This is a genomic window from Nonomuraea africana (assembly GCF_014873535.1).
GTDB lineage: Bacteria > Actinomycetota > Actinomycetes > Streptosporangiales > Streptosporangiaceae > Nonomuraea > Nonomuraea africana.
On sequence record NZ_JADBEF010000001.1, the window covers coordinates 5704102 to 5761772 of the forward strand.

Genomic DNA, 57671 nt, shown 5'->3' on the forward strand with positions numbered 1-57671 from the left:
ACCGCCGAGGCCGCCGTGCGGAAGTCGAACTCCTCCAGCGCCCGGTGGACCCGCTCCTCGACGTCGGGAACGAGCGGCTCGGTCGGCACGTCGGGCACCTGGCCGTCGCGGAACCTGTGGACCATGGTGACGACCCGCTTCACCAGGTTGCCGACGCCGTTGGCCAGGTCCTCGTCGTACCTGGCCGCCAGCCGTACCTCGGTGAAGTCGGCGTCGCCGACGCGCGGCACCTCGCGCAGCAGCCACCACCGCACCGCGTCGCCACCGTAGCGTCCGGCCAGCTCCACCGGATCGACGGCGGAGCCCGAGGACTTGGAGATCTTGCGACCCTCGACGGTCAGGTAGTCGTGGACGTAGATCTCGGTGGGCAGCGGCTCACCCGCCGACAGCAGCATCGCCGGCCAGTAGACGGCGTGGAAGCGGATCACGCCCTTGCCGACCAGGTGGATCTTCCGGCCCCGCGCCCACCAGCGCTCGTAGTCGTCCAGGGCGGTGACGTAGTTGGCCAGCGCGTCCCACCAGACGTAGACGACCTGCGAGGGGTCGTCCGGCACGGGGATGCCCCAGCCCCTGGCCCGCTCCTGCGAGCGGGAGACGCTGATGTCCTCGAGCCCCGCCTCGATGAAGGCCAGCACCTCGTTCCTGCGGGCGGCGGGCTCGATGCGCAGGCGACCGCCGGCGATGAGCTCCCTGAGCTGGTCCTGGTAGCGGGAGAGGCGGAAGAACCAGTTCTTCTCCTCGACCACCTGGAGCGGGCCGCCGTGCTCGGGACAGCCGTCGCCGGTGGCGAACTGCTCGCAGCCCACGCAGTACAGGCCCGCGTAGTGCCGCTGGTAGACGTCGTGGGCGGTGGCCCGCCACAGCCGCTCGACGCCCCGCCGGTGCGCCGGGTCGCGGCTGGTGCGGACGAAGGAGTCGAAGGAGAGCGCCAGCGGCCCGCGCAGGTCTTCGAAGGCCCTGGCATTGCGGTCGACGAACTCCTGGACCGGCACGCCGGCCGCCTGCGCGGCCAGCACGTTCTTCAGCGAGTTGTCGTCGGTGCCGGTCTGGAAGCGTACGGGCTCGCGCCTGCGGTAGTGCCTGGCCAGCACGTCGGCCTGGACGATCTCCAACGCGAACCCCAGGTGGGGACGGGCGTTGACGTAGGGGATGGTGGTCGTGATGTACATCGGGAACCTCCGGAAAAGGGCCCCGGACATGCGAAGAGGCCCCGGATGAGCAGGGCCTCGGCGAGAAGACGTCAGCGAGCCCCTAGGGGGCCATCATTCGCCGCGTCGTCATGCCGCTCATCATAGCCACGATGTCAGCTTCTCGGCCGTAAACGACTGAGCTTGCAGCTCCTCGCCGTCGATGGCATCGACGGTCTGGTCCGCGTCAGGCAGCGTGACTCACTGCCCAGCCCGCTACACCGCGCGCGGCGATGTTACGGGCTGCGTTGACGTCGGCATGCTCAGCGAAACCGCACGACGTACAGGAGAAGACGGCCTGGTCTGGCCGGTTGGCCCGATCGGTATGCCCGCAGGCCCAGCATTGCTGGCTGGTGTAGGCCGGATCGACATGGATAAGAGCGATCCCGGCCCGTCGGGCCTTGTAGGCGATGAAGCCGCCCAGTTGGGCGAAGCTCCAAGAGTGCAGCGTGACCCGCTGGGGCTTGCGGAGCCGTACCCGCTCGCGGATGCCCTGGAGGTCTTCCAGAGCGATCCCGCGTCCGGTGCGTTCTGCCTCGGTCACGATGCGTTTGGCGATCACATGGTTGGTGTTGGCGGCGAACCGGGCCTCGGCCCGGCGGCGTTTCTTCAGCAGGCGTTTGGCGGATTTGGTGCGCTTGGCCTGCAACCGGCGGCGCAGCTCCCGCTGTCGGCGGCGGACCGCATTCAGCCCCTTTCCCGAGTAGCGGTTCCCGTCGCTGGTGGTAGCGATATTGGCGATGCCCAGATCCACACCCAGGAACCCGTTCGGGATCACTACCGGCCTGTCCGGGATCTCACAGGTGGCGATCAGGAACCACATGCCGTCCCGCAACACCAAGTCCGACTCGCCTTTGCGGTGCGTGGCCAGCATCGCCAGCTGCCGCTCTGAGCAGGTGAACGCGATACCGCGCAGCCGCCCGGCGATCGTCCAGATCGACACCGTGCGGGCGTGGGGTTGCCAGGACAGGCAGCGATCGTCGTACGGCTGGGCCGCGTGCGGGCGGAAGGTGATCGGTTTGCTCTCGGCGCGGGTCCGCCGTCGCGATCCTGGCGGCCCGAGATTGCCGGCCCGCAGGTTGGCCTTGAGCGTGGTGCAGGCGTCGGCGACCTTCTTGATCACGTGCTGGGCGGCCTGAGCGCCCAGACCACGCGCCTTCAACACCGTATAGGTGTGCTTGCGCAGGTCATACTCGCGGGTGACCCCGGTGGTGAACGCGGTCCGCGCGACGAGATCGGCGGCCTGGTTGCAGCCGCGCAGGGTCGCCTCCAGCGCCGCCGCCTGCTCAGGCGTTGGCAGGAGCTTCACCTGCACCACCAGTTTCACAATCGAACACACTATCGTTCGGTTCGTGATCACCGCGATGGGAACCGAACCTTCAACTGGCGTGATTGACGGTTGACAGGTATCCGGGGGTGCCGGTTTCGGGGAGGTTTCGTTGGATTCCTCTGCGCACGAGCACGCCCTGTGACCCCACTCCCCCGCGCCCCGGAGCACCCGCCTCCGGGGCGCGCCGTCACCTCGCCCGCGCCCTCCGGGAGCGCCCCCTCAGCACCCACACCAGCGCCCCGACCGTGAACACCACCAGGCCCGCCACCACGGAGGGCGCGGGCAGCGTGACCGCGAGCACGACGCAGAGCAGCACGCCCAGCACGGGTACCGCCTTCGGCGGCGCGCCCTCGTCGGCGGTCAGCGTGAGCGCGGAGGCGTTGGCGACCGCGTAGTAGGCCAGCACGCCGAACGACGAGAACCCGATCGCCTCCCGCAGATCGGCCACCAGCACCAGCGCGACGACCGCCACGCCGACGGCCAGCTCCGCCCGGTGCGGCACCTTCCTCGACGGATGCACCGCGTCGAGGAAGCCGGGCAGATCGCGCTCCCTCGCCATCGCGAACGTCGTCCTCGACACCCCGAGGATGAGCGCGAGCAGCGCGCCGAGCGCCGCCACGGCCGCACCCGCCTGCACGACAGGGGCGAGCCATGCCGCCCCCGCCCAGGTCACGGTGTCGACCAGCGGCGCCTGCGACACGCCGAGGCGCGCGGGGCCCAGCACCCGCAGCGTGGCCAGGGCGACCAGGAAGTAGACGACGAGCGTGACACCGAGCGCGATGGGGATGGCCAGCGGGATCGTCCGCCGCGGATCGCGCACCTCCTCGCCGAGTGTGGCGATGCGCGCATAGCCCGCGAAGGCGAAGAACAGCAGGCCCGCCCCCTGCAGGACGTCCCATGGGGTGACCGGGTGGAGAGCGGGCGGCGTGGCGAACCCTGGCGCGCGATCGCCGAGCAGCCCGGCGGCCACCACCGCCGCCAGCACCGCGAGGACCAGCCCCACGATCACCCTGGCCGCCGTCGTCGACCGCTGCACGCCGAAGAGGTTGAGGACGGTCAGCGCCACCACCGCGCCCACCGCGAGCGGCCTGGCGAGGCCGGGGTCGACGTAGGCGCCGAACGTGAGGGCCATCGCCGCGCAGGAGGCCGTCTTGCCGACCACGAAGCCCCACCCCGCCAGGTATCCCCAGAACGGGCCGAGCCGCCGCCTGCCGTACACGTAGGTGCCGCCCGACTCGGGGTAGCGGGCGGCCAGCCGGGCGGAGGAGGTGGCGTTGCAGTAGGCGACGACCGCGGCCAGCGCGAGGGCGGCCGGCAACCACCGCCCCGCCGCGGAGGCGGCGGGCGCGAAGGCGGCGAACACGCCGGCGCCGATCATCGCACTCAGCCCCACGACGACCGCGTCTCCCGTGCCCAGCCGCCGCGCCAACCCGGACGCCATCGCACCCCTCCCTTAGGCGGGCGCCGAACCCGCAGATGACCACTGTGCCGTACGGAGGTGACGGAACTCAGGCCGGGTACGCGTGCGTCTCCGTCGCCTTGACCGAGGCCCAGACGCGCTGCCCATGGGCGAGGCCGAGCTCGGCCAGCGCCGCGGCCGTGATGTCCGCCGAGACCGCCAGCGGACCTTCGAGGTGCACCCTGACGCTGTCGCCGTGCTGCTCGATCCCGTCGATCCCGCCCTCCCACAGGTTGCGCGGAGTGCCGTCGGGGCGGGTCCGGTAGAGCGCGACCGCCGAGGGCGGGAAGGCGACGAACACCTCGCCCGTGAGCGACTCGGCGACGTGCAGCGACAGCGACCCGTTGAGAGAGACGACGTGTCCGTCGGCCCGGCCCCGGTAGAGGTTGAGCCCGACCAGCCGCGCGACGTAGGAGGTGCGCGGGCGCCTGGCGACCTCGGCGGGAGCGCCCTCCTGCACCATCCGGCCGTTCTCGATCACCACGAGCCGGTCGGCCAGCACCATCGCGTCCAGCGCGTCGTGCGTGACCAGCACGCACGCCCCGTCGAAGGCGGCCAGCACCTTGCGCAGCCCCGCCCGCACCTCCAGCCTGGTGTGCGCGTCGAGCGCCGCGAGCGGCTCGTCCATCAACAGCAGGCCAGGCCGTACGGCCAGCGCCCTGGCCAGCGCCACCCGCTGCGCCTGCCCGCCGGACAGCTCCTTCGGCCTGCGCCTGGCGAACTCCGCCAGCCCCATGCGCGCCAGCCACGCGGCGGCCGTACGGCGGGCCTCCGCCTTGGGCACTCCTTGGCAGCGCGGCCCGAACGCGACGTTCTCCAGCGCCGACAGGTGCGGGAACAGCAGGTAGTCCTGGAACACCACGCCGACGGGGCCCGTGCCGGGAGGCTCGAAGCCGGGTTCGAGGCCCGCGAGGGCGCGCAGGGCGGTGGTCTTGCCCGCGCCGTTCGGCCCGAGCAGCGCCACGACCTCGCCGTCGGCCACCTCCAGCGGCAGGTCGAGCGTGAAGCCAGGACGCTCGACGACCAGGTGCGTCCTCATGAGATCCACCGTTCGCGCAGGCTGGCCAGCACGGCCACCGACACCGCGAGCAGCACCAGGCTGAGCACGATCGCCGCCTCAGGGTCGGTCTCCAGCGCCAGGTAGACCGCCAGCGGCATCGTCTGCGTGCGGCCGGGGAAGTTGCCGGCGAACGTGATGGTCGCCCCGAACTCGCCGAGGGCCCTGGCCCAGCACAGCACCGCCCCCGCGACCACGCCGGGCGCGATCAGCGGCAGCGTCACCCTGCGGAAGACGGTCAGGCGCGAGGCCCCCAGCGTGCGCGCCGCCTCCTCGTAGCGCAGGTCGGCCGCCCGCAGCGCCCCCTCCACGCTGATCACCAGGAACGGCATGGCGACGAACGCCTCCGCCAGCACCACGCCCGCCGAGGTGAACGGCAGCGACACCCCGAACCACTGGTCGAGCCACTGCCCGACCAGGCCCCTGCGCCCGAACACCAGCAGCAGCGCCACCCCGCCCACGACCGGGGGCAGCACCAGCGGCACCGTGACCAGCGCCCGCACGACGGCCCTGCCCCTGAACTCGGCCCTGGCCAGCAGCCAGGCCAGCGGCACGCCCAGCACCAGGCACAGGGCGGTGGCGAGGGTCGCGGTGACCAGGGACAGCCGCAGCGCCTCGAGCACCTGGGGCCGCGCCAGCCTGGCGGGCAGCGTGGACCACGGCGCCTCGGCCAGCAGCCCCGCCAGCGGGAGCACCAGGAACGCCAGCCCCAGCAGCGCCGGCACCACCAGCACCCATGGCGGCCGCGCGGACCTCACCCCGCGGCCCCCTCGAACCCGGCCGCGGTGAGCACCCCGCGCCCCTGCTCCGACAGCACCAGCGACACGAAGTCGTCGGCGAGCCCGCCGGTGAGCGCCACGATCGGGTAGTCGTTGACGGCCCTCGCCGACTCCGCGAACTCCACCCCCTCGACCTTCCCCGCCGCCGCCCGCACGTCGGTGCGGTAGACGAGCGCGGCGTCGACCTCGCCCAGCGTGACCTTGGTGAGCGTGGCCTTGACGTCCTGTTCGAGGGTGACGGGGGTGACCTTGAGCCCTTGGAGGACCTTCGCCGCCGCCGCCCCGCACGGCACCTGCGGCGCGCACAGCGCCACCGTCACCTCGGGCCTGGCCAGGTCGGCGAGGCCGGCCACACGGGCGGGATTGCCCTTGGGCACCGCGATCTCCAGCCGGTTCCTGGCGAAGACCCGCGCCTTGTCGCTGACCTGCTTCATCGTCGCGGGGCTCGCCGCCGCGAAGACGTCGGCGGGCGCCCCCTTGCCGATCTGCTGGGCGAGCGTGGCGCTGGAGCCGAAGTTGAAGGTCACCTTCACCCCCGGACGCGCCGCCTCGAAGCGCGCACCCAGCGCGGTGAACGTCTCCGTCAGCGAGGCCGCGGCGAAGACCGTCAGCTCCTTCTTCTCCGCGCCGCCCGACCCGCACCCCGTGAGTACGGTGAGCAGCACCGCGATCGCGACCAACCCGCGCATGGCGACTCCTAGGGGGCGAGCTCGACGACGACGTTCGTGGACTTGATGACGGCCACGGCGACCACGCCGGGCGCCAGGCCGAGCTCGTCGGCCGCCTGCCTGCTCATCAGCGAGACCACTCGGAACGGCCCCGCCGCGATCTCGACCTGGGCCATCACGGAGTCCTTGACCACGTCGGTGACGATGCCCCTGAACCTGTTGCGCGCGGAGGAGTGCCCCCAGCCGCTCTCCTCGCCGACCTGCGCGCGGGCGAAGGCCGCCAGGTCCGCTCCGGACACGACCCGGTGGCCGTGCTCGTCGCGGGTGGCGGCCAGCCTGCCGCCGTCGATCCACCGCCGAACGGTGTCAGGACTCACGCCGAGCAAGGAGGCGGCGTCGCCGATGCGAAACACATCCGCACCTTACCCTCGCAGATGCGAGGGAAGAAACCCCTATTGTCCGGCTTCTGCGTCATCCCTGGACGGCACGATCAGCACCGGACGGCCCGCATGGTGCAGCACCCTGTCCGAGGTGCTGCCCAGCAGCAGCGATCTGACCCCGCCCTGCCCTCTGGTGCCCGTCACGATCAGCGAGGCGTCGATCTCCTTCGCCACATCCACGATCGTCGACCAGACGGCCATGGAGTCGGGCTCCGACCGGGCCGTGGCGTCCAGCCCGTGCTGCCGCGCCAGGCGCGCCCCCTGCTCGGCCAGCTCCTTCGTCGCCGCCTGTATCGCCTCGTCCTCAGCGGTGGTGTCGACCGGCGCGATCATCCCCGCCGAGCCCCTGATCGAGGCCAGCGCCAGCCGCTCCCACACGCTCAGCACCACCGCCCGCTGTCCCTTGAGCAGGTGACCGGCGTACGCGATCGCCGCCTTCGCATCGTCCGAACCGTCGTACGCCACCAGAATCGTCATTTCGGTCTCCCTCAAGTCGGCCTTGCCGGTACCTCTATCCGGGCCGGCGCGTTTCACGCCCTTGGCCGTTTCGTGGTGGGCCGGCGGGTAGGGCACCAGGCATGACCGTGACACAGTTCCAGGACCTGCCTCTCGCCGACCGCGACAGGGAGTGGGACGCGGCCGAGGCAGACCGGCGCGTCCGCGCGTGGGCGAAGGCGGAGGACCGGCCCAACGCCGAGTACCGCAAGGCCCACCTCTGGTACGACGGCGACGAGGCCGACGAGTTCGGCGCCTACAAGCTGCCCATCGCCGACGTGATCGGCGGCACGCTCAAGGCCGTGCCCAGGGCGATCATGGCCGCGGGCGCCGTGCTGCAGGGCGCCAGAGGCGGGGTGAAGATACCGAAGGGCGAGGCGGACCGGGTCAAGGCCCACCTCGCCAAGTACTACGCCAAGCTGGGCGAGACACCTCCGTGGGAGCGGTGAGACCACCTACGCGGCCAGTGAGCGCGACGTCCCCGCGGCCACCGGCGCCGCGGGAGCGGCGTGCTGGACGGTCACCAGCCGGGGCGTGCGGTGGCCGCTCGCCTGCGGGAGCCGTACGAGGTGAAGGCCGAGCAGCAGGAGCAGGCCGACCTCCGACAGCACCACCAGACGCTGGGTGAGGCCCGCGGGGATGTCGGCGTTGTCGACGGGGATACCGGCCATCCGCACCAGGTAGGGGAGCACGACCAGCACGAGCGCGGCGATCGCGACGCCGCTGAGCGCCTTCATCGCCCGCGCGTAGTGCGCCTTCGCCCGGACCAGCAGCAGTCCTGCCACGGGCATCACGAGAAAGGCGACGAATCCGGCGTAGCGGTGGATGGCACCCGACATCGACAGCTCGAACCCGGGAGGGTCGGTCGGGAAGAGGCCGAGCAGCAGCATGCACACCCCCCAGACCACCACCAGCGACGCCGCGCCGCGCCCCGCGCCGGATCGGCGCAGCCCTTCGGCGATGAACGCCGCGCCCACCGCGAAGAGGGTGAGCGAAGCGGGAAGCAGCCACCCGATCGGATGGAAGGCGTACTCACTGATCAACGTGTGCAGCGGGTCGAGGCCCGCCTGCGTCTGCAGCGTGAGCATGGCGCCCGTGCCGGTGCCGAGCGTCGTGAATCCTCCGATGAGCAAACCCTTCATGGTTCCAAGCTCGCGGAACGCGGCTTTTCGGAGTATCGGAGATCGGCCCCACGAAGCCCCTGAACCTACCCCTACGACCTTGGTAGGAATCTCCCTGGCCTGTCCCCGATGACCTGGGGAAAGACCGACCCTGGTAGGGCAGGCCCCCTCAGGGTTCGGGCAGCCAGGGGTAAGGATTTGACTTCGAGCGCACTCCAGGGGCGAGGCTGGGGGCATGACGGTGGCCGCCAGGAGCGCCAAGCTCCCCCAGGACCTCGAGGTCCTGGACTACAAGATCAACCTTTACGAGGAGATGTCATGACCTCCAGGATCGGGCTCGGCTGCATGGGCATGTCCGAGTTCTACGGCACGGCCGACGAGAACGAGTCGATCGCCGTCATCCATCGCGCACTCGACCTTGACGTGAATTTTCTTGATACCGCCGACATGTACGGCATGGGGCACAACGAGCAGCTGGTCGGCCGCGCCATCAAGGGCCGCCGTGACGAGGTGTTCCTCGGCACCAAGTTCGGCATCAGGCGCGACGGAGGCGGGCGCAGCGTCGACAACAGCCCCGCCTACATCCGCCAGGCCTGCGACGCCTCGCTCCAGCGCCTCGGCGTCGACCACATCGACCTCTACTACATGCACCGCCGCAACCCCGACGTGCCGGTCGAGGAGGCGGTCGGCGCCATGGCCGAACTGGTCGAGCAGGGCAAGGTGCGCCATCTCGGCCTGTCGGAGGTGACGGCCGACACCCTGCGCAGGGCGCACGCCACGCACCCGATCCACGCGCTGCAGAGTGAGTACTCCCTGTTCACCAGGGGCATCGAGGAGGAGATCCTGCCCGCCGCCCGCGAGCTCGGCGTCAAGCTGGTCGCCTACTCCCCGATCAGCCGCGGCCTGCTCAGCGGCGCGCTGCCGCCGGCCGACCAGCTGCCGGACGACGACTACCGCAAGCACCTGCCGAGGACCTCGGGCGAGGCCGGCGAGCACAACGCGAAGCTGGTCGAGCGGGTCTCCGGCATCGCCGCCGAGGTCGGCTGCACGCCCGCCCAGCTCTCGCTTGCCTGGCTGCTGGCCCAGGGCGAGGACATCATCCCGATCCCCGGCACCAAGCGGCTGAAGTACCTGGAGGAGAACACCGCCGCCGCTGCCATCAGGCTCTCCGCCGACCAACTGGCCGCGCTCGCGACCGTGGCCGACTCGGTACAGGGCGCCCGCTATACCGACATGTCGTCGGTGGAGCGGTGATGTCCATCTAGCGGGTGATTCGCCGCCGGCCGACGACGTTCTACAGTCGGGGTCCATGAGGCTCGACTGGGCGATCGCCGCGATCGTGGCCCTGCTCTCACTGGCCGAGGAGATCGGCGGCCGCACCGGCGAGCCGGACCGGGCCAACCCCGCGCTGTGGATCGGGTTCGCGCTGGCCTGCGCGGTGCTGGTGGCGTTCAGGCGGCGCGTCCCTTTCACCGCGCTGGCCGTCTACACGCTCGTCGGCGGCCCGGCGATCCCGCTGTCCGGCGAGACGCTCGGCGCCTGGCAGTTCTACGTGGAGCTGCTGCTGCTGTTCACGCTGATGGCCGAGGTGCCGCCGCGCGACCGCCGGACCCCTGCGGGCCTGGCGCTCGCGCTCGGCTTCATCGGCCTGCTCCTCTTCACCGACACCGGCCCCGTCGGTCCCGGCGACATCGCGATCGCCCTGGTGATGGCCACCGTCGCGGGCGGCGCCGGCTTCGCCGTCCAGCGGTACCGGGTGGTCGCCGCCCAGGCGCAGGAGCGCGGCGCGCTGCTGGCCAGGGAGGCGGTCAACGACGAGCGCAACAGGATCGCCCGCGAACTGCACGACATCGTGGCGCACAGCGTCAGCGTCATGGTCATGCAGTCGGGAGCGGTCCGCCGCCGGCTGACCGAGGAGCAGGCGCGCGAGCGTGAAGCGCTCATGGTCGTGGAGGCGACGGGGCGCGCGGCCGTCCACGAGTTGAGCAGGATACTGGGCCTGCTGAGGTCGGGCTCCGAGGGCGCGGACACGACGCCGCAACCCAGCCTCGGCCGCCTGGAGGAGCTGGTCGAGCAGGTGCGCGTGGCCGGTCTCGACGTGAAGCTCGACGTGCGGGGCGAGCCCGCACAACTGTCGGCCGGCCTCGAGCTGTCGGCCTACCGGATCATCCAGGAGGCCCTGACCAACGCGCTCAAGCACGCGGGCCCGACCAGGGTGGTGGTCACGGTCGCGCACCGGCACAAGGAGCTGTTCCTGGAGATCGCCGACGAGGGGCCCACGCCGGGCCACGCGACGCCCGAGCCCCGCGGCCTCGGGCACGGGCTGATCGGCATGCGCGAGCGGGTGGCGCTGTTCGACGGGCGCCTCGACGCCCACCCCCGCTTCGGCGGCGGGTTCATCGTGCGGGCGACGCTTCCCGCCTGATCAGCGTCGTGGCCACCACCAGCGCGGCCACGATCACCGCGATCAGCGGGATCGCCGAGGGCGCCAGCGCGCTCAGCAGCACCAGGACCGCGGCGATCAGGAAGGCGGCGGTGTCGGCCGGGCCGTAGCGGTGGGGGCGGATGTGCAGCGCCCAGACGACCAGCAGGAAGAGCGCGACCGGGATCGCGATGGCCAGCCCCGCCTGTGACCTGGTCAGCACGCTGTCGCCGGTCACGAAGGCGAGCACGACCTCGAAGCCCGCGCTGAGGCCGCCCACCGCCGCGAAGATCAGGTAGTGGCCGTAGCCCCAGGGGATGGCATGCCTGTTGGAGCGCAGGATCGCGGGGGTGTCGGGGGCAAAGTAGATCCACCACAACGCGAAGGCGATCACCAGCGCGCCGATGGACAACGCGACCAGGGTGGGCGTCGGCCCCTCAGCGGCGACCGCGTCGCGCAGCGAGAGGGTGGCCGCCAGGACGTTCTCGCCCATCATGATGATCGTGAACAGGCCGTAGCGCTCGGCGATGTGGTGCGGGTGCCAGTGGGTACGGGTGCCCCACTCCGCCCACACCGGCACGGCCAGCTCGATCGCCGCGCCCACGGCGTACGCGACGATCACCGTGGTGCCCGACGTCACGAACAGCACCAGCCAGTAGACCTGCGCCGCGCAGATCCCGATCGCGTAGCGCAGCGCCACGCGCCTGCCCTCGGGGTCGCTCGCGGCGGCGCGCAGCCACTGGGAGGCCATGGCCAACCGCATGATCAGATACCCGAGCCAGAAGATCCGGTAGTCGTGGTGCTCGAACGCCCTGGGGATCCCCGACGCCAGCACGAGGACGCCCGACATCTGCACCAGCGTGATGGTGCGGTAGACCCAGTCGTCGGTGTCGTAGGCGGAGGCGAACCAGGTGAAGTTCATCCACGCCCACCAGATGGCGAAGAACGCGGTCAGGTAGCCGGTCAGCGCCTCGCCCAGGTGCCCCGCCGACAGCGCGTGAGCGAGTTGGGTGCCCGCGAAGGAGACGGCGACGACGAAGAACAGGTCGAAGAACAGCTCCAGCGGCGTCGCGACGCGATGCGGCTCATCGGTCGCTCGGGCCCGCATCGTGCGCAACTGCGTCATGCGGAGGTGATACCAGGTCACCGGGGCGGGTCGAAGTAGGCGCGCACCACGGTCGAGCCTTCGCTGGTATGGATCCGCACCAGGTCGCTGAGCAGGTTGACGATCAGCAGCCCGCGCGAGCCCGCCGTACGGGGATCGACGGGGGAGCGGCCCACCAGCGGGTCGGTGATGTGCCCCGTGTCGCTGACCTCGCAGACCAGGCGCCCTTCCTCGTGCCAGAGCCGCAGCGTGCCGGCACCCCCGCCGTGGTCGAGGCTGTTGGCGCCCAGTTCGGAGACGGTCAGCTGGACGTCGTCGAGGCGGGTGCCGGTCAGGCCCGCGGCCAGCGCCCACTCGTTGGCCAGGTGGCGCACCTCGGCGAGGTTGCGGTGGTCGAACAGGAGCGAGACCGCGGTCCTCGGCTCCGCCAGCGGCTGGTTGTAGCCGTCGATGATCAGCGAGGGGGCGTAGACAGGGCTGCGGCGCTCCCCCGAGGAGTCCTGGATGATCGGGTGGGTGAGCGCCGCGTCGTCGAGCACGAAGGGTTCGAGACGTTTGACGTCGTAGGGACACAGGATCGTGACCCGCCGTCCGGTGAAGGCCAGGTTGATCAGCGCCTCGTGCTGGGCGCAGGCCGGGTACTCGGTCTCGCTGCGCCCCTCCCAGATGGGCTCGCCGATGATGCGCACGTGCTGGTCGGGGAAGCGGTCGGCGAAGTCGCGCAGCACGCCGGGGATGATCCGGCCGGGGTTGCGGCCGACGACGGTCATGTCGAGCAATCGCACCCGCGCCGCATGGTCGCCCAGCTCACGCCTGATCAGGTCGAGATTGGGCGCGGGGACGGACACGGCCACCGGCTCCCCTGCCTCGAGTCCGCCACGGATGAAGGGAACGGTGCCCGACAGATACTCCGCGTCGTTCTCGTAGAAGAGCGCCGGATGCACGAACGCCATAAAACTCAGGTTACCTCCACCTGGTGAGTTAGACCTGATCATCGGGTATTACATAGGTACGCCCCACTGGAAGGATTCCGCTAGGTGAAGAAGCTCCAGCTGGTCCCCCGCCCGCGGCTCCCCCGCCGCCCCCTCCCCCTCGACCTGCGCACTCCCTCAGGCAGGCCCCTCCCTTTCTGACTCCCCGATGACCGACCCCCACATGCGCGTGTCCGACGCCGACCGTGAACGGGCCGCGCGACAACTGCAGAAGGCCTTCGCCGAGGGCCGGCTCGACGCCGAGGAACTGGACGAGCGCCTCGGGCTCGCCTTCGGCGCAAAGACCTACGGCGATCTCACCGCGCCGCTGTCCGACCTACCGGCCGCCGGCGCGTTCGTCCCGGCCGTCTTCTCCGCGCCGCACGCCGAGGCGGTGGTGCTGGAGTCGAAGACGGGCGACGTGACCCGCTCGGGCGACTGGCCGGTGCCCCAGCGACTCAAGGTCGTCTCCAAGTACGGCAACGCCACCCTCGACCTGTCGGCGGCCGGCGTGCTCCATCCCGTCGTGCACATCGACTTCGACCTGAAGTACGGCTCCGCCGGCGTCGTCCTGCCCGACGGCGCGACCGCCGACGTGGACGGCTACCAGGCGGGGTGGGGCGGCGCCCCCGAGGTGAGCGTCCCCGCGCGCCCTCGTCCTGGCCTGCTGCACGTGCGGATCACCGGCCAGATCAAGTACGGCGGGCTGGAGGTCCGCTACCCCCAGGCCATGAGGTAGCCGCTCGACCGCCTGGGCACGAAGGGTTCACTCCGGTGGGTTGATCTTGGTGACGTCGATCTCGTCGATCTTCCCGACGATGATCCGGTTGATGAACCACAGCACGACACCGATGCCCACCAGCACCGCCGCCCTCAGGTAGACGTCTCCCGTCCTGCCGGTGATCGGCAGCGCCAGGAACAGGCAGACCACCGCGCCCAGCGCCGGCATCCAGGTCGGCGCGACGAAGTGCTCGTGCCGGACGGGGTCTTTGCGCAGCAGCAGAACGCAGACGTTGACCAGCGCGAAGACCAGCAGCAGCAGGAGCACGGTCGTGTCGGCCAGCGGTCCCACGTCACCCGTCGACACCAGCACCGCGGCGATGGCCACCGTGAAAACGATCGCCACCCACGGCGTGGCCCTGGTGGGATGGACCGCGCCGAACACCGAGGGGATGATGCGCTGGCGCGCCATGCCGTACACCAGCCTGGAGGCCATCAGCATGTTGATCAGGGCGGTGTTGCCGACGGCGAGCAGCGCGATCAGGGCGAACAGCTTGGGCGGGAAGGCGAACCCGGCCACCTTGACCACTTCGAGGAGCGGGCCCGTCGAGGCGACCAGCGTTCTGGTGTCGACCAGCATGGTGGCGGTGAAGGCGACCGCCATGTAGATCAGCGCCGCCGCCACCAGCCCGCCGAACAGGGCGGGCGGGAAGTCCTTCTGCGGCTCCCTCGCCTCCTCGGCCAGGTTGACCGAGTCCTCGAAGCCGAGCAGCGCGTAGAAGGCCAGCGCGGTGCCGCCGAGCACGCCGAGGAAGGCGCCGTGGGCCTGATGGAACTCCAGCGCCCGCCCCGGCTCGCCCTCGCCGGTGAACAGCGCGTAGACGCCGATCGCGACGATCACCAGGAGACCGAAGGCCTCGATGATCGTCAGGGTCACGTTGACCTTCACCGACTCGGAGATGCCGGCGAAGTTCACCAGCGTGACCAGGCCGAGGAAGGCGAACGCGCCCACGATCACCGGCACCGTGACGAACTCGGCCAGGTATCTGCCGCCGAACGCCCTGGCGGCGGCACTGGCGGAGGTGATGCCGCTCATCATGACCGCGAAGGCCACGATGAAGGTCACGAACGGGATGTGGAAGGCCTTGTTGGCGTACAGGGCCGCGCCCGCCGCCTGCGGGTACTTGCCGACCAGCTCCGCGTAGGCGGTGGCGGTGAGGGCGGCGAGCACGAACGCGACGAGGAACGGCACCCAGAGGGCCCCGCCCACGTTGCCGGCCACCTTCCCGACCAGCGCGTAGATGCCGGCGCCGAGGATGTCCCCAAGGACGAAGAGCAGGAGCACCTTGCGGCCGATGACCCGCTTCAACGCGGGCTGATGCCCGTGACCCACAGTCATGGCCTGGCTCCTACCCGTGATTGTGGCCAGTGATGTAAGTGGGATGTAAGTGAACATCAAGGAGGCATCCATAATGTCCCTTCTGCTAGGCATCCAACGAAGGGCACCAGAATGCGTTTCCTCAAGCGGGCCATCACGATCTCCGCGGCCGCGCTGACCCTCGCCGGCCTCACCGCGTGCGGCGCGGTCGGCAACGCCGCCAACTGCGTCGAGGCCAACACCGAGGCCACCAAGATCATGAGCGACTACTCCAAGAGCATGACGAACCTCGGCACCAACCCCGACGAGATGCAGAAGGCCATGGAGAAGTCCGCCCAGGAGACCTCCGACAAGCTCAAGACGCTCGCCGGCAAGTACGACGGTGAGCTCGCCGAGGCGCTCAACGAGGCGGCGGGGCTGTTCGACACGCTCAAGTCCGACCCCACGAGCACGGACGCCATGGCGAAGGTGCAGAGCTTCTCGACCAAGATCCAGAGCGCCTGCTCCTAGCAGACTTCCCGGCCGCCGCACCGCCTGCGGGGGGCAGCGCGGCGCGGCGGCCGGGTATCCCCGATGTCTACTCTTGTCGCTCGTGCGCCCGACGACCCGTCTCTCGATCTACCTGCTGTCCCTGGCCGCCGCGTTCGCCTACGCCCTGCTCGGCCTGGTCAAGCTGGTCACCTTCCGCGCCACCACGTTCGACCTGGTCATCGTGGATCAGGCGGTTCGCGGCTATGCCCGGTTCGGCCCGCCGTACATTCCCTCCGTCGGCGTCTTCCACGGCCGCGGCATGGACTACCCGCAGCTGGCCGACCACTTCTCGCCGATCTACGCGCTGCTCGCGCCGCTCTACTGGATCCATGACGGCCCCGCGACGCTGATCGTCGCCCAGGCCGTCCTCTTCGCGGCCGCCATCCCGTTCCTGTGGCTGTTCACCCACCGCGTCCTCGGCACCGCGTCCGCCTATCTCGTGGCCGTCGCGTACGCGCTCTCGTGGCCGATCGCCCAGGCGGCCGCGTTCGACGTGCACGAGGTGATGTTCGTCCCGCTGCTCACCGCCGTCATGATCGAGCGGTATCAGGCGGGCCGCCCGCTGCCCGCGATCCTCGCCCTGTTCGCCCTCCTGCTCGTCAAGGAGGACATGGGCCTGATGGCGGTCGGGGCGGGGCTCTGTCTGGCCTTCCTCGGCGACAGGCTGCGCGGCCTGCTGTGCGTCGCCATCGGCGTGACCTGGACGATCCTGGTCCGCGGAGTCCTCATCCAGCTGGCGGGCGGCGACACGGGAGACTTCTGGGCCTACGGGCACCTCGGCCCCGACGTGCCCGCCGCGCTGCTCCACATGCTCGGCGACCCCCTCGGCACGCTGGCCCTGCCGTTCAGCGAGGAGGCCAAGGTCGACACGCTCTTCCTGCTGGTCTGGCCCACGCTGATGCTGTGCCTGCTCTCCCCCGTCTCGCTCGTCGCGCTGCCGCACGTGCTGGAGCGCATGCTGTCCGACCGCTCCTCGTGGTGGCAGGCCGACTTCCAGTACAGCGCCTTCACCGTCGTGATCCTCTTCTGCGCCGGCGTGGACGGCCTGGCCCGCCTCCTGCGCTGGGTCAAACGGCCGGAGTCCGCCACGCTGAAGACGGCGTGGGCGGTCGCCGTGTGCGCCGTCGCCCTCACCCTGCTCCCCCGCTTCGCCCTCGACCAGCTCACGCACCCCGGCTTCTACCGCGCTGACCCCGCGCGCACCTCCGCGGCGGCCGCCGCCGTCGCCCAGGTGCCCTCGGGGACGGTCGTCGAGGTCACCAACTCCCTCGGCCCCGCGCTGACCTCCCGCGCCACGGTCCTGCTGCTGGACGGCACGCCCCGCCACGCGCCCTGGGTCGTGGCCGACGTGGCCAGGTGGGAGTACCCCTTCGGCTCCGCCGCCGGCCAGGCCGAACGCGTCGCGCTGCTGCTGTCGTCCGGCTACGTCCAGGTCTTCCAACGCAACGGCTACGTCGTCCTGCACAAGCCGGACTCCGGCTCGGCCAATCCCCGGTGAGGCGCCCGCCAGCCGCTCAGCGCGCGGCCGTCCACCGGCGCGCGGCCAGCTCACGGGCCTCGGCGTAGCAACGGTCGAAGCCTTCGAGGATCAGCGGCCACGAGCCCGCGGCCGGCGGGGTGGAGCGGTTGTGCTCGGTGATGGACTCCCGCAGCGAGGTGTCGGTCGACAGCCGGACGACGGCCGCGACCAGGTCGTCGAAGGAGCGTCCGAGCAGGCCCTCCTTGCCGTGCCTGACGAAGTCGGCGACGCCGCTCTGGCTGCGGGCGACGACCGGCAGTCCGGCGGCGCGGGCCTCCAGCGCGGCGATGCCGAAGGACTCCCTCGGCGCGGGGGCGATGAAGACGTCGCCGGACGAGAGAACCTTGGCGATCTCCTCGCGGGTACGGCGGCCGGGCAGGGAGACCCACGAGGTCATGCCGTTGGCGGCAAGGAAGCGTTCCATGGAGCCCCGGGCGGGGCCGTCCCCGATGATCGTGGCGCGCAGGGGCACCGCGGAGGGCACCCGCGCGCGCACTGCGTGGAGCAGGCGGAGCAGGCGGACGGGCTGCTTGCGGGGGGCCAGGCGGCCGACGGCGACGAGGTGCACCTCGTCGCCGTACGCCGCCCCTGACATGGCGGACTCGCCGGGAGACGGCCGCCAGGCCGAGATGTCGAGGCCGTTGGAGACCACGTGCACAGGCGTGCCCCGCCCCGCCACGGCGCGGATGGGAACGGCCGCGGCGCTGCTGACGGCGGTGGCGACCAGCCCCCACGTGTGCCACTCGAAGCCCAGGCGCAGCGCGGTGTAGAGCGCCCTGGTGAACGGATCCCACATGCTGTGCACGGTCACGACCACGGGCAGCCCCGCCCGTACGGCCGCGCGCACCCCCATCCACGCGAACGGCGAGACGGCCCCGGCATGCACGTGCACGACGTCGGGCCGGCCCGAGGTCATGAGCCTGGTGAGCCGTCCCACACCGCGGGGGTGGACGGGCAGGTCGAAAGGCATCCTGGCGACGATCCTGTGGACGAGGGGCAGCTCGTCGCCCCTGGTCGCCGTCGCCACCTCGACGGTGTGGCCGGCCTCGCGCTGCATGCTGACGAGGTCCGCGACCTGCACCTCGATGCCTCCGAGCCGCGGAAGGTAACAGTCGCTGACGTGAAGGATCCGCACCCGTCCCAGACTACTCACGGCCCGTGCGCGTGATCGCGGTCCAAGGCGGCCGCGCGCCGTTAGTAATCTGAGCCTGTGCCACGTACCGCTGTGTTCTTCCACGCCCACCCAGACGACGAGGCCCTGCTGACGGCGGGCACGATGGCCATGCTCGCGGCCGAGGGCCACCGGGTGGTGCTGGTCGTGGCCACCGCGGGCGAGCGCGGCCTGGCCGAGATGGAGAAGGGCGAGGCGCTCGGCGAGGCCAGGATGAGAGAGCTGTACGAGTCCGCGGCGGCGCTCGGCTGCGCCCGGGTGGTGTGCCTCGGCTACGGCGACTCGGGGCTGAGCCCGTCCGGCGGGCTGGCGGAGGAACGGCCCGACAACGCCTTCATCGACGCCGACTCCGAGGAGGCGGCCAAGGCGCTGGCCGCGGTGCTGGACGAGGAGGGGGCCGACCTGCTGTCGATCTACGACCCGGCGGGCGGCTACGGCCATCCCGACCACGTGCAGGTGCACAGGGTGGGCAGGCGGGCCGCGCAGATCGCCGGCACGCCGATCGTGCTGGAGGCGACGGTCAACAGGGACCCTCTGATCAGGGCGTTGCGGACGGCGGGCAGGTTCTACCGGTTCCCTCCCGAGTTCGACCTCAGGACGTTCGAGAGCGCCTACACCGCGGGCGACCAGATCACGCACCGGGTGAACGTCAGGAAATACGCCAGGCAGAAGCGAGCCAGCATGTCCGCCCACGTCTCGCAGGCCAGCGGGGGCGACGGCGACAGGACACTGGCCGTCCTGCTGAAGATCCCCCGCCCGCTCTACCGCCTGGTCTTCGGCACCGAGTGGTACGTCCGCCGCGACCTGCCCCCCGGCACCCGCCTCAGACACCCCTTCGACGAGGCGCCGTGATGACGCGCGTTCTCCTCCCTCAGAACGACGCCGAACACGCGCCGGCCGGGGCAGGCTGGTGGCGATGAAGAACAAATGGCTCCAGATCACACTGTCGGCCGTCTCGCTCGGGCTGGCGGTGACGCTGGTCGTCTACCTGCCGCAGATCGTCCAGGCGCTCACCGGCAAGAAGGTCTCGTGGACGGAGATCGGCGCGGAGTTCGCCGCGATGAGCCCGGGGATGGTCGCGCTGATGTCCGCGGTGTGGCTGGGCAGCCTGCTCGCCTACACCTTCGTGCTGACCAACGCGCTGCCCGGCCTGAACAACCTGCAGGCGCTCACGCTCAACGCCGCCGGCAGCGCGGTCAGCAACCTCCTGCCGTTCGGCGGCGCGGCGGGCGTGGCGCTGACGTTCGCGATGACCAGGAGCTGGGGTTTCGCCAACCGCCCCATCGTGGTGATGACGCTGGTCAGCGGGGTGTGGAACACGCTGTTCAGGTTCGTCCTGCCCGCCGTCGGCATCATCGCGCTGCTGATGGCCGGCCAGGTGCCCGACCCCACGGTGGCCGGCGCGGGCTGGGCGGGTGCGCTGTCGATCCTCGTGCTGGTCGCCGTCCTCGCGGCCGCCCTCTACTGGGACCGGGCCGCGGCGCTGCTCGGGCGCGGCCTCGACGCCCTGGCCAGGCTGGTCCGCCTGAAGTTCTCCGTCTCCGGCGCGCTGGAGAGGCTCCGCAGGGACACCGCCGAGATCGTCAGGGCCAGGTGGGCGGGCCTGTCGGCCGGCATGGTCGGGTTCCTCGGGCTGCAGTGGCTGATCATGTTCTGCTGCATGCAGGCCACCGGCGCCTATCCGGGGCTCGCCCAGTCGATCGCCGTCTTCGCGCTGTCGAGGGTGCTCACCGCGGTAGTAGTGACCCCAAGCGGGGCAGGACTGATGGAGGGCGGCGTCGTGCTGCTGCTGACGTCGGCGTTCGGGGTCGACACGGCGGCGGCGACGGCAACGGCCCTGCTGTTCGGCTTCTGGACCTACACTGTAGAGATCCCCTTCGGGGGATTGGCGCTCGGCGCATGGGCGCTGCTGCGCAGGAACCGCAGAACGCGACGTGAGAGCTTGGAAACGCAGCCGTGACCATCGCGAACCCAACAAAGACCTTGTGCGTGCTTCGGAAGCGCGCATAGCGTGGCGGCTGACATGGTGGCGTTCCGGGTACTGGGGCCGGTCGAGGCGTACGAAAGCGACAGCGACGACGAACTCGACCTTGGCGGGTTGCGGCAACGGGCCGTCCTCGCCCGGCTTCTCGTGGCCAGAGGGCAGGTGGTTCCCGTTGACAGCCTGCTCTACGACCTGTGGGAGGACGACGCGGCCAAGGGCGCGCAGTCCGGTCTGCAGGTCTACATCTCCCGCCTGCGCAGGGTCCTCGAGCCCGGCAGGCCGCGCGGCGGCCCCAACAGGCTGCTGGTGACCGTTGCCTCGGGCTACGCCCTGCGCGTGGCCCCCGAGCAGGTCGACGCGCTCCGCTTCGAACAGCTGGTCAGGGCGGCGGGCGAGCATCTCGAGAGCGACGACCCGCAGTCGGCGCGCGCGCGGCTGGCCAAGGCGCTCGGCCTGTGGCGCGGCACGCCGTACTCCGACTTCGCCGACCAGCCGTGGGCGGAGGCCGAGGTCAACCGGCTCACCGAGCTGCGCCTCGTGGCGCGCGAGCGCTACGCCGACACCGGGCTGCTCCTGGGGATGCACGCCGAGACGGTGCCCGACCTCGAGGCGCTGACCGCCGAGCATCCGCTGCGCGAGGAGGGCTGGCGGCTGCTCGCCCTCGGCCTCTACCGGTGCGGACGGCAGGGCGACGCCCTCGCCGCGCTGCGCAGGGCCAGGGGCATCCTGTCCGACGAGCTGGGCATCGATCCCGGTCCGGCCCTGCGCAAGCTGGAGTCCGACATCCTGGCCCAGTCGTCGGAGCTGGACCTCGCCCCCCTGCCGCGCCAGGCCAGGGCGCCGCAGCCGGTCGCCGACACCTGGCCGCCGAGGGCGACCACGCCGGTGGAGCCGCCGCCGCTCGAGCCCGAGCCCTTCATCGGCCGCGACGCGGAGCTGGCCAGGCTGACCGCGGCCGCGGCCAGGACCGCGCGGTTCGAGGTGGCGATCGTCACCGGCGACGCGGGCGCAGGCAAGACCACGCTGCTGCGCCAGCTGGAGGGCAAACTGACGGGCGACGGCTGGATCGCCGCCTCGGGCGCCTGCCCCGACTCCAGCGCGACCCCGCCCGGCTGGGCCTGGGTGGAGATCCTGCGCACGCTGGTCGGCGTCACGGGAGCCGGCGAGTACAGCCAGCTGCTCGCCCCGCTGCTCGAGGACGCCGATCCCGATCCCGACGACGACGAGGTGTCGGGCGGCTTCCGCCTGCACCGCGCGGTCGGCGGATACATCGCGGGGGTGGCCCGCCGCTCCCCCGTGCTGCTCACGCTCGAAGACCTCCACTGGGCCGACGACCAGACACTCGCCCTGCTGAGGGCGCTGCCCAGCCTGCTGGCCACCAGCAGGGTGCTGCTGGTGGTGACCTGCCGCGACAGCGAGCTCGACGACCGGCAGTCCGACGTGCTGGCCGCGCTGGCGAGGCTCGGCCCCGTGCGGGTGAGCCTGTCCGGTCTCGACCCGAAGGCGGTCGCCGAGCTGGTCCGGGCCACCTGCGTGCGCGAGGTGGACGAGGACGCGGTCGAGTCGATCGTGGAGCGCACCAGGGGCAACCCGTTCTTCGTCCGCGAGACCGTGCGGCTGCTCGACGCCGAGGCGGTCGGCGGCGACCGCGCCACGGCCGCCGAGGTGGCCTCGCAGGTCCCCTCGGGAGTGCGCGACGTGCTGCGCCGGCGCATCTCCCGGCTGCCCGAGCGGGCCCAGCAGATCCTGCTGCAGGCCGCGGTCATCGGCCGTGACGTCGACGTCGACGTGCTGGTCGAGGTGGCGGGCAGTGAAGACGAGGTGGTCGACGCCGTCGAGGCGGCGCTGCTGGCCGGGCTCGTGACCGAGCCGGGGCCGGGGATGCTCCGCTTCGACCACGACCTCGTGCGCGACACGATCTACTCCGACGCCTCCAGGCTGCGCCGTACGCGGCTGCACGCGGCGGTGGCGGCGGTCATCGAGCAGCGGCGGCCGGCCGAGGTGGCGGCGCTCGCGCACCACTTCTTCGTCGCCGACGCCGCGGAGAAGGCCGTGCACTACGCGGGGCTCGCGGCGGAGCAGGCCGAGCGGCGGTTCGCGCACCGCGAGGCGGCGACGCTGTGGGAGCAGGCCCTCGCCGCCTTCGACCGCACCGGCGGCGACAGCGCCGAGCGGCTCAAGCTGATGCTGGCCCAGATCAAGGCGCTGGCGCTGTGCGGCGATATGAAGGCGGCCAGGTTGAAGCGGCGCGAGGCGATGGACCTGGCGCTCCCGCTGAAGGACCCGGTGCTGACCGCGAGGGTGGCGGCGGCGCTGGCCGTCCCGCACAAGGGCATAGCCCGTGACTTCACCCACACCGCGTGGGAGATCGTCGACGTGACCGAGCGGGCGCTGATCGAGCTACCCGAGGGCGAGCAGACGCTGCGCGCGAGCCTGCTGACCACGCTGGCGCTCGAACTCGAGGGTTCCTCCTCGCCCGAGCGCGGACGGCAGGCGTCGCTGGAGGCGCTCGAGCTGGCCAGGCAGAGCGGCGACCCGGCGCTGCTGGCGGTGGCGCTGAGCGGCAGGCTGCGCCAGTCCTACGACATCCCCGCCGTCGACACCCGAGAGAGCATCGGGCGCGAGCTGCTCGAGGTGGCCCAGCGCTCGGGCCAGGTGGCGGTCCAGGCGCTGGCGCACCTGGTGCTGCTGGAGTGCGCGGCGGCGCGCGGCGAGTTCGCCGTCTCCGACGAGCACGCCAGAGAGGCCCAGCGGCTCGCCAAGCAGTACGACCTGTCGGCCCCATTGGCGGTCTGCGCCTGGTACGAGGGGCAGCGGCTGATGATCGCGGGCGACTACGCGGGAGCCGAGCGCACCTACCGCGAGGCGGCCAGGAGGACCGCCAGGGTTGGCATGCTCGAGGGTCGCCAGGACCTGCCGATGATCACGACGTTCTGCCTGCACCTGGTCGACGGCAGGGCGGCGCAGATGGTGGACGTGCTGGCCGAGGCGCACCAGCGCGGCGCGAAGTGGACCCTCGACGCCTACGCCCTGGCGCTGGCCTCCGCGGGGCACGTCAAGGACGCCAAGGCGGTGGCCGCCACCAGGCCGCCGGTGCGGCCCGACTTCCTCTACGAGCTGGCGATGACGTGGCGGGCGCTGGCGGGCATGCTGCTCGACGACCGCGAGCGGATGGTCGACTGCTACGACAAGCTCAAGCCCTTCTCCGACCGCATCGCGGGCGCCGGCACCGGCGTGGTCGCGCTGTGGCCGGTGGCGCTGACCCTCGGCGATCTGGCGACCAGGCTCGACCAGCCCGAGGCCGCCCGTGACCACTACCACAAGGCCCTCGAGGTGGCCAGGAGGGTGGGCGTGCCCCGCTGGGTCGAGGCGGCGCAGCGCGCGGTCAGCAACTCACCAGGAGCCGATCAGACCTGATCGGCTTCTTGGCGCCGCCGACGGTCAGCTCGATGCGGTACCAACCGGGGTTGTCGCGCACGCTGAACTCCCACTTGACGTTCCTGCGCGCGCCCATGAAGCCGGAGTACTCGGTCTGGTAGGTCTTCCACGACCTGCTGACCGAGCTCCACCTGGCCAGGCGCCAGTTGTAGAGCAGGGTCCGGCCGGCGTCGGGGTTGAGCACCACGGTGCGGGCGGTGAACACCTGGTCGCAGCCGCCCTTGCCGGGCAGCGTGGTCACGGCGATCGTGCCGGCCTCGGGCTCGGTCTCCTCGGTGACGGGGAGGGCGGCCACCGACAGCGTCACGGTCTGCTCGCGCGGGTGCCCCGCGGCCTGCTCCCCCGCGGCTGACGAAGGGGCGGAGTTGGCGGTGCCGTAGGCCGAGGCGCCCACGTAGGCGGCGGTGAAGGCGAGGGCCCCCACCAGCAGCTTGGCGGCTGTGGCCGACCCTGTTCCCAGGACCGCTGTGCTTCTCGTCCCCATGATCACTACCCCTCTTCTTTTCACCCCATTTGTAGGAGGAAGGGGTTGAGGTCCACTTGATGCAAACTTGCAGTCCCGGCGATATCGCCGGGACCTTCGCCCCACTACCCGGAACGCCGTCTCGCACACGCCGCCGTTTGCGCTCCGGCGGTAGCGTGAGTGTCGGGTGGCGCCGCAGGGGCCGATGAAATAAGGTTAGGCTGGCCTAATGTTCCTTTCGGGTGGTGATGTCTGGTTATGCAGCACATTGCGATCGCCATCCCCGACCCGACGCGCGCGTCGCTGTTCGGCCTGCCGTACTGGCTGATCGTGGCCGTCGGGGCGGTCGCTCTGTTCGGCGCCTTTCAGGCCTACTACTGGATCGGTCACAAACTCGGCGACACCCTCTACGAGTCGAGGTTCGGCAGGAAGCTCCCGCGTGAACGCATCCGCGCGGTCGAGCGGGTCGTGGAGAAGTGGGGCGCGCTGGCCGTCTACGCCTGCTTCTGGGTGCCCGTCCTGCGCCACACCCTGCCGTGGGTGGCCGGAGCGCTGCGGATCTCCTACCCCTGGTACGTCGTCGCCAGCGCGCTCGGCTGCCTGACCTGGGTGCCGGTGACCTCGTTCGCGCTCTACTCGGTGATCTGGGGCTGGTTGGAGCTGGCCGCGCACTCGCCGCTCGCCGCGGCCGTCACCGCCGTGATCCTCATCACCGCCGTCACGGCCTTCGTCGTCTGGCGCAGGCGCAGGAAGGGCGAGAAGGCCCTCGCCGCCTGACGAGGGCCCGGCGGCTCAGACTGCTGTGAGCGTGTCGTCCTCCACCCCCGCCTCCGGCGCGTTCCTGCGCACCGAGTCGATTCCGTTCACGCAGGCGGCCTTGGTCGTGTAGCCCTCGCTGATCGCGATGGTCTGACCGTTGCCCGCGACCAGCTTGAAGCGGAACTCCCCGCGCCTGTCCTTGGTGATGATGAATGTGGCTGCCATGGCGTTCTCCCCCGATATGGCGGTTGCAGTGATCATTTACCCGGTGCAAGAGGACGTTTTCCCCGCCATAGGGTCAAGTTCCGCATATCCCCGGTTGATCGCCTGCCACGATGGCTGACATGCGTACTGGGGGTATTCGACTTCTCACCGGCATCGCGGCGCTCGCCCTGACCGTGGGGTTCTCGCCCGCCGTCCAGGCCGAGAGAGTGCGGACGCCCGAGGTCGGCGCGCGCGCGGCGTACGTCGTCGACTCGGAGGGAACGATCCACTTCGGCAAGCGGGAGACCCGCAGGGTCCCGGTGGCGAGCCTGGTCAAGGTCATGACCGCCTACGTCGTCCTGCGCGAGGGCCGTCTCGGCGACGTCGTCACCATCACCAAGGCCGACGTACGGCACGCCGCCGACAACGGCGCCGCCAGCGCGGCCCTGCGCGCCGGTGAGAAGCTCACGACCAGGGACCTGCTCTACGGGCTGATGCTGCCCTCCGGCGCCGACGCGGCCAACGCGCTGGCCCGCACCTACGGCCCCGGCAAGAGCGCCTTCGTCGCCAAGATGAACGCCGCCGCGCGCTCGCTCGGCCTGCGCGACACCGTCTACACCAACGCCGACGGCCTGCCCACCCCCGGGAACGGCGGTTACTCGACCGCCGTCGACCAGGCCAAACTCGTGGGAGCCGCGCTCAAGGACAGGACGTTCGGCGCCGTGGTGTCCAAGCGGGCGCACCGGGTCGCGAAGAGCGCGGTCCACCGGGCGCACACCTGGGCCAACACCAACAGGCTGCTCGGCAAGGCGGACGGCGTGCTCGGGGTGAAGACCGGGTTCACCACCAGGGCGGGCTTCTGCCTGGCGTTCGCGGCGGAGCGAAACGGCCGGCGCGTCGTCGGAATCCTCCTCGGCGACCAGGACGCCCGCCGATTCACCACCGCGGCCAAACTGCTCGACTTCGCCGGTGAGCAGATCACCACGACCACGCCCTGACCGGCCCGGCCGACCAGTGCGCAGTCATGGAGAGGAGGCGCCGCGCATCAGGCCGTGGCAGGCGATGGCGGCGGCGGCCACCACGTTGAGCGAGTCGACGCCCGCCTCCATCGCGGTGGGGCTCATCGGGATGCACACCTGTTCGTCGGCCTCCCGCAACCACCGCGAGGACAGCCCATCCCCTTCGGACCCGAGCAGCAACGCCACCCGGTCACGCATCTCGACCCTGTCCATCGGGGTGGCGCCCTGGTCGGGAGTCAGCGCCAGCGTCTGGAATCCCGCCGCCCTGATCTCCTCCAGCCCGTCGTACCAGTTGTCCATCCGGGCATAGGGGATCGCGAAGACCGCGCCCATCGACACCTTGACCGATCTTCTGTACAGCGGGTCGGCGCAGCGCGGCGAGAGGACGATCCCGTCCACCCCGAGAGCGGCGGCGCACCGGAAGATCGCCCCGACGTTCCCGTGGTCGACCAAATCCTCCAGGACGACGATCCGCGACACGTCCTCGAGCACCTTCGACACCGGTGGCACGGGCAGGCGTTCCATCGATGCCAGCGCTCCCCTGTGCACCTGGAATCCGGCCACGCCTCGCATGACCTCCTCGGGGACCACGTAGACGGTCGCGTCGCCCAGCACGTCGGCGAGCGAGGCCAGCCAGCGTTCGGTCGTGAGCACCGAGCGGACCGGGTACCCGGCGCCGATGGCCCTTCTGATCACCTTCTCGCCCTCGGCGACGAACAGGCCGCGTTCGCTCTCCAGGCTCTTGCGCAGCTCCACGTCGCGCAGTCCGGCGAAGTCGGCGAGGCGGGGATCGTTGGCGTCGGTCACGTACTCAGGCACGCTCGAATCCTGCCACGATCCGCCTGAACTGCCAGATCGCGGCGTAGAGCGCGAGCACCACGACCGGTCCGACGAGGGTGCCGGCCCCGATTCTGGTGACCAGGCCCGCGATGCCGGGCACCGGCGGGTCGAGCACCGGCCAGAGCGCCGCGCCCGCCACCGCGCCAAGGGCCGCCGCGCACAGGACCGCCCGCCGTACCCCGCTGCTGAGCGACAGCCCCTCGGGCGGGGGCGCGTCCGCCATCCGCGTCAGCGCGCGCCACGCCCACCAGATCACGAACGCCAGCCCCAGCGCCGACGAGGTGTACTGCAGCACCCTGAAGACCGGGATCACGCCGAGCACCTCGTGGTCCAGCCACGCCCAACCCCACACCCCGCTGGCGTAGGAGTGGGTGAAGGAGTCCCAGAACACGTGGGTGGCGGCGCCGACGGCGGCGCCCGCGACCACGGGGAGGATCTTCGGCGACGGCGTCAGCGTCGCCGCCCTGCCCGCCAGGCGGTCGGGTAGCAGGGCGATCAGCGGCAGCCGGAGGAAGGCGTGGAAGGCGGCCAGCAGCACCAGCGCCGCGAGCAGGTCGATGGTGACCACTCCCCTGACCGAGTGCCAGTGGTCGTAGTCGGGCAGGAACGGCATGAAGATCGGCAGGTCGGGCACCATCGCCCCGACCGCGAGCGCCCATGGGTCCAGCCAGGTGAGTCTGCGAAGCGGCACGACGGCGGCGACGTGGCTCAACGTGAAAGGCATGGACCCTCCCTCGGTCTTGTTTGGCAGAGCTTTGCACAGAAACGGGCCGATAACGATCAGTAGTGATTAGGATACGGAACGCTGTCGTCGATCGGAGGGTGGGAGTCGGGGTCATGGTGTTTGACCAGCGGGTTCACTCACATCCGGCCGCGTCGGTCACCTGGCTCAAGGACGCCGCCCGAGCCCGCGTGCTGTCGCTGGTCACGCTGGTGTGGCTCGGGCTGGAGAGCACGCTCGGCCTCGCGGCGGGCTTCGCGGCACACTCGGTCGCGCTGATCGGCTGGGGCCTGTCCGCCCTCGTCGAGGCGCTGGCCAGCCTGATCGTGGTCTGGCGGTTCACCGGCGCGCGCACGCTCTCGCCCCACGCCGAGGAACGGGCGCAGCGCGCGGTGGCGGTGAGCTTCTGGCTGCTGGCCCCCTACCTCGTCATCCACGTGCTGTACGACCTCGACGCGGGGCATCGCGCGCAGCCGAGCGTCCTCGGCATCGTGGTCACGGCGATCAGCCTCGTGAGCATGCCCGCGCTGGGTGTGGCCAAGCGGCGCGTCGGCGCCCGGCTCGGCTCGGCGGCCACCAGAGGCGAGGGCGCGCAGAACCTCATCTGCGCCGCCATGGCGGGCGGCGTGCTGGCCGGGCTGTGGCTCAACACGCTCGGCTGGTGGTGGGTCGATCCGGCGGTGGCGGTGGTGCTCGCTGCGGTCGCCGTACGGGAGGGAATGCGGGCGTGGCGCGGTCACGGCTGCTGCCATTGACAGCCACTCTGGGTAATCACTGCACCAAATCAGTGCTTTTGCCACACCAAGCCCACCCAGTATCGTTCCGTGAGCACCGCGGAGTATCTCCCGGTATGGTGACCCGAACGTATCTACACCAAAGAGGACAACGTGGGGCGACACCGTACAGACGAGCTAGATGACGGCTACCGCGCCCCCCGCCGACGCAGCAGCAGCGGCCGCGGCAGGGTGCTGGTCCCGCTCGCCGGCGCGCTCGCCCTTGCCATCCTGCTCGGTGTCGCCGCCTTCGTCATCTTCAACAGGGAACGCGGCTGCACGGGCGATCCGCTCGCGCTGCGCGTGGTCGCCACTCCAGACCTCTCGCCCGCGCTGAACAAGGTCGCGGGATCGTTCAACAAGACCGGCAAGGCCGTGGACGGGCGCTGCCTCGCGGTGACGGTCGTCAGGGAGTCGGCCGCCAAGTCGGCCAACAGCCTGGTGAACGGCAAGCTCGACGCCGACATGTGGATCGCCGACTCCAGCCTCATGGTCGAGAGGCTGCGCGCGGGCGAGGCGGGGGCCGGGCTGCCGGCGCCGTCCGGGTCGGTCGCCAGCTCCCCCATCGTCCTGGTCGCCGCCAAGAGCGCGGCCGCCAACCTCGCCAAGAGCCTGCAGCCCAGCTGGCAGGGCCTGATCAGCGTGGCCAACGTGGCCAACGCCGACGGCCCGGGCAAGAAGATCCGCGTGCTGGCGCTCGACCCCGCCAAGAACTCCGCGGGTCTCGGCGCGCTGGTGGCCGCGGCGGGCGCCGCCAAGGAGGCCGGCCTCGGCGACGAGCAGCTGGTCGGCGCGCTGAAGAAGCTTTCGGAGCAGATCGCCACCGACCCCTCGGCGCTGCTGGCCAGCCTGACCGTCAAGTCGGGCAGCAAGGTGCCCGTCGGCGTCTCCTCCGAGCAGAGCATCTGGGCGCACAACGCCAAGAAGTCCGCCTCGCCGGTCGTGCCGCTCTACCCCGAGGACGGCACGCTGAGCCTCGACTACCCCGTCGTGATCACCTCGAAGGACCCGCTCAAGCGGAAGGCGGCCACCGCCTTCCAGCAGGAGCTGGCCACGGAGGCGGCCCAGAGGACGCTGCGCGACCACGGCTTCCGCAGCCCTGACGGCAAGGGCGGCAGCGCACTGGCCGAGGACAAGGGCTTCGCCGCCGCGGCGCCCCAGGCCCTGCCCGCCCCGGACGCCAAGAACGTCGCCAGCATGGCGCAGATGTGGTCGAGGCTGAACCTCGGCACCAGGATGCTCGCGCTGCTCGACGTCTCGGGCACGATGGCCTACCCGGTGCCCGGCACCGGCATGACCCGCATGCAGGCGATCACCAAGATCGCGGGCGAGGGGCTCGGGCTGTTCCCCGCCGACAGCGAGATCGGCGTCTGGAGCTTCTCCACGCTGCTCGACGGCCAGAAGGACTACAAGGAGCTGGTCTCGGTCGGCCCGCTGAGCGAGATGGTCAACGGCGTCCCGCGCAAGCAGATCCTCGGCCAGCAGCTGGCCACCGTCCAGCCCAAGGCCACCGGCGACACCGGTCTCAACGACACGCTGATGGCCGCCTATCAGGAGATGAAGTCCACCTACGAGCGCGACAAGATCAACACGATCCTGATCCTGACCGACGGCGCCGGCAACGACGACCCGACGGGCAAGGTCACCAACGCGCAGATGGTGGAGTTCCTGAAGCAGGAGTACGACCCCAAGCGCCCGGTCAACCTCCTGATCATCGCCTTCGGCCCCGACGCGCCCAAGGGCAAGAAGCAGATGGACGCGATGGCCGAGGCCAGCGGAGGCGAGGCCTACATCGCGGCGAACATCCTCGACGTGCGCAAGTTCTTCGTCCAGGGCATGAAGCGGCGCCTGTGCGCGCCCGACTGCCGCTGACGGCGGGCGCCTGAGCGATACCCGGTCGTTATGCCGGGACAACCCCTCTTCGGGAGGGGGCGTCCTACCCGCGTGGGGCTGTGAGAACACGAGCTCACCTGCGGGGAGGAAGATCCGTGCCCGGATGGCCTACTGTCGACCGCGCCGACGATCAGCAACTGGTGGAGGCGCTGCGCCACGCCGACACCGACGCCCCCGCCAGGCTCTATGACGCCTACGCCGAACGGCTGCACGACTACGCCTGCTCGCTGACCGGCGACCGCGACAGCGCGGCGGACGCCGTGCACGACGCGCTGGTGACCGCGCAGGGCCGTACCGACCAGCTCAAGGAGAGCGCCAGGCTGCGCGCGTGGCTGTACGCGCTGACCAGGTTCCAGAGCGTCGCCAAGACCCCCAGGACGCCCGGCACCCCGCCTCCCGTCCTGGACGACCCCGAGGACCCCGAGCTGGCCGAGCTGGTGCACGAGGCGCTCGGCGAGCTGAGCAAGGGCGAGCGCGAAGTGCTCGAACTGTCGCTGCGGCACGGGCTGACCCCCTCGGAGGTCGGCGCCGTGCTCGGGCTCACCTCCCGCCAGGCGGCCACCAGGCTCGGCAGGGCGCGCGACCATCTGGAGAACGCCGCCGCCGCCGTGGTCCTGGCCAGGACGGGGCGCGCGCACTGCCCCGACCTGTCGGCCATGGTCGACTCGTGGGAGGGCCCGCTCACCCCGATCCTGCGCAGGCGCCTGTCGGGGCACATCGGCGGCTGCGAGGTCTGCACCGAGGGCCGGCACCGGCACGTCTCGGCGAGCAGGCTGCTCGATCTGGTGCCCGTCGCCTTCCCGCCGATCTCGCTGCGCCGCCGGGTGGTCGAGACCTGCACCAGCCCCGAGCGGGACCAGACCCGCACGCTGATCACCGAGCGTGGCGACAGCTTCGACAGGACCGGCTTCCCGGTGATCGTCGAGCGCCGCTCGCGCAGGCGTCCCCGCAGGCTGGCGCCGGTCTTCACCGTCGGCGCCTGCGTGCTCGCCGCCACCGGTGCGATGATCGTGATGAACGGCGAGTCCGAGCCGGCCGCGCTGCGGATCGTGCCCCCCGCCTCGGCCCGCGCCTCCGAGCCCGCCCTCACGCTCACCGACCCTTCGGCCGATCCCCTGACCGACCCTCTGGCCGACCCCTCGGCCGAGCCCGAGCTGCAGAACGACGCCGAGGAGGGTCCCGAGCCGACGGAGCAGCCGAGCCGTACGGCACAGCCGCCGCAGTCGCGGCCCGCGGCCAGGCCGGCGCAGACCCCCGTCGCGCGGCCCTCGACCACCAGGCCGACACCCACCCCTACCCGCACCCGGGCCGCCGCGCCGGCGGCGCGGCTGTCGGTCACCTGTCCCGGCAGCGTCGCGGGCGCGGGCACGGTACGGCTGGCCGCCCGCAACGCGACGATCACCTGGAGCGCGGGCGCCTCCGACGGCCTCGACGTGTTCCCCTCGGGCGGTTCGATCAAGGCAGGCCAGTCGGCGTCGGTCTGGGTGACGGTCAACGACCCCGGCTCCCCCGGCGCGGGAACCGTGACGATCAGCTCCAACGGCGGCGGCGGCTCCTGCGCGCTGTCATGGAACGGCCAGGGCGGTCACGACCCCGAGCCCACCGATGATCCGCCCGCCTCTCCCGACTCGACGGAGACGCCGGCGCCCGGTGTGGCGAGCAGCACGACCACGCACGAGGCGCAAGATGATTAAGAACTCATTTCAGTGACAAAGGGGGACAAGTCGGACTTTAGGCGTCGCTGACCCGCCGCCATAGGGCAAGCTAGATGGCTTGGGACCGCTCCCCGTGGCATGCTCTTGACTATGTGTTGAATAACACACGGGAATCTTGGCATGCACGGTAAACCTTGAGCGGTCGCCAGACGTCGGCATTGACGGGCCCGTGGCGTGGTTGATCCCATGAATAATGCGATCAACCGGGCCTTTGCCAGCGAGTAGCCAGGAGTCAGGAGATGGGCAGCAAATGGAGGGCACTCACCTGGGTGCTCGCGGCAGCGTGCATCGCGGGGGCGGTGATCGCGCTCGCCGACATCCAGACGCCGCTGCGCCCGCTTCTGATCTCTCTGTTCCTCTTCGTCGTTCCCGGGGCCGCCGTAGTCGGACTGTTGCGGGATCGTGATCCTCTTGCCGCACTATCAGTAGGAGCTGCGGCAAGTCTCGTTCTTAACGTTCTCCTTGCCCAAGCCATGCTTCTGTTCGACGCATGGTCCCCAAGGGCCGGCGTTGCGACAGTCGCTGTGCTCGCTGGGTTCATGTACGTACTGCGCGTGTTGTATCGGGGGAAGAACATGCAGAGCGAACAGGGGGCGGGACCAAGGTGAACATCTCGATCGTTCGCCCCGGCGAGCTGGGTGAGTCCGAGCGGTCTCGATGGCGGGCGTTGCAGAAGGCGGATCCCTCGCTGGACAACCCCTTTCTCTCCGTCGAGTTCGCGCTGGCCATGGACCGCCTGCGCGACTACGTGCGGGTGGCTGTCATCCACGACGGCGGCTCGATCGCCGGTTTCTTCCCCTACGAGCGCCACAGCTTCGGCATCGGCAAGCCGCTCGGCGGCTTTCTCACCACGTGTCATGGCCTGATCTCGGCTCCCGAGCTGAAGATCGACACGAGGGCCCTGCTCAGGGCCGCGAAGCTGAGCGTCTTCGACTTCGACCACATGGTCGCGGGTCAGCCGACGTTCGCGGCGTTCGAGACCGATGTCCGGCCCGCTCCCATCATGGACCTCACCGCGGGGTTCGACTCCTGGATCGAGCAGGTGAAGTCGAACTCGCCCAAGAACCTGAAGACCGTGCGCTACAAGGAGCGCAAGCTCGGCAGGGAACAGGGCGACTTGCGCTTCGAGTACGCCTCCCCCGATCCCGCCGTGCTGCGCACCCTGCTGAACTGGAAGTCCGACCAGTACCGCAGGACCGGCAGGGTCGACAGGTTCGCCCAGCCGTGGATCGTCGAGCTGATCGACCTGATGCACGCCGGGCGCTCCGACGACTTCGCGGGCGTCCTCACCATGCTCTATGCCGGTGACGTTCCGGTGGCGGGCCACTTCGGTCTGCGCACGGCGACGACGCTGGTCGGCTGGTTCCCGGCCTACGACACCGAGTTCGCGCGCTACTCGCCGGGCATCGTGCACCACCTGCAGATGGCCGAGCACGCGGCGAAGGCCGGGCTGCACGCCGTCGACATGGGCAAGGGCGGCAAGGAGTACAAGGACTGGCTGAAGAGCGGGGTCCTCTACGTCGCCGAAGGACGCGTCTCCCGGCCGTCCGCGACAGCCGCCGTCCACTGGATCGGCAGGACTCCTGTCAACAAGGCGCGAACAATCGTCCTGGATCGACCGTCTCTCTATAGGGTGGCCGACCGCGTGCTGAAGGGATTCGGGCGGGTGCGCACGACCTTGCAGTCCGATTCGCCACCCGACACCGTCGTCAAGGAACCCTCAGGGGCGCGGTAACGCTCCCCACCCTCGCACCAGAAGTAGTAGCAGCAGCACCACCCCAGCACCATCCATTGGCACCCTCACCCCCATTGGACCCTTCATGCACCGTTCGTCACTTCTGCCATTCCCGATGATCCATGGGATCGCGGATGGCCCCGGGTCCGCACGGCAGCAACAGGTCCCGGAAGGATTTTGCGCACCATGAGTCCCGAGATCACCAAGTCCAACGGGAACAAGATCAACGGCTCCGGCCTGCGATCGATGCCGCCGATCGAGCGGTTCACCCACTCACCCCCCATCTGGCCATCTCACCGACGGTGAGCGTGGTGGTCCCGGCGATGAACGAGGCGGAGAACCTGCCCCACGTGTTCGCCACCATTCCCCAGTGGATCGACGAGATCGTGCTGGTCGACGGCAACTCCGTGGACGACACCGTCGCCGTGGCGCGCCGGCTCAGGCCCAACATCAAGATCGTAACGCAGACCGGCAGGGGCAAGGGCGACGCGCTGGCCGCCGGTTTCGCCGCCTGCACGAGCGACATCATCGTCATGATCGACGCTGACGGCTCCACCGACGGCCACGAGATCATCTCCTTCGTGGGCGCGCTCGTCACCGGCGCCGACTTCGTCAAGGGATCGCGCTACATCTCCGGCGGCGGCAGCGACGACCTGACCTTCAGCCGCTACTTCGGCAACAAGGTCCTCACGACTCTGGTGAACATCTTCTACCAGACCAAGTACACCGACCTGTGCTACGGCTACAACGCCTTCTGGGCCAGGCACCTGCCCGTGCTCGACCTCGACTGCGACGGCTTCGAGGTGGAGACGCTGATGAACGTCCGCGCCGCCAAGGCCGGGCTGCGGGTGCAGGAGGTGCCCAGCCACGAGCGCTGCCGCATCCACGGTGAGAGCAACCTGCACGCCGTCCGCGACGGCATCCGCGTGCTCAAGACGATCCTGCGCGAGCGGCGCCGCCGTCCCGCGCGGCCCGTTCCCGAGCCCGCCAGCCGCCCCGCGGCCGACCGGGGCGTGGCGTAAAGGTCGGTCATGAAGAGTTCGGTCGTCATCTGCGTCTACACCGAGGACCGCTGGGAGGACATCAGGCAGGCCGTCGAGTCAGTCGAGCTCCAGCGCCGCCCCGCGCACGAGATCATCCTGGTCGTCGACTACAACCAGGACCTGATGCTCAGGCTCAAGCAGGCCTACCCGCGGGTCGTAAGCGCAGGAGCTCGCCGGGAGAGAGCGACGGAGGAGCCAACGAGCGGCGAAGCGGGCGCGACCACGATACGCGTGGTCGAGAACACCCATGAGAAGGGCTTGTCGGGGGGCAAGAACACCGGCGCCGACGTGGCGACGGGCGACATCGTCGCCTACCTCGACGACGACGCCGTGGCCGATCCCGGGTGGTTGGAGGCTTTGGAGGAGGGCTTCCAGGACCCCGCGGTGGTCGGCGTCGGCGGCAGAACCGAGCCGTTGTGGCAGACGGGACGCCGGCCCCGATGGTTCCCCTACGAGTTCGACTGGACCGTGGGGTGCAGCTACCGCGGCATGCCGGCCGTACGGTCGCCGATCCGCAACGTCATGGGCGGCAATGCCGCCTTCAGGCGTACGGCGGTGGGCGAGGTCGGCGGTTTCCACAGCGGCATCGGACGCAGCGTCCAGGGACGCAAGAGCCGTCCGCTCGGCTGCGAGGAGACCGAGTTCTGCATCAGGCTCTCCCAGCGCAAGCCGGGGGCGGTCATGCTGTTCGAGCCCGCCGCGCTGATCGGGCACAAGGTGCCTGCCCAGCGGGCCACCTTCGGCTACTTCCGCTCCCGCTGCTACGCGGAGGGCCTGTCCAAGGCACTGGTCACACAGAGTGTGGGCACCCAGGACGGGCTGAAGAGCGAGCGGGCGCACGCGCTGAAGGCGCTGCCGCTCGGCGCGCTGCGCGGGCTCGGCGAGGCGGTGCGCGGCGACGTGTCGGGGCTCGGCAGGGCCTTCGCGATCGTCGTCGGGCTGGCCTGGACGACCTGGGGCTACGTGGTGGGTTCCGTACGGCTGAAGCTGGTGCGTTCATGATCCGTGTGCCGATTCTCATGTACCACTCGATCACCGACCGGCCCAACCAGGACACCAAGCCGCACGCGGTGCGCACGGGTGACTTCACCGAGCAGATCGACTACCTCTCGACGCACGGCTTCACCCCGCTCACGGTGGCCGACCTCGTCGCCTCGGTGCACAAGAACAACGGCAGGTCGCTGCCGGAGAAGCCGGTCGTGGTGACCTTCGACGACGGCTACGCCGACTTCCACACCCACGCGCTGCCGGTGCTCGAGCAGTACGCGTTTCCCGCCACGGTCTTCCTGACCAGCGGATGGGTCTCCGACGCGGGCAAGGACGCCGCGGGCAGGCCGCTGGACGACATGCTCAGCTGGAGCCAGGCCCGCGAGATCGCGGGGGCCGGCATCGAGATCGGTGGCCACAGCCACAGCCACCCCCAGCTCGACCAGCTACCCGACGCCGAGCTCCGCCAGGAGCTGCGCAGGAACAAGGGCCTGCTGGAGGACAAGATCGGCGCGCCGGTGGCCACCATGGCCTACCCTTACGGCTACTCCAGCGCGCGGGTGCGCCGCGAGGTGCGCAAGGCCGGCTACTGGGCGGCGTGCGCGGTGAACAACGCCATCGCCGCCGACCGCCACGACCTGCTGGCCATCCCCCGCCTCACCGTCGGTCAGCACACCACCATGAGCATGTTCAGACGCGCGGTCGAGGGCAGCGCGATCCCGCTGATCTACCTGCGGGAGCGCGTGCTCACCAAGGGCTACGCGGTCGTCAGAAGGACGAGGTACGGATTGCAGCGGGTACGCGGGAATGTCTGACCGATCGGTCCTGCAGAAGATCCTGCGAGACCTGCGCAACCCCCTGTTCCGCAACGGCTACGCGCTCATGGCGAACACGGCGATCACCGCCACGCTCGGCATGGGCTACTGGCTGCTGGCCACCCGCTTCTACACGCCCGAGGAGTTCGGCAGCGGCCAGGCGCTCATCACCGCGATGCGCCTGTTCGCCTCGCTGACCGCACTCGGCTTCGTGGGGGCGCTGGCCAGGTTCATCCCGATCTCCGGTCGCCGCACCGCGGAGGTCATCCTGCGGGGGTACGGCCTGGCCGCCGCCACCGGTGGCGCCGCCGCGATCGGCTTCCTGCTGACGCTGCCGATGTGGGGCGAGATCTACGCCGTGCTCGGCGGGCTCGGCCACGGCCTGTTCTTCCTCGGCGCCGTACTGGTCTGGTCGGTGTTCACGCTGCAGGACGTGGCGCTCACCGGGCTGCGCAAGGCCACCTGGGTGCCGGTGAACAACCTGGTGTTCGGCCTGGCCAAGATGGGCCTGCTGGTGGCGCTGGCGGGTTCGCTCCCCGAGGGGGGCATCTTCGTCTCCTGGATGATCCCGACGGCGATCGCGCTGATCCCCGTCAACTTCCTGATCTTCGGCATCCAGGTGCCCAAGCACGTCCGCGAGACCGAGAGCACCGCCCAGCCGCCCAGGCTGCGCGAGATGGGCAGGTTCCTGGCCGGCGACTTCCCCGGCACGCTGTCGATGCTGGCGATCGTCTACCTGGTGCCCGTGCTGATCGCCGCCAGGGTGGGCGAGGCCACCTTCGGACGCTTCTCCATGGCCCACACGCTGGGCTGCATGATCGAGCTGCTCGCCATGAACATGGCGGTCTCGCTGACCGTGGAGGGCTCCTTCGACCGGTCGCGGCTGGCCGCCAACGCCAGGAGGGCGCTGAAACGGGCGCTGATGATCATCACGCCGATCATCGGCGTGGCCTTCCTCGCCGCGCCGCTCATCCTGACCGTCTTCGGCTCCGACTTCGCCACCGAGGGCACGACGCTGCTGCGGCTGATGGCGCTGGCCGTCCTGCCGAGGGTGCTGATCGAGGTCTACCTGAGCTCGCTGCGCGCGCTGGGGAAGGCACGGAAGCTGGCGGTGGTGCAGATCGGGCTCGCGGTGCTGGTGTTGGTGTCGATCATGGCGCTCTTCCCCTTCGTGGGTGTGAACGCCGTGGGGTACGGCCTCCTGCTCAGCGAACTTTTGGTCGCACTGTTGATCTTCAGAAGTCTCCGTAAAATACTCAAGTTCGGCGAAACCGGGCGGCACCGTGTCACCCAGCGGTCGTCTGAGGCCGCATGATGGTCAACGTGAGGCAACCGGCGGGCGATGAGATGACGACGGAGACGACCGGCACGTCCGAGGCATCCGGCGCTTCGGAGGTGGAGGAGGTCAAGGAGTCCGTGGATCCCGAGTTCGATCCCGAGGCCACCGGAGTGATCCCGAAGATCACCCTGCCCGAGAACCCCGAGCCCGATCCCGGGACCGACTCCAAGGCCGAGAAGACCGAAGAGACCGACTCCGACGGCACCGGCTCCGAGCACCCCGGCGATCCCGAGGACTCCGGCCCGACCGAGCCTGAGGCGGCCGACTCTGAGGCGGCCGAGCCTGAGACGGCCGACTCTGAGGCGGCCGAGGTGACCGAGCCCCAAGCGGTCCAGGCCGCGCCCGAGGCGGAGGTCGACTCGCCCGACGAGGCGGGCACGGACGAGGCCGAGGGCACCGTCGAGGGCCCCGAGAGCGCCGCCTCCGGCGAGGAGAGCTCAGCGTCCGACGAGGATCCCGAGAGTCCCGGCGAGAGCACGGCTCCCGTCGAGAATCCGGAGAGCCAGGCGTCCGGCGAGAGTCCGGAGAGCGCGGCGTCCGAACAGAACGACGCGAGCGCTGAGGCACCGGCGGCCGGGGTGTCGGATGACGTGGATGTCGAGGACACCAACCCGGCGCTGCGCCTGCCCGACTTCACTGCCGCCAAGTCCCCGGGCGAAGTCGCCACGGAGATCACCGCCGCCGTACGCCTCCCGACGCCCCCCAAGAGCTCCCCGGGGGCGGCGCCCAGGACACAGCCGCCCACGGAGACGTCGCAGGGGGCCGCGGAGTCGACTGTGGCGCTCCGGCTGCCCGCCTCCGGCTCCGTCAAGATCGGTCACGCCCCCGAGCCGCCCGCCGTACCCGCCGGAAGGCCCCAGGCCCCGCCCCGAGGGAGAGAGACGCGCCTGGCGTCGCTGGTGCGGGGGGCGCCGCGCTGGCTGCCCGTCGTGCTGGTCCTCGAGGGCCTGCTCATGTACGTGCTGGCGCTGCGGGTCTCCCCCGGCCCGCTGCGCGGCGTGGACCCCGCCGACATCGGCGGCCTGGGCCTGATCTCCGCGATGCCGCTGAGCGCGTTCTTCGCGATCGTCATCATGATCGTCTCGTTCTTCGTCACGGTCACCCAGAGCACCGACCGCAAGTTCCTGCTGCTGTTCCAGATCGCCGCGATCACCTTCGCCCTGCACGGCGCGGGAGCGATCGTGGCCGACGAGCCACGCTTCCCCACCGCGTACGTGCACGCGGGATTCGTCGACTTCATCTCCAGGACCGGCGAGACCTCGCCCCAGCTCGACGCCCGTATGGCGTGGCCCGGCTTCTTCGCGCTGTTCGCCTTCGTGGGCAAGGCGGCGGGCATCACCGACTTCACGACGATCCTCAACTGGACGCCGCTGCTGTCGAACCTGCTCTACCTGCTGCCGTTCGTGCTGATCCTGCGCCAGGTGGTGGCCACCACGCGGGCCAGGTGGTTCGCCGCGCTGCTGTTCATCCTGGTGCAGTGGATCCAACAGGACTACTTCTCGCCCCAGGGCTTCACCTTCGCCCTCTACCTGGCGTTCGTGGCGATCCTGCTGCGCTGGTTCGGCGAGGTCGAGCCGCGTACCAAACCGATGCCGCCTAAGGGCCCGGTCCGCAGGCTGCTGGCCAGGCTCGACGCGATGCTGCCCGGCGAGCTGGCCAACACCGGCACCTTCAGGGCCGACAAGCTGCTGATGCTGCTGATGCTGGTCGCGCTGTTCTTCGCCGCGACGGCCTCGCACCAGATCACGCCCTTCATGATGCTGGGCACGCTGACCGCCTTCCTGATCGTCAAGCGCACCTCGCTGACGTGGGCCCTGCCGTTCTTCTTCGGGCTGGTGCTACTGGCCTGGATCAGCTACCAGACCGTGGGGTTCTGGCAGGGCAACATGGAGTCCATCTTCGGCGGCATCGGCAGGCTGCTGGAGAACTTCACCCGCGGCACCGGCGACCGCATCGACGGCAGCGACCCCGTCCACGCCCTGGTGCTGCAGACGCGGCTCGGCATCTGCGCGACGGTCCTGCTGCTGGCCGCGGTGGGGCTGTTCAGGCGACTGCGGCGCGGCGTGTTCGACAGGGCCGCGCTGGTGCTGCTGTGCGTCCCCGTGCTGGCCATGGCCCTGCAGAGCTACGGCGGCGAGATGGGCCTGCGGGTCTACATGTTCATGCTGCCGGGCGCCTGCCTGCTGGCCGCCTACGCCTTCTTCCCCAACCTGCCCGCCGACAGCGAGGACGCCACCGAGGAGACGGTGCCCTTCCGCCAGCGCAACGTCAGGTTCGACCCGCGGACCACCAGGATGATCTCGATCGTCCTGGCCGCCTGCGTCGCGCTCACGCTGTCGATGGCCTTCCTCATCGCCCGCTACGGCAACGAGAAGTTCGAGCGGGTGACCACGGGCGAGGTCGCCGCGATGCGCTACGTCTACGAGCACGACAAGCCGAGCGCGAGAGTGCTGTACCTGGTGCCCAAGATCGGCCCCGAGACGACGCCGATCCTGCCCTGGGGCGAGAAGGACTTCGAGAAGGTCGACTTCACGCAGCAGGCGCTGGTCCACAAGGATCCGGCCGACATCACCGACGCGGTCGCGACGCTCAGGGCCAGTGAGCGCAACACCTTCCTCGCCGTCACCAGGGGGCAGGCCGCCTACCTCCAGCTGAACGAGGGCTTCCCCGCCGACTGGTACGACAGGTTCGTCGCCGCCCTCGACAAGTCCAAGGAGATCAGGAAGGTCTACGCCAACGACGACGCGGCGCTCTACACGTGGAAGAAGTTCGTCAAGGGCACCGAGATCCCCGATCCGCGCTACACGAGCGGGGGGCCGGGCGATCCCAGTTCGCCGTGGGACCTGATAGGCGTGATCGCGCTCGGCGTCACCTGGCTGGCGCTCTTCGCCTACGAGGTGATCCGCCTGCACGGCAGGGACAAGGCGCCCAGGGCCCGCAGGCGGCTGCTCTGGGTGGGCGTGCCCGCCTTCGCGGTGGCCATCGCCGTGGTGGTGGAGCGATTCCTGTACATCGGTCTGAACATGTTCCAGTAAGTCACAGGAAATTCTCAGGTTGCGGGATGATGTCTCCTTGATGTGGAGACCATCTCGCACCTCAGAGGACCGGATCGCCGCGGTGGACGCGCTGCGGGGGTTCGCGCTCCTCGGCATCCTGGTCGTCAACATCGCCTTCATGGCCTCGGGCTACCGCATGAGCGGGCTGCCCGAGCCCGGCTTCGACAGCGGCCTCGACTGGGGCGTGCGACATCCTGCTGCGCGGCGACCCACCAAGATCGTCGCCGCGCACCTGCACGAGCTGTCGCTGATCGTCGTGCTGCGGGTGCTGTTCCAGGCGCCCGCCGTCCTGGCCGCCTGCCTGGTGGGGCTGGCGCTCGGCAAGCGGGCGGCGGCCCTCGTCGACAAGGTGAGCCCTCCGCTGGAAGTGCTCGTCGCCCTCGCCCTCTTCGCCGCGCAGGCCGCCTTCAGCCGCTTGTGGCTGCGCGGCCATACGACGGCCCCGTCGAGTGGTTCCTGAGGGCGCTCACGTATGGGCGGCTCCCGCCGAAACAGGTGCAACCGATCTGAGGTGAGCGGTGTTTCAGGAGTGCACACAGCACGCACTGAGAGGATTCATCATGGATCTGCAGCTTTCCGGCCGCGTCGCGCTCGTCACCGGCGCCTCCAAGGGAATCGGCCTGGCCACCGTCGCCACCCTGCTGGAGGAGGGGGCCAGCGTCGTGGCCGTCTCGCGCAAGAGCAGCCCTGAGCTCGACGCGCTGGCCGGGCCGAGGCTCACGCACGCCGCCGTCGACCTGATGGACCCCGAGGGGCCCGCGACGGCGGTGGAGCGCGCCGTGGAGGTCTACGGCGGACTCGACATCCTGGTGAACAACGCCGGCGGCCCTCCGCCCGGCGTGAAGCTGCCCCGTTTCAGCTTCCTCGCCCCGACCGATGCCGACTGGCGGACGATGTTCGAGTTCAACCTGTTCGCGGTCGTGCGTGCCGTACGGGCGGCCATTCCGCACCTGCTGGCGCGCGGCGGCGGGTCGATCGTCAACGTCACCACCGGCGCCGTCCGTCAGCCCGGCCCGATGAACGTGGACTACCAGGCGGCCAAGGCGGGCCTGCTGAACGTGTCGAAGGCGCTGTCGGAGGAGTACGCGCCGCAGGGCATCAGGGTCAACACCGTGAGCCCCGGCCCGGTCAGGACGGCGTGGTGGACGGAGGAGGGCGGCGCGGCCGACATCCTCGCGGGGGTCACGGGCTCCGACCGCGACAGCGTGATGGACTCGGTGGCGCCCCAGATGATGAACCTGTCCACCGGGCGGCTCGTGGAGCCGCAGGAGGTCGCCGACGTGATCGCCCTGCTGGCCTCGCCGCGCTCGGCGAGCACGACGGGCGCCGAGTTCGCGGTCGACGGCGGGTTCCTCAAGGGCATCTGAGCCCTGCCGGTCAGGCGGGGACGAGATCCCGGAGGACGGGCAGCGCCCGGTGGGCGTAGAGCGGGTCGACGGGCAGCACGTGCGCGGCCCACCACCTGGCCGCGGCCGGCGCGGGCGAGGGCTCGGTGAAGGAGGGCGCGTAGTCGTCGTACGGCGGATCGTAGAGGTAGCCGGTGGCGACGCCGCGCCGTTCGAGCGCGGCGATGGCCCGGTCGCGCTCCTTCACCAGCAGCGGCACCCTGAACAGCGGCTGGTCGAGCTGGTCGAGGACGCCGGCCGCCACGCCCGGCAGCGCGGCGAGGCTCCGCACGCCCGCCAGCCGCCTGGAGCGCTCGCCCTCGACTTTGGCCAGCCTGCGCGACTGGTACCAGCGGGCGAGCGGTCCCCTGCTGGTGCGGTAGGTGTGCAGGTCGGCGCGGACCCATGGGTCGAAGGCGGGCAGCGAGGGCGCCTGGGCCAGGGCGCCGGCCAGCTCGGGGGCGCGCAGGGCGATGCGGTAGCCCTCGCGCTCCTCCTCCATGCCGAGCAGGCGCATCAGCGCCAGCGCGGGGCGGACGAGGTCGAGCCGCAGCGCGACCTGCCTGGCCATCGAGCTGGCCACGCTCACCAGCTCGGCGCGCAGCGCCCCGGGCCGCAGGAGCCTGTCGCGGGCCTGCTCCAGCGCCTTGGCGGTGGCGGCGTCCTGGACGGCCAGCACCCCGCCCGAGCCGGCGCCGGGATGCTTGGAGAGGCTGAACACCCCCGCCTCACCGAACGTGCCCAGCGGACGGCCCGCCACCGTGGTCTCCATCGCGTGGGCGACGTCCTCGATGAGGGTCTTGCCGGCGAACGCCTCGACGTCGTCGGGCAGGCCGTACAGGTTGGTGGTCAGGACCGCGTCGACGGCGGTGAGATCGACCAGCGACGGGTCGATGTTGCCGGTACGGCGGGACAGCGGCGCGATCACCGGGCGCAGGCCGGCCGCGAGCACCAGGAAGAGGATCTCGTCGGCGGAGATCGGCGACATGAGCAGCCGCTGCCCGGGGGAGCAGAAGTGGCGCAGCGTGAGGTAGAGGCCGAGCCGGTTGGACGGCAGCAGCAGGCAGTGGCGACCGGTGCGGGCGGCGAGCGCCCGCTCGGGGCTCACGCCGAGAGGGCCGTGCGCAGCCGGCCGTAGGTCTTCAGCGCCCGGTCGGCCGTCTTGAGCAGCAGCGGGTTGGCCATGACCGCGCCCCGCGCCTTGCGCACGGGGACCCTGAGCATCCAGTGGACGCCGGCGCCCGCGCTGGCCCGCGCCACGCGGCCCTCGGCCACCTGGAGCTCGCCGGTCTTGAGCTTCTCCTTGTACTCCTTCTCTCCCCTGCCCATGTCGATCACTTTGATGCCCGCCGCCGACGCGGCCTCGGCCATGGCGAGGTGGTGGATCAGGCCGGGAGAGAACTTCGCGTAGGCGGTGTCGTAGGCGGGGAACCAGCCGACCAGCGTGGTGCGGGTGCGCAGGCCGAAGTGCCCGGCCATCGGGGCGCCGTCGACGTGGACCATGTCGAGCACGCCGGCGAAGGAGTCGGTCTGGGTGGCCAGCAGGCGCTCGACCAGCTCGACGATCCACCTGATGGCGAACCTGTCGGTGCGGCCCGTGCGGCGGTACTGGTCGGTCTTCCAGCTCAGCAGCGTGCGCAGCGGCTCGGGGTCGGTGGTGGCGTAGTCGTGGCGCAGCGGACCCACGTCACGCTGCAGCTTGCGCGACTTGGCCAGCGTGCTCTTGTAGGTCTTGCCGGAGTTGGATTTGAGGAAGTCGGTGTAGGCCGGCCAGCCGTCGCCGAGGTCGATGATCGGCGAGGGATGCAGGGTGTGCCGCTCGGCCAGCAGGGGCTGCCCCGCCACCAGGTGGTCGAACTCGAAGACGCCGAGGCCGCAGGCCCTGATCAGCGTCTGCGCGTCGATCTCCGCGTCCTTCGCGTGGACCAGGCCCTGGGCGTCGGTGAGACCGGCGGCGACCGGCCTGCCGATGCCGAGCGGGTGCCGTTCGAAGGGGAAGAAGCCGACCACTTCGCCGCCGTCCTCGACGACGGCCACGCGGGTCTGTTCACGCAACTCGCCCACCGTGATCGTGAACTCGGGCGAGAGGAAGGGATTGTCGAAAGCGGCGTCTGCCTCCTGCAAGGCCCGCCAACGGGTCACTTCCGGTCGCCCCAGGTCTCGGGGATGAACAAGCGTGATGCGCATGAGCTCCTACTGGGGTGTGCGGTTCCCCCATCGCCGGGCCGACATGTGCACGGCGACGTACAGCCACGTTAAAGGATGCGGGGAGGTGGGGGATCACGATGCGGCGCAAATTTAGGGAACTCTAATTTTGGCAGGGCGAACCGAATCGAGTTCTAATGGGGTCCCATGACGGTACCTGGCATTGACTGGCCGCGGCTGGTCGCGTGGATGGGCGCGCACGTCCCCTCGGAGGGCGAGCCCGTCTCCGTGTCGCTGATCTCCGGCGGCAGATCCAACCTGACATATCTGGTGGAGACGACCGGGCGACGCGTGGTCCTGCGCCGTCCTCCGCTCGGCCACGTGCTGCCCACCGCCCACGACATGCGCCGCGAGTGGCGGGTGATCTCCGCCCTGCACGGCACCCCGGTACCGGTCCCCGAGCCGGTGGCCTTCTGCGCCGACGAGGAGGTGATCGGCGCGCCGTTCTACCTCATGGGGTACGTCGAGGGCGCCGCCGTCCGCAACAGGCAGGAACTCGCCACGCCCGGGCCGGAGGAGACGCGGCGGCTGTCGCAGCGACTGGCCGAGGTGCTCGCCGAGATCCACGCCGTCGACTACCGCGCGGCCGGGCTGTCCGACTTCGGCCGTCCCGACGGGTACATGGCGCGGCAGCTCGAGCGCTGGTGCCAGCAGTGGGAGCGGTCGGCCGACCGGCAGGAGCCCGCCTACGACCGGCTCGTCGCCAGGCTGCGCGCCCGTCTGCCCGCCACCCCGGCCGCCGCACCGGCCGCCACGCTGGTGCACGGCGACTACCGGCTCGACAACACGCTCGTCAGGGCCGATCCGCCCGAGATCCTCGCGGTCGTCGACTGGGAGATGTCCACGCTGGGCGACCCGCTGGCCGATCTCGGCCTCACGCTGACCTACTGGCACGATCGCGGCGACGACGAGCGCGCGTCGATCCCGGTGGCCGGCGACGTCACGCTCGCCCCCGGCTTCCTGTCCGCCGCCGAGTTCTCCGCCCACTACGCCAAGGTCTCCGGCAGGGACCTCGCCGACCTGGATTTCTACGTGGCCTTCGGCAACTTCAAGCTCGCGGTGATCGTGGAGGGTATCCACGCCCGGTTCCGGCAGGGTAAGACCGTGGGTGAGGGGTTCGAGCGTATCGGCGGCGCCGTGCCCACCCTGATCGCCCGCGCCCACCGCACGCTCGACGACGGCACCGCCTGACCCCTCCCCGCGGAAGCGGACGACCCACAAGGAGAGACCCGATGAGCAGTGTGGTTCTCATCACCGGAGCGGCCAGCGGCATCGGCGCCGCCGTCGCTCGAAGGATGGCGACGGGCGGGGCGCGCTGCGTGCTCCTCGACCGCGACGAGGCGGGCGTCGAGCGCATGGCCAAGGAGGTCGGCGGCGTCTGGCTGGCCGGCGACGTCAGCGAGCGCGATACCTCGCTCCGCGCGGCCGAACTGGCCAGGGAGAGCTACGGCAGGCTCGACCTGGTCCACCTCAACGCGGGCATCTCCAGCGGCGTCGACCTGGCCGACTTCGACCTCGACCAGTACCGCACCGCCATGGGCGTCAACGTGGACGGCGTCGTCTTCGGCGTCGAGGCCACCGTGCCGCTGCTGCGGAGCTCGGGCGGCGGCGCGATCGTCGTCACGGCCTCCCTCGCCGGGCTCGTCGGCTTCGACGGCGACCCGATCTACACGATGACCAAGCACGCGGTCGTCGGTCTGGTCAGGGCGCTGGCCGTGCCGCTGGCCCGCGACGGCATCAGGATCGGCGCCGTCTGTCCCGGCTTCACCGACACCCCGCTGGTCGCCTCGCAGCGCGAGCTGTTCCTCGGCGCGGGCTTCCCGTTGCTCACCGCCGAAGACGTCGCGAGCGCCGTGGAGTCCGCCTTCTACGCCGAGGAGCCGGGCACGCTGCTGGTCGTTCAGCCTGGCCGGGCACCTGTTCCCTACCGTTATGCTGGCGTGCCCGGCCCGGCCGGGGGACAAAGGCCGCCGAATCCCAGCTAACCCCTAGTGCAAGATTCAAGTGTTCTGCAAACCTTGCGGTTACCTTGGAGATGCGCCGGGCTTCAAAGACCCGGCTTCGTCATGTGGAACGCTACAGGAGGATTCCGGTGATACCGACGAACGGCCGTCACGCGCAGAGGCGTTCCCCGTGGCCGATCGCTCTGGCAGCCGGAATCGTCGCGGTGGCGCTAGTCGCCGGCATCATGATCTACGCGGGCAACCGGAACAGCGCCTCCGGCGAGCCCGCCACGATCCCGCCCACGCAGGCCGCCCCCACGCTTAACGCGCCGCCCCCCACGCAGGACTGGCCGCGCTGGGGCGTGACCCACACGCAGTACAGCGCCGACCAGGACACGCCCGAGGTCCGTGAGGCCGCCGTCGGCATCCTCGCCCGCGAGCCGATGCTGCAGAACCAGCACATCATGGGCTGGGGCGCGGGCAACCCCGAGCCGAGCCCCGGCAAGTACGACTTCCGCGACCTCGACCGCCGCATGAAGATGATGTCGGACTCCCGGTCGATCCCCGTCATCACGCTGTGCTGCGCCCCCGACTGGATGAAGGGCGGCACGGCGGGCCGTACCGACTGGGCGAAGAACCACACCACCGCGCCCAGGCGCGAGCACTTCGACGACTACGCCAAGCTGGCCGCGACCGTCGCGAAGCGCTACCCGACCGTGAAGCACTTCATGGTGTGGAACGAGTTCAAGGGCTTCTGGAATCAGGCCACCAACAGGTGGGACGCCGAGGCGTACACCGAGCTGTACAACAAGGTCTACGACGCGCTCAAGAAGGTGAACCCCGAGATCAAGGTCGGCGGGCCTTACGTGCCGATCGACCACCACGATCCCACGATCGGCACCTCGGAGGTCAGCGGGCCGTGGGGCGTGGTCGACCAGCGGGTGCTCGACGCGATCGAGTACTGGCTCGAGAACAAGAAGGGCGCCGAGTTCGTCGTCATCGACGGCGCCACGATGACCAAGGAGCAGCAGCAGCCCCTGCCGGACGAGTTCGCCGCGACGGCGAAGTTCTCGGCGATCACGACGTGGCTGCGCCAGAAGAGCGGCGACCTGCCGGTGTGGTGGGCCGAGTACTACGTCGAGCCGGAGAACACCGGCTGGAGCGAGGAGAAGGTGGCCGCGGTCCAGGCCACCGCGATGATGGAGTTCGCCAAGAGCGGCGTCACCACCGCCCTGTACTGGAACCCGCAGAAGAAGCCGGCCGGTGAGTGCCACGGCTGCCTCTGGGTGCCCGGGCGCGGCGCCGAGATGCCGATGGCGGGGCTGCTCAGCGGGTTCGTCAAGTGGTTCCCGACCAACGCGAGGCTGGAGCAGGTGGTCACGAGCGACCCGAAGGTGCGCGTGCTGGCCCAGCCGAACCAGATGGTGATGGTCAACACCACCGACGCCGACCTGACCGCGACCGTCGACGGCAAGGCGTTCACGTTCAAGCCTTACGAGATCAAGTGGAGCCAGCGGGCCCGCGCCTAGGACGCGGCGGCGATCAGCTCGGCGAGGATCTGGCAGCCGCGCCGCACGTCGGGCAGTGCGGCCGAGCCGTACCCGATGACCAGACCGTGCACCTGCGACTCGGCGTGGTGATGACGGACCGTGGTGTCCAGCAGGACGCCGCGGGAGGCGGCCGCGCTCACGATCCCCCGCACCTCGGACGGCGGTAGCTCGGCCAGGACGTGCAGCCCCGCGGTGTCGCCGCGCAGGCGGCAGACCGGGCCGAGGATCTCGACCACGGCGGCGCGGCGGCGGGCATACTCCAGCCGCATCCGGCGCAGGTGCCGGTCGAGGTCCCCGCGCTCCAGCAGGGTCGCGACCGCCTGCTGGACAGGACCGCTGGTGCGGTCGGACAGGTCCTGGCGAATCTCGGCGATCCTGCTCAGCAGCGCGGGCTCGCCCACGAGCCAGCCCACGCCCACGTCCGGGGCCAGCGACTTCGACAGCGTGCCGAGCAGCACCACCCGCGACGGGTCGAGGCCGTAGAGGGCGGGCAGCGGGGCCACGTCGTAGCGGAACTCGGCGTCGTAGTCGTCCTCGACCACCATCGCCCCGGTACGCCGCGCCCAGGCCAGCAGCCGTTCCCTGCGCGGGATGGGCAGGCGGCCGCCCATCGGGTACTGGTGGGCGGGGGTGGTGTAGAGGACCCGCAGGTCCGAGGGGAGCCCGGAGACGATGACGCCGTCCTCGTCCACGGGGCAGGGCACGATCGTGGCGCCCCTGGCCGCGAAGACGTTGCGGGCCACGCGGTAGCCGGGGTCCTCCACCCCCGCCCTCGCGCCGGGCCCGAGGAGAGCGAGGGCGACCAGGTCGAGGCCGTTGCCGGTGCCCCTGGTGACCAGGATGTTCTCCGGGCCGACCGCGATCGCCCTGGACCTGCGCAGGTGCCCGGCGAGCAGCTCGCGCAGGCGGGGCAGGCCGTAGGGGTCGGGATCGTCGCCGGGCGGCAGGTCGGCGGCCTTGCGCCAGGCCCGCTTCCACGCGGCCGCGTCGTAGTCCTTGACCCACGGCTCGCCCGGCGTGAGGTCGATCAGCGGCGCGGCCCGCCGTACCGGCTCGGCCACGGGCGGGGCGGGCGTCTGACGGGCGGGTGGCGCGGCGTCGGTGGACAGGTCGGCCACGAAGGTGCCTGAGCCGTGCCTGCCATCCAGCCACCCCTCCGCGTAGAGCTGCTGGTAGGCCTCGGTGACCACGGTACGGCTGACGCCGAGCTGCGCGGCCAGCCCCCGCGAGGACGGCAGGCGGGTCCCCGCGGTGAGCGCGCCCGCCCGCATGGCCTCGCGCAGCCAGTCGCCCAGCTGGACGGAGAGGGGCAGCGCCGAGTCCCTGGACAGGGAGACGGGAAGGTCGATGAGCGTGCGCAAGGAAGTGGTCCCCGAGAAGCGGTTATTAGTGGACATTAACGACAGGTCCACTATCTCAATACCGTGACAGCATGCTCTCCACCACACCCCGCACGACGCTCGGCCGCGAGAAGCACCGCGGCAGCACCGACAGGAACGATCTCTACGAGGTGCTCGACACCGGGCTCATCTGCCATCTGGGCGTGGTGGTGAACGGTCACCCGATGGTCGTGCCCACGGGCTACGGCCGCATCGGCGACACCCTCTACCTGCACGGCTCCACCGGCGCCCGGTCGCTGCGCGCCGGACAGGGCAGCCAGGTCTGCGTGACCGTCACCCATCTCGACGGTCTCGTGCTGGCGCGCTCGGTCTTCAACCACTCCGTCAACTTCCGCTCGGCCATCATCTACGGCGAGGCCAGGCTGGTGACCGACGAGCAGGAGCGCCTGGACGGGCTGCGCGCGCTGACCGAACAGCTGGCCCCCGGTCAGTGGGACTACGCGAGGCGGCCCACCCGCAAGGAACTGGCGGCCACAGCGGTTCTGGCCCTGTCGCTGGAGGAGGCGTCGGTGAAGCTGCGCGCGGGCGCCCCCGAGGACGAGAAGGAGGACTACGCGCTGCCCATCTGGGCCGGGGTGCTGCCGATGGTCTCGTCGTGGGGCGCCCCGGTGCCCGATCCGGCCCTTCCACCGGGCATCGCGACACCTGCCCATATTCGGGACCGTTGACAGCAAACCAGGGCGCCCGTTCAGTCGTCTCATCAGGTGGGCCACACTCCTGATGGGAGAGCGCCATGGCATGGAGCGTCCCCGGCTACACCGAGGTGCGCCAGCTCGGCTCGGGCGGCAGCGGCAGGGTCGTCCTCGCCGTGCACGACGACACGGGCGCCGACGTCGCGATCAAGTACCTCTCCGAGCGCGTACGGCACGAGCCGGGGGCGCTGGCCGCCTTCCGGGCGGAGGCGGAGCTCCTGACCACGCTGGTGGACCCGCATATCGCCAGGATGTGGGAGTACGTCCAGGAGCCCGAGGGCGCCGCGATCGTCATGGAGCTGGTCAACGGCGTCTCCCTGCGGGCGCTGCTGCGCGAGAACGGCACGACGGGCCCCGAGGCGGCGCTCGTCGTGCTCAAGGGGTCGCTGCTCGGCCTGGAGCGGGCGCACATCGCGCATCTGGTGCACCGCGACTACAAGCCGGAGAACGTGATCGTCAGGGACGACGGGATCAGCAAGCTCGTCGACTTCGGCATCGCCGTCCGGCACGGCACGGCCACGCGGGCCACGGGCACCCCGCCCTACATGGCGCCCGAGCTGTGGTCGGGCCGGCCCGCCTCCCCCGCGACCGACGTCTACGCGGCCACGGTCGTCTTCTTCGAGTGCCTGACGGGACACCGGCCCTACCGCTCGACCGAGTCGCACGTGCTCGGCTACCAGCACCTGTACGCGCCCGTCCCGATCCATGACGCCCCGGAGGAGATGCGGGAGCTGATCGGGCGCGGGCTGGCCAAGGATCCCGCCGAGCGTCCGCCGAGCGCGGCGGCGTTCGTGGCCGAGGTGGAGGCGGCCGCGGTGGCGGCCTACGGGGAGGAGTGGGAGGAGCGGGGCAGGCGGCGGCTGGCCGCGCTCGTCGGCCTGCTGGCGTTCCTGCTGCCGCTGCCCGAGCCGCCGCCGCCCGCCGCGGGCTCCACGTTCTTCCGCACGGTCTTCGACGCCGCGCGGCGCAACGGCAGGCGGCTGCTGATGGGCACCACGGCGACGGTCGCCGCGGCGGGGGCCGCGGTGTACGTGCTGGCCAGTGCCGAGCCGCCGCCCGCGACGACGGTCGACGCGGTGGCGGCGGCGCCGTCCCTCACGCCCGAGCTGCCCAGCCCCGCCTCGGTGCCCTCCGAGAGCGCCGAGGCTGGCGGCCGAGGCGGCACGGAACCCGGCGGAGAGCCCGGCGGGGCGACGACCTTACCGCCAGGGCCCGCGACCACCCCGACCGTCCCGCCCCCTACCGCGAAGCCGCCCACCACCGCGCCTCCCACAACCGCGCCTCCCACCACGAAGCCTCCCACCACGAAGCCTCCGACGGTCACGCCGACGCCGTCGCCCAGGCCGCCGACCGCGGTGTCGGCGCTGGACGTCGGCGGGCTCACCGTCGGCGCCGACGCCGTGGCCGCCGCGACCGTCTCCCTCCGCACCACCGGCACGGACGCCGTCACGGTGACGGCCCGCTTCGCGGTCGACGGCGAGGTCGTGCGCACCGCCACCAGCCGGGTGCGCGGCGCCGTGTCCTACACCCGCTCCTTCAGCCACGGCCTCGGCGAGCGGGCGTGCGGCAGGACCGTCACGCTCACGGTGTCCACCTCGCCGGCCGCCCCCGGCGGCGCGAAGAGCGTCAGCGCGGCCGTCCCCGCGTGCCCCACGCGGGTGACGGGCCTGCGCGTCTCGCTCGACCTGGCCAAGGCGCCAGGCAGGGCCGTGACGGCACGGGTCTTCGTGGCGACCAGCGGCACGGGCCAGGTCGGGATGCGGGCCTTCGTCGCGCTCGACGGGGAGCGGGTGGCCACCACGTCCGCCTCGCTGTCCGGCCGTGACAGCTACACCAGGGACGTCACCCACACCTTCGCCCAGCGTCCGTGCGGGAGGACGGTGACGGTGACCGTCAGGGCCGGCGGCAGGCAGGCCACCGCCAGGACCGGGGTGCCGTGCGAGGCCGCGGTGCGGCGGGTCTCCATCGCCCGCGCCTCGCTCGACGCCCGCGGTCGGGCGACCGCCATCGTGACCGTCGCGACCACGACCACCCAGCCGGTACGGCTCAGCGTGACCTACACCCTCGCCGGACGCGTCCAGCACACCGAGTCGCTCGACCTGTCGGGACAGACCGCCTACACCAGGACGGTCGCCTTCACGTTCGCCAAGGCGCCGTGCGGATCGGCCTGGGGCGTGACGGTCGCGACCGCCCCCTCGGCGGCCAACGGGAGCGACTCCGGCGGCGGCACGACCCCCGCCTGCCGGCCGCAGGTCGAGACCGAGAGTCCAAAACCGGACGATTCACAGCAAGATACCGAAAATATCAACCCTGATCTTGGTCTGGACCGTTACTAATGAGAAACGTGCGTAATGGACCGCATCCGAACATATGACCTTGTCCCACCGCCTTTCGGCGGTTCCCACCGCACGTTTCTCATTAGTAAGCTACGCTCCGTCTGATGTGGGTGGGGGCCCAGATAGATCCGAGGTGGTCTGATGGACCGGTGGGGGGTCCCCGGTTATACCGAGATACGTGAGCTGGGCACCGGAGCCTCAGGGCGGGTGGTCCTGGCTCGACGCGATCACGACGGCGTCGAGGTCGCGATCAAGTACCTGTCCGACCGGCTGCGCGACGACGTCGGCTTCGTGGCCAGGTTCCGGCACGAGGCGCGGCTGCTGGGCAGCATGCGCAGCCCGCACAACGTCCGCCTGATCGGGTACGTCGAGGACGGCCAGGGCACGGCGATCATCATGGAGCTGATCAGCGGCGTCACGCTGCGCGCCCTGATCGACTCCGAGGGGCCGACGGGTCCCGAGGCCGCGCTGGCCGTGCTCAAGGGCTCCCTGCAGGGGCTGGCGGCGGCGCACGCGATCGGCGTGGTCCACCGCGACTTCAAGCCCGAGAACGTGATGGTCCAGGGCGACGGCAGCAGCAAGCTGGTCGACTTCGGCATCGCGGTGCGGCAGGGCGAGGGCGTCAACGCCGCGGGCACTCCCGCCTACATGGCCCCTGAGCAGTGGTCGGGCGGCCCCGCCTCGCCCGCGGGCGACGTCTACGCCGCGACGATCGTGTTCTTCGAGTGCCTCACCGGCATGCGGCCCTTCCGCGCCACCACGGTCCCCGCGCTGGCCAGGCAGCACCACGCCACGCCGCCGCCGATCGAGGAGGTGCCGGAGGCGTTGCAGCCGCTCGTCGAGCGGGGCCTGTCCAAGCATCCGGTGGAGCGACCGCCCTCGGCCGAGGCCTTCCTCTCCGAGCTGGAGAGCGTGGCGGCGCGGGCCTATGGTCTCGACTGGGAGGAGCGGGGCAGGCGGCGCCTGGCGCGGCTGGCCGGGCTGCTGCTCGTGCTCTTCCCCGGGGCGCCGGAGGAGCCGGCCGACACCGGCACGTCGCTGGCCGAGACGGAGTTCGCCGAGCCGCGGAGCCTGCTGGCCAGGCTGGGCATGAAGACGCTGGTCGGCATCGGGCTGGTGGCGGTGATCGGCACGGTCACCACCGTGCTGCTCACCTCGGGCGACGACGATCCCGCGCTGCGGGCGCAGACCTCGCCCTTGACCCCGAGCGCCCCGACGTCGCTGATCGAGGCGCCCTCCCCGTCGGAGTCCGTCTCGGCGGAGCCGACGCAGGAGGAGCCGTCCGCCGAGACGACGCCCACGGCCACCACCACGGCCACCACCACGGCGCCGACACCGTCGGTGGCCGCCGTGTCGCCGACCACCGCCACGCCCACTCCCAGCCCGTCGAAGCGGCCGATCAAGGCATCGCCCCGGCCGCCGCGTCCGAAGGCGACCAGGACGCCGTCGCCGACGCCCACGCCTGACGAGTCGTTGCGCGGCAGGGCGGACAACGATCCGCCGGCCTCGCCGTCCCGCACGCCGTCGGAGCCCGCGACGACCTCGGCCGCGCCCCCTCCTCCCCCGCCGTCGACGGCGTCGAGCAGCGCCAGCGCGAGTCCGACCTCCGACACCGAGAGTCCCGACACCGAGACGCCACGGGAGACCGACACCGAAGGAGCGAGGGTCACCGAGAGCCCGGCTGACGTGCTCGCGCAGGCGCCCGCCGCGCTGCTCGCGCTCGGGCTCGTGACGTCGGGCGCGGTTCCGGTCACACTGGCGGTGAAACGCCGCGTCGCGGGGCGGCACAGGAGAAAGAGCTGACGGGGGCGAGCGACCGGGGGACGCATGAGCATGATCGCCGGTTTCCTGCTCTCCGAGCGGGCCAGGGCGAGCGAGCTGGGCACGTGGGTGGAGGCGACGGGCCCAGACGGCCGTGGGGCGGGCGCCCTGCGGTTCGATCCCGACCTGCTGCTCACGCCGGGCGCGCGCGACCGCCTCGTGCAGGCCGTGGTCGTCGACCGCAGGCTGGCCGAAGGCGGCATGGCGGGGTTGGTGCCGATCGCCGACCTGGTGATGGCGGGGGAAGAGGTGTGGCTGCTGGCCGCCCACGCGGTCTCGCCCACGCTGTCGGAGCTGCTGAGCGCGCCCGCGATGGATCCGGCCAGCGCGGCGGCGGTGCTGGTGGAGAGCGCCCAGACGCTCGCCGCCCTGCACGCGGCGGGCGTGGCGCACGGCTCCTTCCACCCCGGCACCGTGCTGATCGCCGGGGACGGGGCCACGCTGCTGGGCGAGCGCGGGCTGGCTGACGCGATCAGGGGATTACCCCCGGCGCCTGAACGCGACGTCGCCGCCTGGGCCGCGCTGGCCAGGGGGCTGGCCGCCACCTGGGCCTCGGGCGCGCAGGGCGCGGCCGAGCTGTTCGAGCGCGCGGCGGCCACCGCCACCACCCACGGCCTTCCCGCGGCCAGGGACGGACTGCTGGCGGGGCGTGACGCGCTGCCGGGCGGGCTCATCAGCCGCGATCTGCTCGCCGAGAGCGCCCGCCGGTGGTCGTCGCCCGCCTCTCCCGGGAGCGCCGGCCCGCCGGACAGGGACGAGGGCGACATCGTCACGATGCTGAGAGCCCCCGAACCCACGCGGGAGCCCGTGCACGTCGGTCCCGGCGTCACCCCGGCCGCCACCCGCGGCCAGACCACCGCGGAGAAGATCTGGCGGGAGGGCGCCGGGCCCGCGGCCCCCTCCGCGTACGGCATGCGCGCGAAGCGGGCCGCCAGGGCCAGGCGCCGCAGGACCATCGTCTCCGCCGCGGTGTTCGCGCTGGTCGTCGCGGGCGCGGTGCTGGCGTGGTTCTCGGTGCGCTCCACGACCGGCCTGGTGGTGCGGGAGGCAACGGTGAGCGCGCCCAAGACGCTGGGCTGCCGCAAGACGGCGACGATCACCGGCAGCCTGGTCACGAACGGCGAGGCGGGCAGGGTCACCTTCCAATGGCTGCGCAGTGACAGGAAGGAGCCCATCGAGCAGACCGAGACCGTGCCGTCGGGCACGACCACCCACACCGTGCAGCTGAGATGGACGGTGAAGGGGGAGGCGACGGCCAAGCTCACGGCGCGCCTGCGGATCGTGTCGCCCGTCCCCGAGGGGGAGAAGATCGAGGATAAAGCGACATTCACCTATAAGTGCTGATCTACCCACAACAAAGCGGTTGTTATTAGTCTGACGGCCATGACCACGCAGACCCCCGCAGGCTGGTACCCCGACCCCTACGGCTCGCCGCAGCTGCGGTGGTGGGACGGGGGCCAGTGGACCGACGCCACACACCCGATGGAGCAGCAGCAGTCAGGCGCCCAGCAGGCCGCCGCACCGCGGCAGGGACCTCCATCGGCAGCGTCTCCCCAGGCGGCGTCTCCGCAGGCGGCGTCTCCCCAGGCGGGGCCTCCACCGGCGGGGTCCCCGCACCAGCCGCACGGGCCCGTGGTGGGGAGCACGCCGTACCACGGGGCGAACGCCGCTCCCGCGCGGCCGTCCCACGAACAGGGACAGCCGCACTCCACGCAGGGCGGCGGGTGGGCGCAGGGCCAGGCCCCGCAGAGCGGCGGGTGGCAGCAGCCGGCTCCCACCCAGCAGTACGGCGGGCAGCCGTGGGGCGGCGGAACCGCGCAGATGCCCAGGCCCGACTTCGGGCCGCCGCCCAAGTCAGGCGGCGGCGCGCTGCCGTGGGTGCTCGGCGGGATCGGCTCGGTCCTCGTGCTCGCGCTGGTCGTGGCCGCGGCCGTCTTCATGATCAACAGGTCTGGCGGGACGACGGCCCAGCCGACTCCCGAGCCGGTTCCGAGCACCAGTCCGAGCGAGCCCACCCCCTCGCCGAGCGAGTCCCCGAGCGAGTCGGCCACGCCGACGCCGCAGGACCCCGGCGCCGAGCTGCCCGCGGTCTCGGGTGGGCGCATCACCGACCCCAAGACCGGCCTGTCCTACGCGGCCCCCGGCGACCCGTGGAAGGTGCCCCCGTCTGCCGAGATCAACGCCCCCGACCCCAACGTCCAGCAGTGGTCGGCGGGGATGCAGGCCGTCTCGCACGAGAAGTACGACGGCGAGAGCGACTGGAACGGCAGCATCTACTCGGGCGAGCTCAACCCGATCTACCCCTACGAGGGCACGCAGGGCCTGCGCGGCACCGTCGGCACCGTCTTCATCGACTTCGCCCGCTTCTACCCCATCAAGCACGAGCGGAAGATCCTCCAGGACAAGGCCATCACGGTGGACGGGCACAAGGGCTGGCTGCTGGAGTACGAGATGGACTTCACCGCCGAGTCGGAGAAGAACGGCTACCAGTGGAAGAAGGAGCGGGGCGCGATCGTGGTCGTCGACAGGGGCGAGGGCAAGCGGCCCGCGCTGCTGTACGCTTCGGTCCCCGACAACCTGGATACCGGTCTCGTCACTCAGGTGGTGAAGTCTCTCAAGCTGTCCTGACCAGGGCACTAGGCTGGGGCTAATGAGCGAGCGGCGGGTAGCTCCGAGCCGCTGGGCGAGGAGATTGATCGTATGAGTGACTTGCTGGTCTGGATCGACTGCGAGATGACCGGGCTCGACCTGGGGCGCGACGCGCTCATCGAGGTCGCCTGTGTCGTCACCGACAGCGAGCTGCGGCAGCTGGACGAGGGCGTCGACGTGGTCATCAAGCCCCCGTCCGAGGCGTTGGAGCAGATGTCGGAGGTGGTGCGCGAGATGCACACGGCTTCGGGGCTGCTGCCCGAGCTGGGCGAGGGGGTGACGCTCGCGGAGGCCGAGTCGCTCGTGCTCGACTACATCCGCGGCCACATCCCCGAGCCGAAGCGGGCGCCGCTGTGCGGCAACTCCATCGGCACCGACCGCACGTTCATCTCCCGCGACATGCCGGCCGTGGACGCCTACCTGCACTACCGGATGATCGACGTCTCCTCTATCAAGGAACTCGTGCGCCGCTGGTACCCGCGCGTCTACTTCGCCGCGCCCGAGAAGCAGGGCGGGCACCGGGCTCTGGCGGACATCACCGAGAGCGTCCGCG

Annotated in this window: 52 protein-coding genes (2 of these 52 only partly in view); 32 read left to right on the top strand and 20 right to left on the bottom strand. The window is 71.0% G+C overall.

The window, feature by feature from the left end; translation table 11 throughout:
• The 8 genes from H4W81_RS27035 to H4W81_RS27070 all read right to left on the bottom strand — a co-directional run.
• A protein-coding gene (locus H4W81_RS27035) for a methionine--tRNA ligase (protein WP_192777388.1) crosses the window boundary here: on the bottom strand, positions 1-1169 show its 5' portion. 217 nt of this gene lie to the left of the window's left edge; 1169 of the gene's 1386 nt are visible here — the first part of the coding sequence; its start codon is at positions 1167-1169; its stop codon lies beyond the left edge, outside the window.
• 205 nt (positions 1170-1374) lie between these two features.
• Complete coding sequence (locus tag H4W81_RS27040) at positions 1375-2514, bottom strand: RNA-guided endonuclease InsQ/TnpB family protein (protein WP_192777389.1); 1140 nt, start codon at positions 2512-2514, stop codon at positions 1375-1377.
• Between the two features lie 190 nt (positions 2515-2704).
• Complete coding sequence (locus H4W81_RS27045; protein WP_192777390.1) at positions 2705-3958, bottom strand: APC family permease; 1254 nt, start codon at positions 3956-3958, stop codon at positions 2705-2707.
• Between the two features lie 67 nt (positions 3959-4025).
• The gene (locus H4W81_RS27050) at positions 4026-5015 is read right to left on the bottom strand and encodes an ABC transporter ATP-binding protein (RefSeq protein WP_192777391.1); all 990 of its coding nucleotides are present in this window, start codon (positions 5013-5015) and stop codon (positions 4026-4028) included.
• The gene (modB, locus tag H4W81_RS27055; RefSeq protein WP_192777392.1) at positions 5012-5791 is read right to left on the bottom strand and encodes a molybdate ABC transporter permease subunit; all 780 of its coding nucleotides are present in this window, start codon (positions 5789-5791) and stop codon (positions 5012-5014) included. The genes H4W81_RS27050 and modB overlap by 4 nt, the downstream gene beginning before the upstream one ends.
• Complete coding sequence (modA, locus tag H4W81_RS27060; protein ID WP_192777393.1) at positions 5788-6501, bottom strand: molybdate ABC transporter substrate-binding protein; 714 nt, start codon at positions 6499-6501, stop codon at positions 5788-5790. The genes modB and modA overlap by 4 nt, the downstream gene beginning before the upstream one ends.
• A gap of 8 nt (positions 6502-6509) precedes the next feature.
• Entirely contained in the window at positions 6510-6893 is a 384-nt protein-coding gene (locus H4W81_RS27065) for a TOBE domain-containing protein (RefSeq protein WP_192777394.1), read from the bottom strand.
• 39 nt (positions 6894-6932) lie between these two features.
• Entirely contained in the window at positions 6933-7397 is a 465-nt protein-coding gene (locus H4W81_RS27070; protein WP_192777395.1) for a universal stress protein, read from the bottom strand.
• Between the two features lie 101 nt (positions 7398-7498).
• Between H4W81_RS27070 and H4W81_RS27075 the strand changes: the two genes are divergently transcribed.
• Positions 7499-7864 (top strand): hypothetical protein, encoded by a 366-nt coding sequence (locus H4W81_RS27075; protein ID WP_192777396.1) that lies wholly within the window; start codon positions 7499-7501, stop codon positions 7862-7864.
• A 6-nt stretch (positions 7865-7870) separates the two neighbouring features.
• Here the strand turns inward: H4W81_RS27075 and H4W81_RS27080 are convergent, their stop codons facing one another.
• Entirely contained in the window at positions 7871-8557 is a 687-nt protein-coding gene (locus H4W81_RS27080) for a DUF998 domain-containing protein (protein ID WP_192777397.1), read from the bottom strand.
• Between the two features lie 297 nt (positions 8558-8854).
• On the opposite strand from H4W81_RS27080, the gene H4W81_RS27085 reads away from it, so the two are divergent.
• Together H4W81_RS27085 and H4W81_RS27090 are read left to right on the top strand one after the other, a co-directional pair.
• The gene (locus H4W81_RS27085) at positions 8855-9790 is read left to right on the top strand and encodes an aldo/keto reductase (protein ID WP_192777398.1); all 936 of its coding nucleotides are present in this window, start codon (positions 8855-8857) and stop codon (positions 9788-9790) included.
• Positions 9791-9845: 55 nt separating this feature from the next.
• Entirely contained in the window at positions 9846-10961 is a 1116-nt protein-coding gene (locus H4W81_RS27090; RefSeq protein ID WP_192777399.1) for a sensor histidine kinase, read from the top strand.
• Here the strand turns inward: H4W81_RS27090 and H4W81_RS27095 are convergent.
• The gene (locus tag H4W81_RS27095; protein WP_192777400.1) at positions 10933-12084 is read right to left on the bottom strand and encodes a low temperature requirement protein A; all 1152 of its coding nucleotides are present in this window, start codon (positions 12082-12084) and stop codon (positions 10933-10935) included. The two genes, H4W81_RS27090 and H4W81_RS27095, sit on opposite strands and share 29 nt — an antisense overlap.
• Positions 12085-12101: 17 nt before the next feature.
• Positions 12102-13016 (bottom strand): sensor histidine kinase, encoded by a 915-nt coding sequence (locus tag H4W81_RS27100; RefSeq protein WP_192777401.1) that lies wholly within the window; start codon positions 13014-13016, stop codon positions 12102-12104.
• A 187-nt stretch (positions 13017-13203) separates the two neighbouring features.
• Between H4W81_RS27100 and H4W81_RS27105 the strand changes: the two genes are divergently transcribed.
• A complete protein-coding gene (locus tag H4W81_RS27105; RefSeq protein WP_225958812.1) occupies positions 13204-13773 on the top strand; it encodes a DUF1707 SHOCT-like domain-containing protein in 570 nt (189 codons plus the stop codon).
• Between the two features lie 27 nt (positions 13774-13800).
• Here H4W81_RS27105 and H4W81_RS27110 read toward each other — a convergent pair whose 3' ends face one another.
• On the bottom strand, positions 13801-15153 hold the full coding sequence (locus H4W81_RS27110; protein WP_192777402.1) for an APC family permease: 1353 nt from the start codon (positions 15151-15153) through the stop codon (positions 13801-13803).
• A 111-nt stretch (positions 15154-15264) separates the two neighbouring features.
• Here H4W81_RS27110 and H4W81_RS27115 point away from each other — a divergent pair, with 111 nt between their 5' ends.
• Together H4W81_RS27115 and H4W81_RS27120 are read left to right on the top strand one after the other, a co-directional pair.
• Positions 15265-15642 (top strand): hypothetical protein, encoded by a 378-nt coding sequence (locus H4W81_RS27115; protein ID WP_192777403.1) that lies wholly within the window; start codon positions 15265-15267, stop codon positions 15640-15642.
• 82 nt (positions 15643-15724) lie between these two features.
• Positions 15725-17161, top strand: coding sequence for a DUF2079 domain-containing protein (locus H4W81_RS27120; protein WP_318781985.1), 1437 nt, complete (start codon positions 15725-15727; stop codon positions 17159-17161).
• Between the two features lie 16 nt (positions 17162-17177).
• Here H4W81_RS27120 and H4W81_RS27125 read toward each other — a convergent pair whose 3' ends face one another.
• The gene (locus H4W81_RS27125) at positions 17178-18317 is read right to left on the bottom strand and encodes a glycosyltransferase family 4 protein (protein WP_192777404.1); all 1140 of its coding nucleotides are present in this window, start codon (positions 18315-18317) and stop codon (positions 17178-17180) included.
• Positions 18318-18392: 75 nt separating this feature from the next.
• On the opposite strand from H4W81_RS27125, the gene H4W81_RS27130 reads away from it, so the two are divergent.
• The 3 genes from H4W81_RS27130 to H4W81_RS27140 all read left to right on the top strand — a co-directional run bounded on the left by H4W81_RS27130 (position 18393) and on the right by H4W81_RS27140 (position 23754).
• A complete protein-coding gene (locus tag H4W81_RS27130; RefSeq protein WP_318781987.1) occupies positions 18393-19205 on the top strand; it encodes a PIG-L deacetylase family protein in 813 nt (270 codons plus the stop codon).
• A gap of 64 nt (positions 19206-19269) precedes the next feature.
• Positions 19270-20313 (top strand): lysylphosphatidylglycerol synthase domain-containing protein, encoded by a 1044-nt coding sequence (locus tag H4W81_RS27135; RefSeq protein ID WP_192777405.1) that lies wholly within the window; start codon positions 19270-19272, stop codon positions 20311-20313.
• 63 nt (positions 20314-20376) lie between these two features.
• The gene (locus H4W81_RS27140) at positions 20377-23754 is read left to right on the top strand and encodes an ATP-binding protein (protein WP_192777406.1); all 3378 of its coding nucleotides are present in this window, start codon (positions 20377-20379) and stop codon (positions 23752-23754) included.
• Here H4W81_RS27140 and H4W81_RS27145 read toward each other — a convergent pair.
• Positions 23723-24259 carry a hypothetical protein gene (locus tag H4W81_RS27145; protein WP_192777407.1) on the bottom strand — a complete coding sequence of 179 codons (537 nt, stop codon included), beginning with the start codon at positions 24257-24259 and terminating at the stop codon, positions 23723-23725. The genes H4W81_RS27140 and H4W81_RS27145 overlap by 32 nt on opposite strands.
• Before the next feature lie 237 nt (positions 24260-24496).
• On the opposite strand from H4W81_RS27145, the gene H4W81_RS27150 reads away from it, so the two are divergent.
• On the top strand, positions 24497-25015 hold the full coding sequence (locus H4W81_RS27150; protein WP_192777408.1) for a DedA family protein: 519 nt from the start codon (positions 24497-24499) through the stop codon (positions 25013-25015).
• Positions 25016-25030: 15 nt separating this feature from the next.
• On the opposite strand, the gene H4W81_RS27155 is transcribed toward H4W81_RS27150, so the two are convergent.
• Positions 25031-25222, bottom strand: a complete 192-nt coding sequence (locus H4W81_RS27155) for a YegP family protein (protein WP_192777409.1) — start codon at positions 25220-25222, stop codon at positions 25031-25033.
• 119 nt (positions 25223-25341) lie between these two features.
• Between H4W81_RS27155 and H4W81_RS27160 the strand changes: the two genes are divergently transcribed.
• Positions 25342-26199 carry a D-alanyl-D-alanine carboxypeptidase family protein gene (locus H4W81_RS27160; protein ID WP_225958813.1) on the top strand — a complete coding sequence of 286 codons (858 nt, stop codon included), beginning with the start codon at positions 25342-25344 and terminating at the stop codon, positions 26197-26199.
• 24 nt (positions 26200-26223) lie between these two features.
• Here the strand turns inward: H4W81_RS27160 and H4W81_RS27165 are convergent, their stop codons facing one another.
• Positions 26224-27039, bottom strand: a complete 816-nt coding sequence (locus tag H4W81_RS27165; protein ID WP_318781988.1) for a TrmH family RNA methyltransferase — start codon at positions 27037-27039, stop codon at positions 26224-26226.
• Complete coding sequence (locus H4W81_RS27170; RefSeq protein ID WP_192777411.1) at positions 27032-27784, bottom strand: DUF4184 family protein; 753 nt, start codon at positions 27782-27784, stop codon at positions 27032-27034. The genes H4W81_RS27165 and H4W81_RS27170 overlap by 8 nt, the downstream gene beginning before the upstream one ends.
• Before the next feature lie 113 nt (positions 27785-27897).
• On the opposite strand from H4W81_RS27170, the gene H4W81_RS27175 reads away from it, so the two are divergent.
• The 12 genes from H4W81_RS27175 to H4W81_RS27230 all read left to right on the top strand — a co-directional run bounded on the left by H4W81_RS27175 (position 27898) and on the right by H4W81_RS27230 (position 42504).
• The gene (locus H4W81_RS27175) at positions 27898-28536 is read left to right on the top strand and encodes a cation diffusion facilitator family transporter (RefSeq protein ID WP_192777412.1); all 639 of its coding nucleotides are present in this window, start codon (positions 27898-27900) and stop codon (positions 28534-28536) included.
• A 132-nt stretch (positions 28537-28668) separates the two neighbouring features.
• Positions 28669-30426: a substrate-binding and VWA domain-containing protein gene (locus H4W81_RS27180; protein WP_318781989.1), complete on the top strand. Its 1758-nt coding sequence runs from the start codon at positions 28669-28671 to the stop codon at positions 30424-30426.
• 116 nt (positions 30427-30542) lie between these two features.
• Positions 30543-32141, top strand: coding sequence for a sigma-70 family RNA polymerase sigma factor (locus H4W81_RS27185; RefSeq protein WP_192777413.1), 1599 nt, complete (start codon positions 30543-30545; stop codon positions 32139-32141).
• 260 nt (positions 32142-32401) lie between these two features.
• Positions 32402-32770, top strand: a complete 369-nt coding sequence (locus tag H4W81_RS27190; RefSeq protein ID WP_192777414.1) for a hypothetical protein — start codon at positions 32402-32404, stop codon at positions 32768-32770.
• Entirely contained in the window at positions 32767-33897 is a 1131-nt protein-coding gene (locus H4W81_RS27195) for a GNAT family N-acetyltransferase (RefSeq protein WP_192777415.1), read from the top strand. Before H4W81_RS27190 ends, H4W81_RS27195 begins: the two co-directional genes overlap by 4 nt.
• Before the next feature lie 302 nt (positions 33898-34199).
• On the top strand, positions 34200-34919 hold the full coding sequence (locus tag H4W81_RS27200) for a glycosyltransferase family 2 protein (protein WP_318781990.1): 720 nt from the start codon (positions 34200-34202) through the stop codon (positions 34917-34919).
• 9 nt (positions 34920-34928) lie between these two features.
• Positions 34929-35942: a glycosyltransferase family 2 protein gene (locus H4W81_RS27205; RefSeq protein ID WP_192777417.1), complete on the top strand. Its 1014-nt coding sequence runs from the start codon at positions 34929-34931 to the stop codon at positions 35940-35942.
• Positions 35939-36742 (top strand): polysaccharide deacetylase family protein, encoded by an 804-nt coding sequence (locus H4W81_RS27210; RefSeq protein WP_192777418.1) that lies wholly within the window; start codon positions 35939-35941, stop codon positions 36740-36742. Before H4W81_RS27205 ends, H4W81_RS27210 begins: the two co-directional genes overlap by 4 nt.
• A complete protein-coding gene (locus H4W81_RS27215; protein ID WP_192777419.1) occupies positions 36735-38057 on the top strand; it encodes a lipopolysaccharide biosynthesis protein in 1323 nt (440 codons plus the stop codon). Before H4W81_RS27210 ends, H4W81_RS27215 begins: the two co-directional genes overlap by 8 nt.
• An 8-nt stretch (positions 38058-38065) precedes the next feature.
• Positions 38066-41116 carry a hypothetical protein gene (locus tag H4W81_RS27220; RefSeq protein ID WP_192777420.1) on the top strand — a complete coding sequence of 1017 codons (3051 nt, stop codon included), beginning with the start codon at positions 38066-38068 and terminating at the stop codon, positions 41114-41116.
• A 40-nt stretch (positions 41117-41156) separates the two neighbouring features.
• Complete coding sequence (locus tag H4W81_RS27225) at positions 41157-41597, top strand: hypothetical protein (RefSeq protein ID WP_192781476.1); 441 nt, start codon at positions 41157-41159, stop codon at positions 41595-41597.
• Between the two features lie 100 nt (positions 41598-41697).
• Positions 41698-42504 (top strand): SDR family NAD(P)-dependent oxidoreductase, encoded by an 807-nt coding sequence (locus tag H4W81_RS27230; protein WP_192777421.1) that lies wholly within the window; start codon positions 41698-41700, stop codon positions 42502-42504.
• A gap of 10 nt (positions 42505-42514) precedes the next feature.
• Here H4W81_RS27230 and H4W81_RS27235 read toward each other — a convergent pair whose 3' ends face one another.
• Positions 42515-43630, bottom strand: coding sequence for a DegT/DnrJ/EryC1/StrS family aminotransferase (locus H4W81_RS27235; RefSeq protein ID WP_192777422.1), 1116 nt, complete (start codon positions 43628-43630; stop codon positions 42515-42517).
• Positions 43627-44646, bottom strand: coding sequence for a GNAT family N-acetyltransferase (locus H4W81_RS27240; protein WP_225958814.1), 1020 nt, complete (start codon positions 44644-44646; stop codon positions 43627-43629). Before H4W81_RS27240 ends, H4W81_RS27235 begins: the two co-directional genes overlap by 4 nt.
• Before the next feature lie 228 nt (positions 44647-44874).
• On the opposite strand from H4W81_RS27240, the gene H4W81_RS27245 reads away from it, so the two are divergent.
• The 3 genes from H4W81_RS27245 to H4W81_RS27255 all read left to right on the top strand — a co-directional run bounded on the left by H4W81_RS27245 (position 44875) and on the right by H4W81_RS27255 (position 48199).
• Positions 44875-45918, top strand: coding sequence for a phosphotransferase family protein (locus H4W81_RS27245; protein WP_192777424.1), 1044 nt, complete (start codon positions 44875-44877; stop codon positions 45916-45918).
• A gap of 41 nt (positions 45919-45959) precedes the next feature.
• Positions 45960-46712 (top strand): SDR family oxidoreductase, encoded by a 753-nt coding sequence (locus H4W81_RS27250; protein ID WP_192777425.1) that lies wholly within the window; start codon positions 45960-45962, stop codon positions 46710-46712.
• Positions 46713-46894: 182 nt separating this feature from the next.
• Entirely contained in the window at positions 46895-48199 is a 1305-nt protein-coding gene (locus tag H4W81_RS27255) for a GH39 family glycosyl hydrolase (protein ID WP_318781991.1), read from the top strand.
• Here H4W81_RS27255 and pdxR read toward each other — a convergent pair.
• Positions 48196-49617 carry a MocR-like pyridoxine biosynthesis transcription factor PdxR gene (gene pdxR, locus H4W81_RS27260; RefSeq protein ID WP_192777427.1) on the bottom strand — a complete coding sequence of 474 codons (1422 nt, stop codon included), beginning with the start codon at positions 49615-49617 and terminating at the stop codon, positions 48196-48198. The two genes, H4W81_RS27255 and pdxR, sit on opposite strands and share 4 nt — an antisense overlap.
• Before the next feature lie 35 nt (positions 49618-49652).
• Here pdxR and H4W81_RS27265 point away from each other — a divergent pair, with 35 nt between their 5' ends.
• From H4W81_RS27265 to orn, 6 genes are all read left to right on the top strand, one after another.
• Entirely contained in the window at positions 49653-50288 is a 636-nt protein-coding gene (locus H4W81_RS27265; protein WP_192777428.1) for a pyridoxamine 5'-phosphate oxidase family protein, read from the top strand.
• Positions 50289-50353: 65 nt separating this feature from the next.
• Complete coding sequence (locus H4W81_RS27270) at positions 50354-52648, top strand: serine/threonine-protein kinase (RefSeq protein WP_192777429.1); 2295 nt, start codon at positions 50354-50356, stop codon at positions 52646-52648.
• A 141-nt stretch (positions 52649-52789) separates the two neighbouring features.
• Complete coding sequence (locus H4W81_RS27275) at positions 52790-54451, top strand: serine/threonine-protein kinase (RefSeq protein ID WP_192777430.1); 1662 nt, start codon at positions 52790-52792, stop codon at positions 54449-54451.
• Between the two features lie 24 nt (positions 54452-54475).
• Complete coding sequence (locus H4W81_RS27280; RefSeq protein ID WP_192777431.1) at positions 54476-55813, top strand: protein kinase family protein; 1338 nt, start codon at positions 54476-54478, stop codon at positions 55811-55813.
• Between the two features lie 39 nt (positions 55814-55852).
• On the top strand, positions 55853-57097 hold the full coding sequence (locus H4W81_RS27285; protein ID WP_192777432.1) for a DUF2510 domain-containing protein: 1245 nt from the start codon (positions 55853-55855) through the stop codon (positions 57095-57097).
• A gap of 72 nt (positions 57098-57169) precedes the next feature.
• On the top strand, positions 57170-57671 hold the 5' portion of the coding sequence (gene orn, locus H4W81_RS27290; RefSeq protein WP_192777433.1) for an oligoribonuclease. Its footprint extends 95 nt past the window's final position; the window shows 502 of its 597 coding nt (coding positions 1-502); the start codon lies at positions 57170-57172; the stop codon falls past the right edge of the window.

Bases quoted from the DNA above. Each gene is read 5' to 3' on its own strand.
- H4W81_RS27215 (WP_192777419.1), top strand. From the start codon at position 36,735: ATGTCTGACCGATCGGTCCTGCAGAAGATCCTGCGAGACCTGCGCAAC.
- H4W81_RS27175 (WP_192777412.1), top strand. From the start codon at position 27,898: ATGGTGTTTGACCAGCGGGTTCACTCACATCCGGCCGCGTCGGTCACC.
- modA (WP_192777393.1), bottom strand. From the start codon at position 6,501: ATGCGCGGGTTGGTCGCGATCGCGGTGCTGCTCACCGTACTCACGGGG.
- H4W81_RS27250 (WP_192777425.1), top strand. From the start codon at position 45,960: ATGAGCAGTGTGGTTCTCATCACCGGAGCGGCCAGCGGCATCGGCGCC.
- H4W81_RS27275 (WP_192777430.1), top strand. From the start codon at position 52,790: ATGGACCGGTGGGGGGTCCCCGGTTATACCGAGATACGTGAGCTGGGC.
- H4W81_RS27245 (WP_192777424.1), top strand. From the start codon at position 44,875: ATGACGGTACCTGGCATTGACTGGCCGCGGCTGGTCGCGTGGATGGGC.
- H4W81_RS27170 (WP_192777411.1), bottom strand. From the start codon at position 27,784: ATGCCTTTCACGTTGAGCCACGTCGCCGCCGTCGTGCCGCTTCGCAGA.
- H4W81_RS27045 (WP_192777390.1), bottom strand. From the start codon at position 3,958: ATGGCGTCCGGGTTGGCGCGGCGGCTGGGCACGGGAGACGCGGTCGTC.
- H4W81_RS27135 (WP_192777405.1), top strand. From the start codon at position 19,270: ATGAAGAACAAATGGCTCCAGATCACACTGTCGGCCGTCTCGCTCGGG.
- H4W81_RS27070 (WP_192777395.1), bottom strand. From the start codon at position 7,397: ATGACGATTCTGGTGGCGTACGACGGTTCGGACGATGCGAAGGCGGCG.
- H4W81_RS27190 (WP_192777414.1), top strand. From the start codon at position 32,402: ATGGGCAGCAAATGGAGGGCACTCACCTGGGTGCTCGCGGCAGCGTGC.
- H4W81_RS27080 (WP_192777397.1), bottom strand. From the start codon at position 8,557: ATGAAGGGTTTGCTCATCGGAGGATTCACGACGCTCGGCACCGGCACG.
- H4W81_RS27085 (WP_192777398.1), top strand. From the start codon at position 8,855: ATGACCTCCAGGATCGGGCTCGGCTGCATGGGCATGTCCGAGTTCTAC.
- H4W81_RS27090 (WP_192777399.1), top strand. From the start codon at position 9,846: ATGAGGCTCGACTGGGCGATCGCCGCGATCGTGGCCCTGCTCTCACTG.
- H4W81_RS27160 (WP_225958813.1), top strand. From the start codon at position 25,342: ATGCGTACTGGGGGTATTCGACTTCTCACCGGCATCGCGGCGCTCGCC.
- H4W81_RS27105 (WP_225958812.1), top strand. From the start codon at position 13,204: ATGACCGACCCCCACATGCGCGTGTCCGACGCCGACCGTGAACGGGCC.
- H4W81_RS27265 (WP_192777428.1), top strand. From the start codon at position 49,653: ATGCTCTCCACCACACCCCGCACGACGCTCGGCCGCGAGAAGCACCGC.
- H4W81_RS27225 (WP_192781476.1), top strand. From the start codon at position 41,157: ATGTGGAGACCATCTCGCACCTCAGAGGACCGGATCGCCGCGGTGGAC.
- H4W81_RS27110 (WP_192777402.1), bottom strand. From the start codon at position 15,153: ATGACTGTGGGTCACGGGCATCAGCCCGCGTTGAAGCGGGTCATCGGC.
- H4W81_RS27050 (WP_192777391.1), bottom strand. From the start codon at position 5,015: ATGAGGACGCACCTGGTCGTCGAGCGTCCTGGCTTCACGCTCGACCTG.
- H4W81_RS27155 (WP_192777409.1), bottom strand. From the start codon at position 25,222: ATGGCAGCCACATTCATCATCACCAAGGACAGGCGCGGGGAGTTCCGC.
- pdxR (WP_192777427.1), bottom strand. From the start codon at position 49,617: ATGTCCACTAATAACCGCTTCTCGGGGACCACTTCCTTGCGCACGCTC.
- H4W81_RS27205 (WP_192777417.1), top strand. From the start codon at position 34,929: ATGAAGAGTTCGGTCGTCATCTGCGTCTACACCGAGGACCGCTGGGAG.
- H4W81_RS27140 (WP_192777406.1), top strand. From the start codon at position 20,377: ATGGTGGCGTTCCGGGTACTGGGGCCGGTCGAGGCGTACGAAAGCGAC.
- H4W81_RS27280 (WP_192777431.1), top strand. From the start codon at position 54,476: ATGAGCATGATCGCCGGTTTCCTGCTCTCCGAGCGGGCCAGGGCGAGC.
- H4W81_RS27285 (WP_192777432.1), top strand. From the start codon at position 55,853: ATGACCACGCAGACCCCCGCAGGCTGGTACCCCGACCCCTACGGCTCG.
- H4W81_RS27115 (WP_192777403.1), top strand. From the start codon at position 15,265: ATGCGTTTCCTCAAGCGGGCCATCACGATCTCCGCGGCCGCGCTGACC.
- H4W81_RS27095 (WP_192777400.1), bottom strand. From the start codon at position 12,084: ATGACGCAGTTGCGCACGATGCGGGCCCGAGCGACCGATGAGCCGCAT.
- H4W81_RS27210 (WP_192777418.1), top strand. From the start codon at position 35,939: ATGATCCGTGTGCCGATTCTCATGTACCACTCGATCACCGACCGGCCC.
- H4W81_RS27100 (WP_192777401.1), bottom strand. From the start codon at position 13,016: ATGGCGTTCGTGCATCCGGCGCTCTTCTACGAGAACGACGCGGAGTAT.
- H4W81_RS27075 (WP_192777396.1), top strand. From the start codon at position 7,499: ATGACCGTGACACAGTTCCAGGACCTGCCTCTCGCCGACCGCGACAGG.
- H4W81_RS27150 (WP_192777408.1), top strand. From the start codon at position 24,497: ATGCAGCACATTGCGATCGCCATCCCCGACCCGACGCGCGCGTCGCTG.
- H4W81_RS27230 (WP_192777421.1), top strand. From the start codon at position 41,698: ATGGATCTGCAGCTTTCCGGCCGCGTCGCGCTCGTCACCGGCGCCTCC.
- H4W81_RS27145 (WP_192777407.1), bottom strand. From the start codon at position 24,259: ATGGGGACGAGAAGCACAGCGGTCCTGGGAACAGGGTCGGCCACAGCC.
- H4W81_RS27270 (WP_192777429.1), top strand. From the start codon at position 50,354: ATGGCATGGAGCGTCCCCGGCTACACCGAGGTGCGCCAGCTCGGCTCG.